Annotated in this window: 47 protein-coding genes and 1 pseudogene; 18 read left to right on the plus strand and 30 right to left on the minus strand. The window is 66.9% G+C overall.

From position 1 onward, the window contains the following. The 3 genes and pseudogenes from muxC to muxA form a co-directional block, all read right to left on the minus strand. Nucleotides 1–1,230: pseudogene (gene muxC, locus HMPREF3014_RS12810) on the minus strand (multidrug efflux RND transporter permease subunit MuxC); the annotation flags it as partial. Beyond that, nucleotides 1,227–4,358 (minus strand): multidrug efflux RND transporter permease subunit MuxB, encoded by a 3,132-nt coding sequence (gene muxB, locus HMPREF3014_RS12815; RefSeq protein ID WP_003089920.1) that lies wholly within the window; start codon nt 4,356–4,358, stop codon nt 1,227–1,229. The gene muxB and the pseudogene muxC, both read right to left, overlap by 4 nt. After that, entirely contained in the window at nt 4,355–5,635 is a 1,281-nt protein-coding gene (gene muxA, locus HMPREF3014_RS12820; RefSeq protein WP_003111498.1) for a multidrug efflux RND transporter periplasmic adaptor subunit MuxA, read from the minus strand. Before muxA ends, muxB begins: the two co-directional genes overlap by 4 nt. A gap of 256 nt (nt 5,636–5,891) precedes the next feature. Here muxA and HMPREF3014_RS12825 point away from each other — a divergent pair, with 256 nt between their 5' ends. From HMPREF3014_RS12825 to HMPREF3014_RS12835, 3 genes are all read left to right on the plus strand, one after another. Then, entirely contained in the window at nt 5,892–7,325 is a 1,434-nt protein-coding gene (locus tag HMPREF3014_RS12825) for a TldD/PmbA family protein (RefSeq protein ID WP_003160399.1), read from the plus strand. Beyond that, nucleotides 7,325–8,650, plus strand: a complete 1,326-nt coding sequence (locus HMPREF3014_RS12830) for a TldD/PmbA family protein (protein ID WP_034068105.1) — start codon at nt 7,325–7,327, stop codon at nt 8,648–8,650. The genes HMPREF3014_RS12825 and HMPREF3014_RS12830 overlap by 1 nt, the downstream gene beginning before the upstream one ends. Nucleotides 8,651–8,846: 196 nt before the next feature. Next, nucleotides 8,847–9,971 carry a pyoverdine biosynthesis transaminase PtaA gene (locus HMPREF3014_RS12835; protein ID WP_023087452.1) on the plus strand — a complete coding sequence of 375 codons (1,125 nt, stop codon included), beginning with the start codon at nt 8,847–8,849 and terminating at the stop codon, nt 9,969–9,971. Nucleotides 9,972–10,120: 149 nt separating this feature from the next. On the opposite strand, the gene tpx is transcribed toward HMPREF3014_RS12835, so the two are convergent. The 3 genes from tpx to HMPREF3014_RS12850 form a co-directional block, all read right to left on the minus strand. Beyond that, entirely contained in the window at nt 10,121–10,618 is a 498-nt protein-coding gene (gene tpx, locus HMPREF3014_RS12840; RefSeq protein WP_003089950.1) for a thiol peroxidase, read from the minus strand. A 134-nt stretch (nt 10,619–10,752) separates the two neighbouring features. Then, entirely contained in the window at nt 10,753–12,102 is a 1,350-nt protein-coding gene (locus tag HMPREF3014_RS12845) for an alanine/glycine:cation symporter family protein (RefSeq protein WP_003113324.1), read from the minus strand. 155 nt (nt 12,103–12,257) lie between these two features. Then, nucleotides 12,258–13,169 (minus strand): LysR family transcriptional regulator, encoded by a 912-nt coding sequence (locus tag HMPREF3014_RS12850; RefSeq protein ID WP_014602859.1) that lies wholly within the window; start codon nt 13,167–13,169, stop codon nt 12,258–12,260. A 118-nt stretch (nt 13,170–13,287) separates the two neighbouring features. Here HMPREF3014_RS12850 and HMPREF3014_RS12855 point away from each other — a divergent pair, with 118 nt between their 5' ends. Then, nucleotides 13,288–14,283 (plus strand): aldo/keto reductase, encoded by a 996-nt coding sequence (locus tag HMPREF3014_RS12855; RefSeq protein ID WP_003113326.1) that lies wholly within the window; start codon nt 13,288–13,290, stop codon nt 14,281–14,283. A 230-nt stretch (nt 14,284–14,513) separates the two neighbouring features. Here the strand turns inward: HMPREF3014_RS12855 and HMPREF3014_RS12860 are convergent, their stop codons facing one another. The 9 genes from HMPREF3014_RS12860 to HMPREF3014_RS12900 form a co-directional block, all read right to left on the minus strand. Next, complete coding sequence (locus HMPREF3014_RS12860) at nt 14,514–15,449, minus strand: phosphatidate cytidylyltransferase (protein ID WP_003089962.1); 936 nt, start codon at nt 15,447–15,449, stop codon at nt 14,514–14,516. A gap of 1 nt (nt 15,450) precedes the next feature. Further along, nucleotides 15,451–16,080 (minus strand): lysophospholipid acyltransferase family protein, encoded by a 630-nt coding sequence (locus HMPREF3014_RS12865; protein ID WP_003113327.1) that lies wholly within the window; start codon nt 16,078–16,080, stop codon nt 15,451–15,453. Nucleotides 16,081–16,091: 11 nt separating this feature from the next. Continuing rightward, nucleotides 16,092–16,544, minus strand: a complete 453-nt coding sequence (locus HMPREF3014_RS12870) for a hypothetical protein (protein ID WP_003120064.1) — start codon at nt 16,542–16,544, stop codon at nt 16,092–16,094. After that, complete coding sequence (locus HMPREF3014_RS12875) at nt 16,537–17,886, minus strand: phosphatase PAP2/dual specificity phosphatase family protein (RefSeq protein WP_003116853.1); 1,350 nt, start codon at nt 17,884–17,886, stop codon at nt 16,537–16,539. The genes HMPREF3014_RS12870 and HMPREF3014_RS12875 overlap by 8 nt, the downstream gene beginning before the upstream one ends. After that, complete coding sequence (locus tag HMPREF3014_RS12880; RefSeq protein ID WP_004349997.1) at nt 17,886–19,646, minus strand: bifunctional alpha/beta hydrolase/class I SAM-dependent methyltransferase; 1,761 nt, start codon at nt 19,644–19,646, stop codon at nt 17,886–17,888. The genes HMPREF3014_RS12875 and HMPREF3014_RS12880 overlap by 1 nt, the downstream gene beginning before the upstream one ends. 89 nt (nt 19,647–19,735) lie before the next feature. Next, nucleotides 19,736–20,371 carry a CDP-alcohol phosphatidyltransferase family protein gene (locus tag HMPREF3014_RS12885; protein WP_003122639.1) on the minus strand — a complete coding sequence of 212 codons (636 nt, stop codon included), beginning with the start codon at nt 20,369–20,371 and terminating at the stop codon, nt 19,736–19,738. Between the two features lie 134 nt (nt 20,372–20,505). Then, nucleotides 20,506–24,171 (minus strand): translocation/assembly module TamB domain-containing protein, encoded by a 3,666-nt coding sequence (locus tag HMPREF3014_RS12890; RefSeq protein ID WP_023087451.1) that lies wholly within the window; start codon nt 24,169–24,171, stop codon nt 20,506–20,508. Continuing rightward, nucleotides 24,168–25,907, minus strand: coding sequence for an autotransporter assembly complex protein TamA (locus HMPREF3014_RS12895; protein WP_004343881.1), 1,740 nt, complete (start codon nt 25,905–25,907; stop codon nt 24,168–24,170). Before HMPREF3014_RS12895 ends, HMPREF3014_RS12890 begins: the two co-directional genes overlap by 4 nt. A 133-nt stretch (nt 25,908–26,040) precedes the next feature. Next, complete coding sequence (locus HMPREF3014_RS12900) at nt 26,041–26,754, minus strand: GNAT family N-acetyltransferase (protein ID WP_012614087.1); 714 nt, start codon at nt 26,752–26,754, stop codon at nt 26,041–26,043. Between the two features lie 144 nt (nt 26,755–26,898). Here HMPREF3014_RS12900 and xthA point away from each other — a divergent pair, with 144 nt between their 5' ends. Then, a complete protein-coding gene (gene xthA / locus HMPREF3014_RS12905; RefSeq protein ID WP_009876548.1) occupies nt 26,899–27,711 on the plus strand; it encodes an exodeoxyribonuclease III in 813 nt (270 codons plus the stop codon). Nucleotides 27,712–27,820: 109 nt separating this feature from the next. On the opposite strand, the gene HMPREF3014_RS12910 is transcribed toward xthA, so the two are convergent. Next, complete coding sequence (locus HMPREF3014_RS12910) at nt 27,821–28,252, minus strand: VOC family protein (protein WP_009876549.1); 432 nt, start codon at nt 28,250–28,252, stop codon at nt 27,821–27,823. A 94-nt stretch (nt 28,253–28,346) separates the two neighbouring features. On the opposite strand from HMPREF3014_RS12910, the gene HMPREF3014_RS12915 reads away from it, so the two are divergent. From HMPREF3014_RS12915 to HMPREF3014_RS12930, 4 genes are all read left to right on the plus strand, one after another. Then, a complete protein-coding gene (locus HMPREF3014_RS12915; RefSeq protein ID WP_077143957.1) occupies nt 28,347–29,261 on the plus strand; it encodes a LysR family transcriptional regulator in 915 nt (304 codons plus the stop codon). Between the two features lie 59 nt (nt 29,262–29,320). After that, nucleotides 29,321–30,715 carry a substrate-binding domain-containing protein gene (locus tag HMPREF3014_RS12920; protein ID WP_003160406.1) on the plus strand — a complete coding sequence of 465 codons (1,395 nt, stop codon included), beginning with the start codon at nt 29,321–29,323 and terminating at the stop codon, nt 30,713–30,715. 149 nt (nt 30,716–30,864) lie between these two features. Next, nucleotides 30,865–31,908 carry a TerC family protein gene (locus tag HMPREF3014_RS12925; RefSeq protein ID WP_004350010.1) on the plus strand — a complete coding sequence of 348 codons (1,044 nt, stop codon included), beginning with the start codon at nt 30,865–30,867 and terminating at the stop codon, nt 31,906–31,908. Next, the gene (locus HMPREF3014_RS12930; protein WP_003160407.1) at nt 31,865–32,056 is read left to right on the plus strand and encodes a hypothetical protein; all 192 of its coding nucleotides are present in this window, start codon (nt 31,865–31,867) and stop codon (nt 32,054–32,056) included. Before HMPREF3014_RS12925 ends, HMPREF3014_RS12930 begins: the two co-directional genes overlap by 44 nt. A gap of 42 nt (nt 32,057–32,098) precedes the next feature. On the opposite strand, the gene HMPREF3014_RS12935 is transcribed toward HMPREF3014_RS12930, so the two are convergent. Further along, the gene (locus HMPREF3014_RS12935; RefSeq protein WP_003089998.1) at nt 32,099–33,328 is read right to left on the minus strand and encodes an acyl-CoA dehydrogenase; all 1,230 of its coding nucleotides are present in this window, start codon (nt 33,326–33,328) and stop codon (nt 32,099–32,101) included. A 173-nt stretch (nt 33,329–33,501) separates the two neighbouring features. Here HMPREF3014_RS12935 and HMPREF3014_RS12940 point away from each other — a divergent pair, with 173 nt between their 5' ends. Next, nucleotides 33,502–34,434 (plus strand): LysR family transcriptional regulator, encoded by a 933-nt coding sequence (locus tag HMPREF3014_RS12940; RefSeq protein WP_003090000.1) that lies wholly within the window; start codon nt 33,502–33,504, stop codon nt 34,432–34,434. Nucleotides 34,435–34,550: 116 nt separating this feature from the next. On the opposite strand, the gene HMPREF3014_RS12945 is transcribed toward HMPREF3014_RS12940, so the two are convergent. The 6 genes from HMPREF3014_RS12945 to HMPREF3014_RS12970 all read right to left on the minus strand — a co-directional run bounded on the left by HMPREF3014_RS12945 (nt 34,551) and on the right by HMPREF3014_RS12970 (nt 42,395). Next, nucleotides 34,551–35,678, minus strand: a complete 1,128-nt coding sequence (locus HMPREF3014_RS12945) for an acyl-CoA dehydrogenase family protein (RefSeq protein WP_003090001.1) — start codon at nt 35,676–35,678, stop codon at nt 34,551–34,553. 28 nt (nt 35,679–35,706) lie between these two features. Then, on the minus strand, nt 35,707–36,897 hold the full coding sequence (locus HMPREF3014_RS12950) for an acetyl-CoA C-acyltransferase (RefSeq protein ID WP_003108823.1): 1,191 nt from the start codon (nt 36,895–36,897) through the stop codon (nt 35,707–35,709). Between the two features lie 17 nt (nt 36,898–36,914). Continuing rightward, on the minus strand, nt 36,915–37,682 hold the full coding sequence (locus tag HMPREF3014_RS12955) for a 3-hydroxyacyl-CoA dehydrogenase (RefSeq protein ID WP_003102518.1): 768 nt from the start codon (nt 37,680–37,682) through the stop codon (nt 36,915–36,917). Between the two features lie 19 nt (nt 37,683–37,701). Continuing rightward, nucleotides 37,702–39,369, minus strand: coding sequence for an acyl-CoA synthetase (locus HMPREF3014_RS12960; protein ID WP_003102517.1), 1,668 nt, complete (start codon nt 39,367–39,369; stop codon nt 37,702–37,704). 177 nt (nt 39,370–39,546) lie between these two features. Continuing rightward, on the minus strand, nt 39,547–40,632 hold the full coding sequence (locus HMPREF3014_RS12965) for an AraC family transcriptional regulator (protein ID WP_003116848.1): 1,086 nt from the start codon (nt 40,630–40,632) through the stop codon (nt 39,547–39,549). Between the two features lie 68 nt (nt 40,633–40,700). Beyond that, on the minus strand, nt 40,701–42,395 hold the full coding sequence (locus HMPREF3014_RS12970; protein ID WP_009314134.1) for an AMP-binding protein: 1,695 nt from the start codon (nt 42,393–42,395) through the stop codon (nt 40,701–40,703). A 220-nt stretch (nt 42,396–42,615) separates the two neighbouring features. Here HMPREF3014_RS12970 and HMPREF3014_RS12975 point away from each other — a divergent pair, with 220 nt between their 5' ends. Then, entirely contained in the window at nt 42,616–43,308 is a 693-nt protein-coding gene (locus tag HMPREF3014_RS12975) for an MgtC/SapB family protein (RefSeq protein ID WP_003102512.1), read from the plus strand. A 136-nt stretch (nt 43,309–43,444) separates the two neighbouring features. Beyond that, the gene (locus HMPREF3014_RS34645; RefSeq protein WP_003090016.1) at nt 43,445–43,591 is read left to right on the plus strand and encodes a PSPA7_2676 family Cys-rich small protein; all 147 of its coding nucleotides are present in this window, start codon (nt 43,445–43,447) and stop codon (nt 43,589–43,591) included. Nucleotides 43,592–43,630: 39 nt separating this feature from the next. Here the strand turns inward: HMPREF3014_RS34645 and HMPREF3014_RS12980 are convergent, their stop codons facing one another. Then, complete coding sequence (locus HMPREF3014_RS12980) at nt 43,631–44,173, minus strand: DUF4946 domain-containing protein (RefSeq protein WP_003090018.1); 543 nt, start codon at nt 44,171–44,173, stop codon at nt 43,631–43,633. Between the two features lie 318 nt (nt 44,174–44,491). Here HMPREF3014_RS12980 and srfA point away from each other — a divergent pair, with 318 nt between their 5' ends. After that, a complete protein-coding gene (gene srfA, locus HMPREF3014_RS12985) occupies nt 44,492–44,722 on the plus strand; it encodes a stress response facilitator SrfA (protein WP_003090022.1) in 231 nt (76 codons plus the stop codon). Nucleotides 44,723–44,796: 74 nt separating this feature from the next. Here the strand turns inward: srfA and HMPREF3014_RS12990 are convergent, their stop codons facing one another. Further along, a complete protein-coding gene (locus tag HMPREF3014_RS12990; RefSeq protein WP_003102510.1) occupies nt 44,797–45,084 on the minus strand; it encodes a type 4 pili assembly inhibitor PlzR in 288 nt (95 codons plus the stop codon). Nucleotides 45,085–45,252: 168 nt separating this feature from the next. Here HMPREF3014_RS12990 and ctpH point away from each other — a divergent pair, with 168 nt between their 5' ends. Then, complete coding sequence (gene ctpH, locus HMPREF3014_RS12995) at nt 45,253–46,959, plus strand: methyl-accepting chemotaxis protein CtpH (protein ID WP_073647895.1); 1,707 nt, start codon at nt 45,253–45,255, stop codon at nt 46,957–46,959. Between the two features lie 126 nt (nt 46,960–47,085). Here the strand turns inward: ctpH and HMPREF3014_RS13000 are convergent, their stop codons facing one another. Further along, a complete protein-coding gene (locus HMPREF3014_RS13000; RefSeq protein ID WP_003090028.1) occupies nt 47,086–47,598 on the minus strand; it encodes an anti-virulence regulator CigR family protein in 513 nt (170 codons plus the stop codon). Nucleotides 47,599–47,954: 356 nt separating this feature from the next. Between HMPREF3014_RS13000 and HMPREF3014_RS13005 the strand changes: the two genes are divergently transcribed. Then, a complete protein-coding gene (locus HMPREF3014_RS13005; protein ID WP_023087449.1) occupies nt 47,955–49,442 on the plus strand; it encodes a SulP family inorganic anion transporter in 1,488 nt (495 codons plus the stop codon). 250 nt (nt 49,443–49,692) lie between these two features. Here the strand turns inward: HMPREF3014_RS13005 and HMPREF3014_RS13010 are convergent, their stop codons facing one another. Further along, nucleotides 49,693–49,902: a hypothetical protein gene (locus tag HMPREF3014_RS13010; protein ID WP_023087448.1), complete on the minus strand. Its 210-nt coding sequence runs from the start codon at nt 49,900–49,902 to the stop codon at nt 49,693–49,695. Between the two features lie 256 nt (nt 49,903–50,158). On the opposite strand from HMPREF3014_RS13010, the gene HMPREF3014_RS13015 reads away from it, so the two are divergent. Continuing rightward, nucleotides 50,159–51,922: a cyclic di-GMP phosphodiesterase gene (locus HMPREF3014_RS13015; protein ID WP_003102498.1), complete on the plus strand. Its 1,764-nt coding sequence runs from the start codon at nt 50,159–50,161 to the stop codon at nt 51,920–51,922. Nucleotides 51,923–51,980: 58 nt separating this feature from the next. On the opposite strand, the gene HMPREF3014_RS13020 is transcribed toward HMPREF3014_RS13015, so the two are convergent. From HMPREF3014_RS13020 to lecA, 3 genes are all read right to left on the minus strand, one after another. Then, on the minus strand, nt 51,981–52,388 hold the full coding sequence (locus HMPREF3014_RS13020; RefSeq protein WP_003102495.1) for a hypothetical protein: 408 nt from the start codon (nt 52,386–52,388) through the stop codon (nt 51,981–51,983). A 121-nt stretch (nt 52,389–52,509) separates the two neighbouring features. Then, entirely contained in the window at nt 52,510–52,851 is a 342-nt protein-coding gene (locus HMPREF3014_RS13025) for a hypothetical protein (protein WP_003120049.1), read from the minus strand. Nucleotides 52,852–53,123: 272 nt separating this feature from the next. Beyond that, the gene (lecA, locus tag HMPREF3014_RS13030) at nt 53,124–53,492 is read right to left on the minus strand and encodes a PA-I galactophilic lectin (protein WP_023087447.1); all 369 of its coding nucleotides are present in this window, start codon (nt 53,490–53,492) and stop codon (nt 53,124–53,126) included. A 647-nt stretch (nt 53,493–54,139) separates the two neighbouring features. On the opposite strand from lecA, the gene HMPREF3014_RS13035 reads away from it, so the two are divergent. Together HMPREF3014_RS13035 and HMPREF3014_RS13040 are read left to right on the plus strand one after the other, a co-directional pair. Then, nucleotides 54,140–55,345: a tyrosine-type recombinase/integrase gene (locus HMPREF3014_RS13035; protein ID WP_034017100.1), complete on the plus strand. Its 1,206-nt coding sequence runs from the start codon at nt 54,140–54,142 to the stop codon at nt 55,343–55,345. Further along, entirely contained in the window at nt 55,342–56,505 is a 1,164-nt protein-coding gene (locus HMPREF3014_RS13040) for a PDDEXK nuclease domain-containing protein (RefSeq protein WP_034017102.1), read from the plus strand. Before HMPREF3014_RS13035 ends, HMPREF3014_RS13040 begins: the two co-directional genes overlap by 4 nt. The last annotated feature ends 189 nt before the right edge of the window (nt 56,506–56,694 follow it).

Genomic DNA, 56,694 nt, shown 5'->3' on the forward strand with positions numbered 1-56,694 from the left:
CTCCACCACCACGATGGCGTCGTCCACCACGAAGCCGGTGGCGATGATCAGCGCCATCAGCGACAGGTTGTTCAGGCTGAAGTCGCACAGGTACATGACCGCGAAGGTGCCGATCAGCGAGACCGGCACCGCCAGGCTGGGGATCAGCGTGGCGCGGCCGTTGCGCAGGAACAGGAAGACCACCAGGATCACCAGCGCCACCGAGATCAGCAGGGTCAGCTCGGCCTCTTCCAGCGACGCACGGATCGACGGGCTGCGATCGTCCATCACGTTCAGCTTGACCTGCGGCCCGAGCAGTTCCTGCAACACCGGCAGTTGCGCGTGGATGGCGTCGGTGGCCTCGATGATGTTGGCGCCGGGCTGGCGGGTGACGATCAGCAGCACCGCCGGCAGGTCGTCGGAAAAGCCGGCGTTGCGCACGTCCTCCACCGAGTCGCTGACCTTGGCCACGTCGCCGAGGCGCACCGCGGCGCCGTTGTCGGCGTTGTAGTGGATCACCAGCGGCTCGTACTCGCGGGCCTTGCGCAACTGGTCGTTGGCGTCCACCTGCCAATGCTTGTCGTCCTTCTCGACGGCGCCCTTGGGGCCGTTGCTGTTGGCCGCGGCGATGGCCGTGCGCACGCTGTCCAGGGACAGCCCGTACTGGCTCATGGCATCCGGGTTGAGGTCGACCCGCACCGCCGGCAGCGAGCTGCCGCCGATGCTCACCTGCCCTACCCCCTGCACCTGCGACAGCTTGGGCGCCAGCACGGTCGAGGCGAGGTCGTACATCTCGCCGCGACTCTGGGTCTCCGAGGTCAGGGTGAGGACCATGATCGGCATGTCCGAGGGGTTGGCCTTGCGGTAGCTGGGATTGTTCGGCATACCGCTGGGCAGCAGGCTCATCGCGCCGTTGATCGCCGCCTGCACCTCGCGGGCGGCGCCGTCGATGTCCTTCTCCAGGTCGAACACGAGCACCACGGTGGTCGAGCCCAGCGAACTGCTGGAGGTCATCTCGCTGATCCCGGCGATCCGTCCCAGCGAGCGCTCCAGCGGCGTGGCCACCGACGAGGCCATGGTTTCCGGGCTGGCGCCCGGCAGGCTGGCGCTGACCACGATGGCCGGAAAATCGACGTTGGGCAGCGGCGCCACCGGCAGCAGGCCGAACGACAGGGTGCCGGCCAGCAGCAACGCCAGGGTCAGCAGCGTGGTGGCGACCGGGCGGCGGATGAAGGGCGTGGACAGACTCATCGCCCGGCGTCCCCGTCGAACCCGGCCTCGGTGTTCAGGTCCAGCCCGCGCTGCTTGCGCCAGGCCGCCCAGCGACGGGCCAGGCGGTCGAAGTAGAGATAGATCACCGGGGTGGTGAACAGGGTCAGGACCTGGCTCAGCAGCAGGCCACCGACCATGGTGATGCCCAGCGGCTGGCGCAGCTCGGCGCCGGCGCCGCCGGCGAGCATCAGCGGCAGCGCGCCGAGCAGCGCGGCCATGGTGGTCATCAGGATCGGCCGGAAGCGCAGCAGGCAGGCCTGGTAGATCGCCTCATGGGGCGGCTTGCCTTCGTTGCGCTCGGCGTCGAGGGCGAAGTCGATCATCATGATCGCGTTCTTCTTGACGATGCCGATCAGCAGGATGATGCCGATGATCGCCACGATGCCGATCTCCTGCCCCGCCAGCATCAGCGCCAGCAGCGCGCCGACCCCGGCCGAGGGCAGGGTCGAGAGGATGGTCACCGGATGGATGAAGCTCTCGTAGAGGATGCCCAGGACGATGTACATGGTCACCACCGAGGCGAGGATCAGCAGCAGCGTGTTCGACAGCGAGGCCTCGAAGGCCAGCGCCGCGCCGCGGAAGCTGCCCTGCATGCTCAGCGGCAGCTCCAGGCTGGCCTCGACGCCACGGATCGCCTCGACCGCCTCGCCCAGGGAGTAACCCTTGGCCAGGTTGAACGACAGGGTCGCCGAGGGGAACTGGGCGATATGGTTGATCGCCAGCAGGGTATGCCGCTCCTCCACCTTCGCCAGGCTCGACAGGCGCACCTGGGTGCCGTCGCTGGACGGCACGTAGAGCTGCTCCAGGGCCTGCGGGCCGAGCTGGAACTGCGGCGCCACCTCCAGCACCACGCGGTACTGGGTGGCCTGGGTGAAGATGGTCGAGATCAGCCGCTGGCCGAAGGCGTTGTAGAGCACGCTGTCGATGTCGGAGAGCTTCACGCCGAGGCGCGAGGCGGTGTCGCGGTCGATGTTCAGGTAGGCCTGCAAGCCCTTGTCCTGCCAGTCGCTGGCGACGTCGGCGAGCTGCGGCAACTCCTGCAGCCGCGCCACCAGCTTCGGCACCCACTCGGCGAGCACGTCCGGGTCGGCGTCCTGCAAGGTGAACTGGTACTGGGTGCGGGCGACCCGGTCCTCGATGGTCAGGTCCTGCACCGGCTGCATGTACAGCTTGATCCCGGGCAGGTGGTCGAGTTCGGGCTGCAGGCGCTGGATCACTTCGCTGGCGGTGACGTCGCGCTCGCTGTGCGGCTTGAGGTTGATCAGCAGGCGGCCGGTGTTGAGGGTCGGGTTGCTGCCGTCGACGCCGATGTAGGAGGACAGGCTGGCCACCGCCGGGTCCTTCAGCACCACCTCGGCAAGGGCGCGCTGGCGCTCGGACATGGCCTGGAAGGAGATCGACTGCGGCGCTTCGGCGACGCCCTGGATCACCCCGGTGTCCTGCACCGGGAAGAAGCCCTTGGGCATGGCCAGGTAGAGCAGCGCGGTCAGCGCCAGGGTGGCGATGGCCACCAGCAGGGTCAGCGGCTGGTGCCGCAGGACCACCCGCAGGGCCTTGGCGTATTGTGCGATCAGGCCATCGATGACCCGCCCCGCGGCGCGCGCGAAGCGGCCCTGCTGGTCCTCGTCGATGTGGCGCAGCAGCTTGGCGCTGAGCATCGGCGTAAGGGTCAGGGAGACGAAGCCGGAAATCAGGATCGCCACCGCCAGGGTGATGGCGAACTCGCGGAACAGCCGCCCGGCGACGTCGCCCATGAACAGCAGCGGGATCAGCACGGCGATCAGCGAGAAGGTCAGCGAGATGATGGTGAAGCCGATCTGCTTCGAGCCCTTGAGCGCCGCTTCCAGCGGCGAGTCGCCCTGCTCCAGGTAGCGGGCGATGTTCTCCACCATGACGATCGCGTCGTCGACCACGAAGCCGGTGGCGATGGTCAGCGCCATCAGGGTCAGGTTGTTGATCGAGAAGCCGGACAGGTACATCACGCCGAAGGTACCGATCAGCGACAGCGGCACGGCGAAGCTGGGAATCAGGGTGGCGTAGACGTTGCGCAGGAACAGGAAGGTGACCATCACCACCAGCGCCACCGCCAGCGCCAGCTCGAACTGCACGTCCTTGACCGAGGCGCGGATGGTGGTGGTGCGGTCGGTCAGCACCTGCACGTCGAGATTGCCCGGCAGGGTCGATTGCAGCTGCGGCAGCAGCGCCTTGATCCGGTCGACCACCTCGATCACGTTGGCCCCCGGCTGGCGTTGGATGTTCAGCACCACCGCCGGCAGGTTGTTGGCCCAGGCGGCCAGGCGCACGTTCTCGGCGTCGTCCTCGACGCTGGCGACGTCGCGGATGCGCAGCGGCGAGCCGTTCTTGTAGGCGATGATCAGGTCGCGGTAGGCGTCGGCCGAGCGCAACTGGTCGTTGGCGTCCAGGGTCGAGGCACGGGTCGGGCCGTCGAAGCTGCCCTTGGGGCCGTTGAGGTTGTTGCTGGTCACCGTGCTGCGCAGGTCCTCCAGGCTCAGCCCGGCCGCCGCCAGCGCCGTCGGGTTGGCGCGCACCCGCACCGCCGGGCGCTGGCCGCCGCTGATGCTGACCAGGCCGACCCCGGAGATCTGCGAGATCTTCTGTGCCAGGCGGGTATCCACCAGGTCCTGGATCTGCGGCAGCGGCATGCCGTCGGACATCACCGCCAGGGTCAGGATCGGTGCGTCCGCCGGATTCACCTTGCTGAACACCGGCTGGTTCGGCAGGTCGTTGGGCAGCAGGCTCTGCGCGGCGTTGATCGCCGCCTGGACTTCCTGCTCGGCGACATCGAGGTTGCTCTGCAGGCTGAATTGCAGGGTGATCACCGAGGCGCCGCCGGAACTGCTGGAAGACATCTCGTTGAGCCCCGGAATCTGCCCGAGCTGGTTCTCCAGCGGCGCGGTGATCGACGAGGTCATGATCTCCGGGCTGGCGCCGGGGTACAGGGTGACCACCTGGATGGTCGGGTAGTCCACTTCCGGCAACGCCGAGATCGGCAGGAAGCGGTAGGCGATCAGGCCCGAGAGCAGGATCGCCACCATCAACAGGGTGGTCGCGACCGGCCGCAGGATGAACGGGCGGGACGGGTTCATTCAGCGCTCCCGCTACCCACCGAGTCGCCCTGGAGGCCGCTGGGGCGGCCAGTCTGCGGTTTCTGCGGCTCGCCCTCGAGGACCTGCGGGGAGGCCTCGGCGACACGCACTTCCATACCGTCGCGCAGGCGGTCGGTGCCTTCCACCACCACCTGCTCGCCGGCCTTCAGGCCGCTTTCCACCACCACCCGCTCGTTCTCGCTGGTGCCGATGGCGACGCTGCGCTGGCTGACCTTGTTGTCGGCGCCGACCACGTACACATAGATACCGTTGGTGCCGCGCTGCACGGCGTTGGCCGGAATGGTCAGCACGCCCTTGAGGGTCTGCGCCAGCAGGCGCACGTTGACGAACTGGTTGGGGAACAGCTTGCCGTCGGCGTTCTCGAAGCGCGCCTTGAGCTTGACCGTGCCGGTGGTGGTGTCGATCTGGTTGTCCAGGGTGGTCAGGGTGCCTTCGGCGAGAACCTTGTCCTGGTTGCGGTCCAGCGCGGTGACCGCCAGCTTGCCGGGGCCGTTCATCTGCTCGACGACGGTGCCGATCTGCTGCTGCGGCAGGCTGAACACCACCGAGATCGGCTTGACCTGGGTGATCACCACCAGCGGCGTGGTATCGCCGCTGGTGACCAGGTTGCCGATGTCCACCTGGCGCAGACCGAGGCGCCCGGAAATCGGTGCGCGGACCTCGGTGAAGGTCAGGTTGAGGCGGGCGTCGTCGACCTGGCCCTGGTTGGTACGGATGGTGCCCTGCAACTGGCGGACCTGGGCTTCCTGGGTATCCAGGGTCTGCTTGGCGATCGAGTCCTCGGCGTACAGCCCCTTGTAGCGCTGCAGGTCGATCTCGGCGTTCTTCAGTTGCGCCTGGTTCTGCATCAGCGTGCCCTCGGCCTGGGCCAGCGCCGCCTTGTAGGTGCGCGGGTCGACCACCGCCAGCAGGTCGCCGGCCTTGACCTCCTGCCCCTCCTGGAACAGCACCTTGACCAGCTCGCCGTTGACCCGCGGCTTGACGTTCACCGTGTTGAAGGCGGTGACGGTGCCAAGCGCGTTGAAATGCAGCGCCAGGTCGCCCTGCTCCACCCTGGCCACGCCGACGGTGAGCGCGTTGGCCTTGGGCAGCGCGGCGCCCGGCTTGCCGCCGCGACCGGGTCGCCCGTCGGAGGACGGCGCCGAGGCGGGCGCCGCCAGCCACATCACCAGGCCGATCACGGCGGCGAAGGCCAGGGCGGTGATCAGCCACGGGCGCAGGGTACGGAACTTGGATTTACCGGTCGTTGGAGTCATGGTTCTTCTTCAGGCTTAGAACGGAGGCGCTTTTTCCAGGCTGCACGATAAGCATTGCGGGGGCCCAGGCAAAGCCTCTTTACCCGCTATTTACCCTTGCTTTACCGATAGTTAGGCATTCCGCCCGCATGCTTCGGCGAGCCACCCGCAGCCTGGCACCAGGCTATGACAACAAACGGCTTGCTCCGTTACGGACGAAGGCTTGAAATAGAGCGTTCTGCATTCGCCCACTCCGCAATCGGCCAGGGACGCACAGATGATCGACCCGTTGAAACACCGCTTCGCGGCGCTCCGCAGTCGCGCCGAATTCCACTCCTTGCGCTACGTCCAGCGTAGCGGCGAGTACCTCTCGGTGCGCCGCAACGTCAACGAACCGCCGCACTTCAGCCAGGACCGCGGCGCCATGCTCTGCGTACGGCTGAACGGCGTGGAAGCCTACGCCGCCACCAACGATCTCTCCGCGGCCGGCCTGCAGGCCGCCCTGGAGCAGGCCGAACGGCAAGCCGAGCGGATCGCCCGGCACGCCCTGTTCGACGTCCGCGGATTGCCGCCGGCAAGCGGCCGCTCGCAGTATCGCTCGCCGAACCAGGACGCCCCTTTCCCCTCCCTCGCCGAGTGCTACGAACTGCTCGCCGAGGAGTCCGCCAAGGTGCCGCGCGACGAGCGCCTGGTGAACTGGAGCGTATTCCTCGAAGTCAGCCGCCAGGAACAGCTCTACCTGAACAGCGCCGGCGCCGAGCAATACCACGAGCAGCGCTTCGTCTATCCCGGCGCCAGCGTCACCGCCTACGACGGCCATGACAGCCAGACCCGCAGTTTCGGCGGCCACCATGCCGGCCAGCAGGGCGGCGCCGAGGTGATCGAGCGCCTCGGCCTGGTCGGCGCCGCGCCGCGCATCGCCGACCAGGCCCTGCAACTGCTGGCGGCGCCGAACACCCCGAGCGGCCGCTGCGACCTGCTGCTGATGCCGGACCAGATGATCCTGCAGATCCACGAGTCGATCGGCCACCCGCTGGAGCTGGATCGCATCCTCGGCGACGAGCGCAACTACGCCGGTACCAGCTTCATCAAGACCGAGGACTTCGGTCGCTACCAGTACGGCTCCAGCCTGCTCAACGTCAGCTTCGACCCGGAAATCCCCGAGGAGCTGGCCAGCTACCGCCAGGACGACGACGGCAGCCCCGCGCGCAAGGAATACCTGATCCGCGAAGGCCGCCTGCTGCGTCCGCTCGGCGGCGCCCTGTCGCAACACCGCAGCGGCCTGGAGGGCGTCGCCAACAGCCGCGCCAGCAGTTGGAACCGCGCGCCCATCGACCGCATGGCCAATCTCAACCTGGAGCCCGGCGACAAGAGCTTCGCGCAGCTGGTGGCCGGTATCGAGCGCGGGGTGCTGATGTCCTACAACCGCTCCTGGTCGATCGACGACGCACGCAACAAGTTCCAGTTCGGCTGCGAATGGGGCCAGTTGATCGAGGACGGCGAACTCAAGGGCGTGGTGAAGAACCCCAACTACCGGGGCATCTCCGCGCAGTTCTGGCGCAACCTCAGCGCGGTGGGCGACGCCGGCACCTTCGAGGTGCTCGGCACGCCCTACTGCGGCAAGGGCGAGCCGAACCAGGTGATCCGTGTCGGCCACGCCTCGCCGGCCTGCGTATTCAGCGATGTGGACGTATTCGGGGGAGATACCTGATGCACCAGAGACAGCATTTCGAAGCCCTCGCCGAGGACCTGCGCCGGCATCTGGCCGAGGGCGAGGACTTCACCCTCTGGTACAGCGCCGAGGACTCCGAGTTCATCCGCTTCAGCCGGGCGCGGGTGCGCCAGGCCGGCCGGGTGCGCCAGGCCAGCGCGCTGCTCCGGCTGATCCGCGACGAACGCCAGGCGAGCCTCGACCTGACGCTCTCCGGCGCGCCGGAAGAAGACCGCCAGCGTCTGGCCGAAGGCCTTCGGCAACTGCGCCAGAGCCTGGCCTGGATTCCCGCCGATCCCTATCTGCTGCTCGACACCTCGGCCTGGCAGCGAGAGAACCAGGACCTCGGCGCAGCGCCCGACAGCGGCGCGCTGCTGGCCAGCCTCGAACGCCGGGCGCGCGACCTCGACCTGGTCGGCATCTATGCCGCCGGACCGCTGTTCCGTGGCTTCGCCAACTCCTGGGGCGCCTTCGGCTGGCATGCCGGCAGCAGCTTCAACTTCGACTGGAGCCTGTTCCATGGCAACGGCCAGGCGGTGAAGGCCGACTACGCCGGCCAGCGCTGGGACGACGAAGCCTTCGCCCGGCGCTTCGAACAGGCCCGGGAGCAGCTCGGCCACCTGGGCAAGCCGCTGCGCCAGTTGCGCCCCGACGACTATCGCGCCTACCTGGCGCCGGCGGCGCTCGAGGAAGTCATGCAGATGCTCTGCTGGGGCGGTTTCTCCGCGCGCGCCCTGGCTACCGGCGAAAGCCCCCTGCAACGCCTGCAGAACGGCGACGCCCTGCTCAGCCCGCTGCTGAACCTCGCCGAGCGCCCTGCCACCTCGCCCTCCCCGGCATTCAGCGCGGAAGGCTCGCCGCGCGCCGAGGTCGAACTGGTCGGCAACGGCCGCCTGAGCGGACGCCTGGTGAGTTCGCGCAGCGCCCGCGAATACGGCCTGGTAGCCAATGGCGCCGGCGCCAACGAGGCGCCCACGGCGCTGGACATGGCCGGCGGCAGCCTGGAGCAGGCGCGCATCCTCGAGGCCCTGGATACCGGCCTGTACATCGGCAACCTGTGGTACCTGAACTACTCGGACATGCCCGCCGCACGCCTGACCGGAATGACCCGCTTCGCCACCTTCTGGGTGGAGAACGGCCAGATCCGGGCGCCGGTCAGCACCATGCGCTTCGACGACAGCCTGTACAGCTTCCTCGGCGCCCACCTGGAAGACCTCAGCCACGAGCGCGAACTGCGCCTGTCCAGCAATACCTACGGCGAACGCCAGACCGACTCGATGCACCTGCCAGGCGCGCTGACCGGGCGCTTCACCCTCACGCTCTGAATCCACACGGCGCTCCCCGGCGGTTCGCCGCCCGGGAGCGCCGCGTGCGCAATCCGAAGAACGACCGCCGATATTCCGGCGCCATTATCACGCCACCATAAACGGACCGACTCCCTCCTCGTTATCCACTCTGGTGACACACGCCCGAGAGGAACCCACCGCACGCATATCCCATTCGGTACACGGAGGTGAAGCTATGCCCGCTTTGAGTCGTCGTTCGTTCGTGACCCTGACCGCCCTGGCCTCCAGCAGCATCCTGCTGAGCCCGCGAGCCTTCGCCGGGAGCGGCGCGACAAGCGCCGCCGGCAAGCCGCAAGAGACCTTCCTGGATTTCAACGAAAGCCCCTACGGCCCCTCCGCCAAGGCCAGGGCCGCCATGCAGCGGGCGGCCGCGCTCTGCGGTCGCTACGACTACGACGCGCAGGACGCCCTGGTCGGCCTGTTCGCCAAGCAGAACGGCATCCCCGCCGAATGCGTGCACGCCTACTGCGGCTCGCGCCAGCCGCTGCAATACGCCGTCGCGGAGTTCACCGGCAAGGAGCGCGGCCTGGTCATCGCCGATCCCTCCTACGACTCCGTGGTCGGCGCCGCCCAGGCCCAGGGGGCGAAGGTCGCTGCCGTGCCGCTGGACGCCGAGGCGGCCCACGACATCGAGCGCATGCTCGCCGCCGCGCAACGCGACGCCGGGCTGATCTATATCTGCAACCCGAACAACCCGACCGGCACCCTCACCCCGCACGAGCGGATCGTCAGGGCGATCGAACGCAAGCCCGAGCGCAGCGTGGTGCTGGTCGACGAGGCGTATATCCATTTTTCCGACGCACCCAGCGTCGTTGGCCTGGCCGTCCAGCGCCAGGATGTGCTGGTCCTGCGTACCTTCTCGAAACTCTACGGGATGGCCGGCGCCCGGCTCGGCCTGGCCATCGGGCATCCGCAGCTGCTGGCGCGGCTGGAGCGCTTCGGCGGCCACAACGTGGTGCCCTCGCCGACCGCCCACGCCGGGCTGGAAAGCCTGCGTGACGACGACCTGGTGCCACGGCGCAAGCAGCAGAACGCAGAGGTCCGCGAGCGCACCATCGCCTGGCTGCGCCAGCAGGGCTTCCGCTGCACCGCCTCGCAGTCCAACTGTTTCATGGTGGATATGCGCCGTCCCGCCGAGCTGGTCATCGCCGAACTGGAGAAACAGCGGGTGCACGTCGGCCGCCCGTGGGTCTCCTGGCCCAACTGGGTCCGCGTGACGGTAGGCAGCGAGGAAGAGATGCAGGCGTTCCGGAGCGCCTTCGCCAGCGTCAGCCGGCGCCACCAGGTCGCCATGCGCTAGCGCTGCGTCTCTGCGACGCAGGGCGGATGACCGCGCTGCGATTATCCGCCCTGCTCATGGCCCGAGGCGAGCAGCCAAGGGATTCGGGTTCGCCCGTTACCAGCCAGCCTGGCTGACGGTCATGGGACGAAGCGGGTTGGCCGTGGGGCTCAGAGAGCCGCCAGGGCCGCCGCGTAGTTCGGCTCGTCGGCGATTTCGCCGACCAGTTCGCTGTGCAGCACCTTGTTCTGCTCGTCGAGCACCACCACGGCGCGCGCGGCCAGGCCGGCCAGCGGGCCGCTGGCGATGGCCACGCCATAGTTCTCGAGGAACTCGCGACCGCGCAGGGTCGACAGGTTGACTACGTTCTCCAGGCCTTCGGCGCCGCAGAAGCGCTTCTGCGCGAACGGCAGGTCGGCGGAGATGCACAGCACCACGGTGTTGGCCAGCTTGCCGGCCTCGACGTTGAACTTGCGCACCGAGGTGGCGCAGGTCGGGGTGTCGACGCTGGGGAAGATGTTCAGCACCTTGCGCTTGCCGGCGAAGTTTTCCAGGGTCACGTCGGCGAGGTCGCCGCCGACCAGGCTGAAGGCCGGAGCCTGGGCGCCTTTCTGCGGGAGCTGGCCATCGACGTTGACCGGGTTGCCCTTGAGAGTCACTTGAGCCATTGCGTTGATCCTTCTAGTCAGTGAGAAGCCGCCGGCCCTGTGGCCGGCGGCGGAAGCATTCGGGGCCGGCGACGATGCTAGCACGCTTTACCCGAGCGAAAACCTCGGGTTTGAGCGTCGCCGTCCCCCGAGGCTCAACTCCTGGCCTTGGCGAAATACTCCCGGGTCAGGCGGAACACCACCGGACTCAGCAGCAGCAAGGCGATCAGGTTGGGAATCGCCATCAGCGCGTTGAGGGTATCCGCCACCAGCCAGGCGAAGTCCAGCTGGGTCATGGCGCCGAACGGAATCGCCAGGGTCCAGACGATCCGGAACGGCAGGATCGCCCGGGTGCCCGCCAGGTACTCCCAGCAGCGCTCGCCGTAGTAGCTCCAGCCGAGGATGGTGGTATAGGCGAACACCACCAGGGCCAGCGACAGGATGTAGTGGCCGACGCCCGGCATCGCCGCCTCGAACGCCGCCGAGGACAGCGCCGCGCCGCTGGCGCCGCTGGTCCAGACGCCCGAGGTGATGATCGCCAGGCCGGTCAGGCTGCAGATGATCAGGGTATCGATGAAGGTGCCGAGCATACCGATCAGGCCCGAACGCACCGCGCTATGGGTCGTGCCGGCGGCCTGGGCGATGCCGGCGGTGCCGAGGCCGGCCTCGTTGGAGAAGATCCCGCGTGCGACACCGAAACGGATTGCCGCCATCACCGCTGCGCCGGCGAAGCCGCCGGTGGCGGCGATCGGCGTGAAGGCGTGGGTGAAGATCAGTTGGAACGCGCCGGGAATCGCCTCGGCATGGACCACCAGGACGATCACCGAGGCGACGATGTAGCCGACGCACATGAAGGGCACCAGGGCTTCGGCGACCTTGCCGATACGGCGGATGCCACCAAGGATCACCAGCCCGGTGACGAGCATGGTGGCGACCCCGGTGACCCAGTCGGGCACGCCGAAGGAAACCTCCAGGGCATCGGCCATGCTGTTGACCTGGACCATGTTGCCGATACCGAAGCCGGCGAGCCCGCCGAACAGCGCGAAGGCCGCGCCGAGCCAGGCCCAGCGCTTGCCCAGACCGTTCTTGATGGCATACATCGGACCGCCGACGTGTTCGTTGCGCTCATCCTTCTCGCGGTAGTGCACCGCCAGCACCACTTCGGAGAACTTGGTGGCCATTCCCACCAGCGCGGTGCACCACATCCAGAACAGCGCGCCCGGGCCGCCGAGGAAGATCGCCGTGGCCACCCCGGCGATGTTGCCGGTACCGACGGTGGCCGCCAGGCAGGTCATCAGCGCCTGGAACGGGCTGATCTCGCCGCTGCTCTCGTCATCCTTGCTACGCCCCTGCCAGAGCAGGCGAAAGCCGACTCCCAGGCGCACCAGGGGCATGAACTTCAACCCCAGCATCAGGTACAGGCCGGTGCCGAGAATCAGCACCAGCATCAACGGCCCCCAGACCACGCCGTTCAGGTCGACCACCCACTTCTGCAAGCTTTCCATCAGCGATCCTTATTCTTGTTCGAATGAATGCGGCCTGGCGGCAGCGGGCATCCGGAACTCGGACGAACATCCCTGCTCGACAGGCCAAGGCTGCCGATCCTAACGAGGTTCTCTCGGCGAAATCGAGAAAAATCTTCGCCCGGAAAGCCTGCGTCTCATTGCGTCTCGCCGGCCGCCTGGCGACCGAACAGTTCCACCAGCCAATCGACGAACACCCTCACCCGCGGCGACAACTGGCGCTGCGAGGGATACACGGCATGCAGCGGCAGCGATGGCGGCAACCATTCTCCGAGCACTTGTCGGAGGCTACCGGCGGCCAGGCCGGCGGCGACGTGATAGTGCGGCGCCTGGATCAGCCCGAGCCCGGCCCGGCAGGCGGCGACGTAGGCATCGGCGTTGTTGACGCTGACCCGGCTGCGCATCGGCAACGTGCGCAGACGCCCGTCGACGCTGAACTCGAAGTCGAAGGTACGCCCGCTGGAAGGCGACTGGTAGTTCACCGCGAGGTGCCCGCCGAGCTCGGCGAGCTGCCGCGGATGGCCATGACGCTCCAGGTAGGCGGCGCTGGCGCAGGTGACCTGCGGCAGGTCGGCCAGGTGCCGGCCGACCAGGCTGGAATCGTGCAGTTCGCCGACCCGCAGCACGCAGTCCGCGCCCTCGCGCAGCAGGTCGACCAGGCGATCGTTGCTGCTCAACTGCAGCTCCAGTTCCGGGTAGCGCTCGCAGAACTCCGGCAGGAACGGAATCACCCGCATCCGCCCCAGTGCGCCCGGCAGGTCGACCCGCAAGCGCCCGCGCGGGTTGTTCAGGACGCGTGGAAAGCAGCTTTCCGCCTCCTCCAGGTCCGCCAGCAGGCGCACACAACGCTCGTAGTAGGCCTGCCCGTCGAGGGTCAGGCTGACCTGGCGGGTGGTGCGCTGCAGCAACTGCACGCCAAGGTGCGCCTCCAGTTGCTGGATCGCCTGGGTCACGCTGGCGCGCGGCAGCTCCAGGCTGTCCGCGGCCTTGCCGAAGGCGCCCAGCTCGACGATGCGGGTGAAGGCCTGCATGGCCTGGAAACGATCCATCGGACACCCTCGATTATTTGGAAAATACGAATGGTAAAACCGTAATTATGGGCTTTATCCAGACCAATGCAGAGCGAAGAATGACGACGTTTTCCTTCCCTCCCGCGAGGCTCGACACATGAAAACCCGTCAACTCGGCCACAACGGCCCTTCCGTCTCCGCCATCGGCCTCGGCTGCATGGGCATGACCGACTTCTACACCACCGGCGGCGACCGCCAGGAGGCCATCGCCACCCTGCATCGCGCCGTGGAACTCGGGCTGAACTTCTTCGATACCGCCGACATGTACGGCCCGCACAGTAACGAGGAACTGCTCGGCGAGGCCCTGCGCGGCAAACGCGAGCAGGTGTTCCTGGCCAGCAAGTTCGGCATCGTCCGCGACCCTGCCAATCCCCGGGCGCGCGGCGTCGACGGCAGCCCGGCGTACATCCGCCGCGCCATCGAAGGCAGCCTGAAGCGCCTCGGTACCGACCGCCTGGACCTGTACTATCAGCACCGCATGGACCCGCAGGTACCCATCGAGGACAGCGTCGGCGCCCTCGCCGACCTGGTGAAGGCCGGCAAGATCCGCCACATCGGTCTCAGCGAAGCCTCGGCGGAAACCCTCGAGCGTGCCCACCGGGTGCACCCGATCAGCGCGTTGCAGAGCGAGTACTCGCTGTGGACCCGCGATCCGGAGGACACCGGGGTGCTCGCCGCCTGCCGTCGCCTGGGCATCGCCTTCGTCCCCTACAGCCCGCTGGGCCGAGGTTTCCTTACCGGCACCCTGAAGCGTCCGGAAGACTTCGCCGCCGACGACTACCGTCGTTTCAGCCCGCGCTTCCAGGGCGAGAACTTCGCGAAGAACCTGAAGCTGGTGGACAAGGTCGGCGAACTGGCCGCAGCCAAGGGCGTGAAACCCTCGCAACTGGCGCTGGCCTGGGTGCTGGCGCAGGGCGATGACCTGATCCCGATTCCCGGCACCAAGCAGCGGCGCTACCTGGAGGAGAACGTCGCCGCGACGGAATTGCGCCTGAGCGCGGCGGAACTGGCCGAGCTGGATGCGATCTTCCCCGCCGAGGCGGTCGCCGGCAGTCGCTATAGCGAGGAAGGCATGCGCCTGGTCAATCTCTGAGACAGTGAAGCTGCGGTCACGTCCCCGTATGCCGGAGCCTGGTTGTAGGGCGAATCACCGCTTGCGGTTATCCGCCGCTTATCCGGGGTTTCGGCGGATACCGCCTGTGACGGTATCCGCCCTACGGGTCTCTATCGCTCGCAATTTCCTGGCTGCCTACACGGCGGGAAAACGACGACGGGGCGGCCGCCATCGGCAACCGCCCCGCTCCCCTCGGCGCCAGGCGAACCTCAGGGCGTCCACCAGTAACGCACCACGTGGAAGAAGATCGGCGCGGCGAAGCACACCGAGTCCAGGCGGTCGAGCATGCCACCGTGGCCTTCGATCATGTGCCCCCAGTCCTTGACCCCACGGTCGCGCTTGATCGCCGACATCACCAGGCCGCCGAAGAAGCCCAGCAGGTTGATCAGCAGCGCGATCAGCGCCGCCTGCCAGAGGTTGAACGGGGTGATCCACCACAGCGAGGCGCCGATGGCGGTGGCCAGGGCGATGCCGCCGACGAAGCCTTCGACGGTCTTCGACGGCGACAGGTTGGGAGCGATCTTGCGCTTGCCGAACAGCTTGCCGCAGATGTACTGCATCACGTCGGAGAGCTGCACGACGATCACCAGGTAGGCGATCAGCAGCAGGTTGCGCCCCTCGAAGCCGGGGATGTCGAGGGTCAGCAGCGCCGGCACGAAGGAGATACAGAACACCGCCAGCATCAGGCCCCACTGCACTTTCGAGGCGCGCTCGAGGAAGTGCTTGGTGTCGCCGCCCAGCGAGGCGAGGATCGGCAACAGCAGGAACACGTACACCGGGATGAAGATCGAGAACATGCTGTACCAGTCGATGTAGATCAGCAGGTACTGCATCGGCAGCACGAAGTAGAACGCCGCCACCAGCGCCGGGTAGTCGCTGCGCCGGGTCGGGGTGAGGGTGATGAACTCGCGCAGGGCGTAGAACGACACGCCATAGAACAGCAGGATCACCGCCGCCTGGCCAAGCCAGAAGGCGAAACCGATCACCAGGACCATCGCCCACCAGGCGTTGATCCGCGCGTTCAGGTTGTCGATCACCGCGTTCGGGCCGGGACCGGCGCGCCACTTGAGGACGAAGCCGACCAGCGAGGCGAGCAGCAGCAGCGCGCCGATCCCGCCGAAGAGCATCCAGGTCTGTTCGTTCATCTCAGGCCTCCTCTTCCGGCGCCAGGTCCAGCAGGGCCATGCGCGCTCGTTCGAGGAACGCCTCCTTGCCTTCTTCCGCCGTGGCGACCAGCGGCTTGCCGAAGCTCAGGGTGCAGAGCAGCGGCAACGGCAGCATGCGGCCCTTGGGCATGACCCGGTTGAGGTTGGCCAGCCAGACCGGCACCAGCTCGACGTCCGGGTGGGCCAGGGACAGGTGGTAGATACCGCTCTTGAATGGCAACAGCTTGACCTCGTCGTCCAGGTTGCGGGTGCCCTCGGGGAAGATGATCAGCGAATCGCCGCCGTCCAGGGCGCGGTCGAGGGGTTCGAGCGGATTGGCATTGGCCTCGCTGCGCTGGCGGTCGACCAGCACGCCGTTGAACACCTTGTTGATCACGTAGCTGCGCAGGCCGGCCTTGTTCCAGTAGTCGGCGCCCGCCACCGGCCGGGTACGCCGCCGCACCTCCGGCGGCAGCGAGGCCCAGAGCAGGACGAAGTCGCCATGGCTGCTGTGGTTGGCGTAATAGATGCGTTGCTTGGGGATCGGCGTGGTGCCCAGCCAGAGGCTGCGCAAGCCGGTGATGGCGCGGGCGCCGGCGATGATGCCATAGGCGACGACTGATTCGAGCATGGGAAGACTCTTCAGGTTTGAGCGTTGAATAGAGGGATCGACAACAGGCACGACAAGGCCAGCAGGAACTGGGCGCCACAGGCCAGCGCCTGCCAGCGTAGCAGGCGCAGGGCGCCGTGGCTGCGCTGGTTCCAGGTGCGCCCTGCGGCGTCCGCTCGGGCCAGGCCGAGATCGGCCAGGGCCCGGTCCAGGTCTTGGGTCTGCGCTTCCAGCCTGTCGCCGACGTGGCTGAAACGTTCGAACAGTTCGGCGTCCAGGGCCACTCGCAGCGCCCAGTACTTCTGCCACAGGCCGAGCAGGGCGATCGCCAGCATCGCCGCAGCGAAATAGCGCCAGCCGATGCCCTGCACGGCCTGGTACAGGCCCAGCCCGATGGCCAGCAGGGTCAGTGCGGCGGACAGCCGGTCAAGCTCGCGGCCACGGCGCAGCAGGGCCGCCACCAGGGCCAGGGTTTGCTCAGGCATGGCGCACCTCGCCCAGTTCCGCCGATGGCTCCGGCACGCTCCCGCTCAGCGCCGCGAGGGTCCGCCGCTGGGCCTCGCCCAGCAGCACTTGCGGTCGCGCCCGACGTAACACCGCCACGGCCGACTCGACGTCCGCCGCGCGGCCGCTGAGCAGCAGCCAGGCGGCGACCAGCGTGGCGCTGCGCGAATAGCCCAGGGCACAGGCCACCAGCAGCGGCCCTTGCGCCAGCAGTTCGTCGATCAGCACCGCGGCGCGCCGGCAGTCCTCGACGTCCGGCGCGACCAGGTCGAGCAACGGCAGGCTGCGATAGGCCAGCCCCTGCGGCTCGCAGGAAAGTTCGGCGGTAGCGTCGAGCAATGCGCGGAAGCGGCCGTCGGCCAGTTCCGCGGACGACGGCAGGCGCCCCAGCCAGAGGCCCGGCAGCACCTCGTCCGGCTGCGGCCGGCGACGGGTCCAGAGCCAGGCGTTGATCCGCGCGGCAAGCAGATATGGCGCCAGCAGCCAGCGCGCGGCGGCGCTCAGGCGGCCAGTGCTGCCCTTCTGGAAGCCGGCGGCGCCGAACAGCAGGTAGTTCAGCGCCACCAGCGCCAGCGCCAGCGCCGGCCAGCACAGCCATAACGCCGCACCGCCGACGGCAAAGGCGACGGCGGCGCAGGCCAGCGCGCCGAGGCCGTAGCGAGCGGCCAGCCGCCGCCGTTGCCGGTCGCGGCTCAGACTGGCGCGGGCGAACGGCGCGGGCTGCGCCTGCGGCCACAGCCAGACGCACAGCCAACCGGCCAGCGCGCCGGTGGGCACGTCGATGAAATGGTGCTGCCAGGTGGTCAGCACCGACAGCCCGATCAGCGCGAACCAGCCATGCAGCAGCCAGCGCCAGGCGCCGCTGGCGTAGCGCGCGTAGCAGACCCAGAGCACTACCAGCAGGGCGATGTGCAGCGACGGTGCCTGGTTGTACGGTTTGTCGAACCCCATCAGCACGTCGAACAGCCAGCCGAACACGCCGCCCAGTTCCGGCCGTTCGAAGGTGAAGCGCAGGGGGAACAGCAGGAAGCAGGTCACCGACAGCACCTGGGCGCTGAGCAGGCGCAGGCAGTGGGTGTCCAGCTCGCGCTTGTCCCGCGGCAACAACAGCGACAGGCCGTAGAGCAGGTCGATCGACCAGTACGGCAGGATGGTCCAGGGCCACAGCGGCATCCCGCGTTCCCAGTCGAAGACCAGGCTGCCGACGTCGCCGCGCTGGCTGGTCAACCAGTTGGCCAGGCCATAGCTGGCGAAGAAGAACGGGCCGAGGAACAGCAGCCAGAGCACCGCCCGCTTCAGTACCCCCGGCTCGCGCGGCGCCATCAGCGGGCGACCTTCTGCGCCAGCGATACGCTGAAGATGCCCCACTGGTCGACCCGCTGGGTGATCTTGCGGAAGCCGGCGGCGGCCACCAGCTGGTCCATTTCCGCCTGGGTCCGGCGCCGCATCACCCAGGCCTGGCCCTGGCGGTGGCTGGTCAGCGCGCGGGCGATCAGTTCCAGCTGCGGGTGCCAGGGCTGTCCGGTGTAGACCAGGTAGCCGCCCTCCTCCAGCGCCTCGCCGAGGCCGGCGAGGGAGTCGCCGACCATGCGGTTGTCGGCGAACAGCTCGTAGAGCCCGGAAACCACCCCGAGGCTCGGCTTCGGTTGCAGCGCCGCCAGGTCGGCGCGATCGAAGGCATCGCCCTTGACGAAGCGGGCGATGCCGGCGAGGCCCTTGCTTTCGATCAGGGCGCTGCCGTCACGCACGTTGATCTCGCTGTAGTCGCGCAGGAGGATGCTTTCCGGCAGCGGCTCGACGCCTTGCAGGGCTTCGAGGATGTAGCGGCCGTGGCCGGCGGCGATGTCGACGATGCGCACCTCGCGCTGCTCCTCGCGCAACCGCTGCATGGCCAGGCGCAGCAGCTCCTCGGCGTGCAGCTTGCGCTGGCGGATGCCGCGCCAGCCGATGGAGTCCAGGTAGTTGCGGTCGATCAGGCGACCCAGCGGGCCGCTGCCGCTGGGCTGGTTGCGGTAGACATAGTCGAGGGTGCTGCCGGAATCGAAGCCGGTGTCGAAGCCCAGCTTGACCCCGTCCGACCACAGGCTGCCCAGGCGCAGCCCGGCACGGGTGGCGCGCCAGTAGAGATCGCGCGGCGAGTTCTTCGGCAACGGCGCGGCCAGCGCCTCGGCCTCGGCGCAGGTATGGCCCAGGCGGTCGGCATCGAGCAGGCTCGGTCGTTCGGGGGCCGTGGCGAATGCCTCGAGGAGGAAGCGCCGGGCACGGCCGACGGCCAGGTGACGATCGCGCTCGCCAAGGGTGTCGTGGAAGAAGCCGGGCAGGATGTGCTTTTCCTTGCGCAGGCTGCCGAGACGCTCGAAGAAGCGCTCCTGCGGCGCACGATGGACGACGAAGTCGGCCCCGGAAATCAGCAGTTGGGTGGGAATCTGGATCGCCTGTGCGTCCGCTACCACCCGCTCGGCAGCTTCGTAGAGGCCGAGCAGGACGTTCACCGAGATCGCCTTGGCGATCAGCGGGTCGCTGTCGTAGGAGGCGATCCGCTGCGGGTCGTGACTGAGGAAGCGTGCCTTGACATAGCTGTTGACGAAGAAATTGCCGCGCCACAGGCGCATCAGTTTCAGCCCGCTGCGGGCGAACGGCACGTAGAGCTTGACCTGGAACGCCGGCGAAGCCAGCACCAGTGCGCGCACCTTCGGCGCGTAGTCGTGGGCCCAGGTGGAAACCAGCACCGCGCCGACGCTCTGCGCCACCACCGCCATCCGCTCTTCGGCGATACCGTGGACGGCCTGGATATGGTCGACGAAGGTCTGTACGTCGCGCACGCTGGTGGCAAAGCTCGGGCTGTCGCCGCGGGCGCCTGGCGAGAGGCCGTGGCCACGGGCGTCCCAGGCGAAGAAGTCGTGTTCCGGCAGGTCGAGTTCGTCGACCAGGTGGGCGATCCGCCCGGAGTGCTCATGGCCGCGGTGGAACAGCAGCACCGCCTGGCGCGTGCCGTCCGGCGCCGGGCGGCTGGCCGGCCAGTGGCGGTAGAAGAGCTCTACCCCGTCGTGGGTGGTGAAACGCAATTCCTGTACGTCGCGCATGTGATGTCCCTATGTCGTTGCCCCGGCCGGGATCCCGGCGGGGTTGCTTCCTGCGGGCGCCCACCTCCATGGCGTTCGCCCGTTCCCTCTCAGGCCTGGCCGTCGCTGCCCCGTCGACTCGCGGCCAGCTCGGCCAGGCCCTGGCGCACGCGGTTGCCGATGGTCAGCAACAGCAGGGCCGCGATCAACAACATCAGCCAGTCGATCCAGGCCAGCGGCAACAGGCCGCTGGCCACCCCGGCGCCGATCACGCCGAAACACAGCGCCCGGTCGCTTTTGCCCATCGGGCCGTCGTAGCGGCGCGAAGCGCCGACCATGGTGCCCAGCGCGCCGGCATATTCGCTGATCACCGCCAGCAGCACCACCAGCACCACCCACAGCGGGTTGACTCCCGGCAACAGGGCGAACGGCAGGTACAGGCCGCTGTCGGCGATCACGTCGGTGAGTTCGTTGAGGTAGGCGCCCAGGTCGGATTTCTGGCCGAACTCGCGGGCGAGCATGCCGTCCACCGCGTTCAGCGCCATGCGCAGGAACATCCACAGCGGAACGAGGGCGAACAGCCAGAGATGGCTGGCGAAACCGGCGACCAGCGCGCCGACCAGCAGCGACAGCAGGCAGGCCGCCAGGGTCACCTGGTTGGCAGTGATGCCGCGCCGGTAGAGGCGCTGCACGCCGGGACGAAGAAGATTCTGAAAGCGCGGTTTGAGTTGATAGACGGAAATCATGTCAGCCAGTCCTTGTGCCGAGTTGCTTCGGGCACCGACCTGGCGGTCGGCGCCCGCTCCATTCTACGACGTCGATGCGCCGCTAAAAGTGACACACTTTTATGCGTTACGCATGGTCCGTATCAGCGCATCCGTCAGAAATCGCGCTTGAAGAACAGGTCCAGCGAACTGGCCAGGCCGCTCGCCGCTTCGAGATAGAGGCGTTTGGTCAACTGGTAGCGCAAGGCGATGGTATTTGCCGGTTCGAACACTCCAACACCATAGCGCAGGCTGAGCTTGTCGGTGATATTCCCGCTGGCGACCACGCTGGTGCTGTTGCCGGTGCCCTCGGTGTCCAGCTGGAAGTCCTGGATGCCGAGCTGCTTGGCGATTTCCCCGGTGAGCGGTGCGCTACCGGCCAGGCCCAGGGCCAGGGCCGCCTCGCCGAGCATGTTGCTGTCTTCGCCGGTGCTCATCGGCCGCCCCAGCACCAGGTAGGACAGCGCCTGCTCCTGGCTCATCGCCGGTTCGGAGAATACCGCGCTGGTCGGCTGCTCGGCGCTGCCGGTCAGGCGCAGGCCGGCGACCACGTCGTCGACCCGGCGGATCGCCTCGATATCCAGGTACGGCTGGTCGATCGGTCCGGCGAAGAACAGCCGCGCCCTACGGATCGTCAGGCGCTGGCCGTAGGCACGATAGCGGCCCTTGTTCAGGTTCAGCTCGCCGCGGGTATCCAGGTTGTCGCCGATGTGCAGGTGGCCGGCCAGTTCGGCGCTGAGGCCGAAGCCGGAGAACGCCAGCTTGTCCTGGCCGACCTCGACATCGATGTCCATCTTCATCTTCAGCGGCCGCTGCTCGGGCTGCTCGGAGCCGACGATCACCGCGTCGTCGGAGACCTTGACCGTGGATGGCGGCAACTGGCGGATGGTGATGTCGCCACGCGGCACCAGGACCTTGCCGGAGATCGCCAGCTCCTGGCCGGCCATGCCGATCTTCAGGTCCGGTTCCACCTCCAGTTGCGCATAGGGATCGACCACCACCGGCAGGCGGTTGCCACGGATGTTCAGGGCGACGTTCAGCGCGTCGCCCCAGCTCAGGTTGCCGGACAGGCTGCCCTGGCCGTACCTGCCGCTGCGCCAGCCGCCGCCGAGTTCCAGGCTTTCGCCAGCGATGCGAGCGTCGAGGGAAAGGTTCTCGAAGCTGGTCGGCAGCTCGCCGCCGCCAATGTTGCCGTCGCTCAGCGTCACCCGTCCGTCGACCCGCGGCGCCAGCAGGCCGCCGGACAGCCGGCCGCTGCCGTTCAGCCTGCCTTGCAGTTTCTCCACCATCGGCACGAACGGGCGCGCCAGCGACAGGTCGAGGCCGGCCAGGCTGAACTCGCCGCTCAGCGGCTTGCTCGCCGGGCGCGGGTCGATCTGCGCCTGCACCCGCAACTCGCCGAGCTTCGGTCCGCGGAAGTCGAGGGAGGTATCGACGCGGTTGGGCGCCAACCGGCTCTCCAGGCGCAGGCTGTCGTAGCCGACGTCGACCCACTGGCCCTGGTCGCGCAGGCGCAGCGTACCGCTGCCGGCGTCCAGGCTGACCACGCCGCTCGGGCCGCGGGCCGGAACGTCCAGTTGCAGGTCGCCGTTCAGCTTGCCCTGCCAGGCGAAGTCCTCGGGGAACCATTGCTTCAGGCTGTCCAGCGGGAAGTCGCGCAGGGTGTAGCGCAGCCGCGGCTCGGGCAGCAGGCGCTGCTCGCCGCCGCAGAGGCTGGCGGCGCCGGATACCCAGCAATGTGCGCCGAAATTGACCCTGCCGTCGGCCAACCGCTCCAGGCGCGCCGGCTGCTGTAGCTTCCAGTCCTGGCCGCCACTGCTCAACTCGCCGCGCGCCAGGCGACCGCGCCAGTTGCCGCGCTCCAGTTGCCCGTCGAAGGCCAGGCCGAGCTTGAGCAAGGCACCTTGCAGGTCCAGTTCCAGTTGCTGGCGGCGTTGGTCGCCGCGGGCATTGGCCTTGAACAGGCCGAGATCGGTTTCGCCGCTGCGCAGGCCGGAAGCGACCAGCGCCAGGGTGCCATTCTGCCGGGCATCGAGGTTCGCCTGCAGGTCGAGGCCGGCGATGCACTGCTCGGCGTAGGCGATCTGCTGTCCCTTGAGGTTCAGCCTGCCTTGCGGCGCCGCGAGGCTGCCAGCCAGGTCGAGGCGTCCGTCGAGGCGACCGAAGAGTTGCGGCCAAAGCTGGCCGAGACGGTTCAGGGCGATGTCCAGGCGGCCTTGCAGGCGCTGGTCGAGCGCCCCGCTGCCCTGAACCTTGTTATCCCCCAGGCGCAGGTCGAGGTTGCCCAGCGTCCAGCGCTGCCCCTCGCCTTCGGCGCGCGCCTGGAATAGCGCCGGCTGGCCGCGCAGGCGGCCCTTGACGTCGAGATCCACGCCCAACGCCAGCCGCTCGTCGCGAACACTTCCCTGGCTACGCAAGGGACCGGCCAGTGAACCCGGCAGCTCGGCGACCCAGTAAGCCGGGTTCAGTTCGCTGAGCTGCAGGGCGGTATCCCAAGCCACGCCATTGTCGAAACGCAACGTCACCCGCCCCTCGGCCTGGCCTTGCCCGGCGCGGAGCTGCAGCGACGGCAGGTTGAGCTGGACGAGGTCGCCGGACACCGGGCTGGCCAGCGTGAAGTCGCCCGCCGGACCGCTCGCCGCCGCGCTGAAATTGCCCAGGTAGCGCTGGTCCTGGTAATGCACTTCCGCCTTGAAGGTCTTCAGCGTCACCGGCGGCGGCTCCGCCAGCGGATACAGGCGCAGCCAGGGGAAATCCTTCCAGTCCAGGGTCGCGTCGGCGGCCAGGCTTTCGCGCCAGTCCAGGCGTCCGACCAGCTCCAGGCGCTGCTCGCCGCCAGCGTCCAGGCGCAGTTGGCGGATATCCGCGCCCTGGGCGTCGACCCGCCCGTCCAGGCTCAACGCCACCGCCCCACCCTCGCCCGGCAGGCTGGCGCCGCCGCGGATAAGGTAACCGTTCTTGAGATCGCCGCCGGCATCGAGCTGGATGGCGTTCAGGGTCAAGGTGTCCGGTAGTCCGGCCGCCCCCTTGAAACCGTCGGCGCGGATCAGCAATCGTGCCGGCAGGTTTTCCGCCAGCGCCTGCAACTGTCCTTCCAGGCTGCCGTCCAGGTAACCGCTGCTGCGGCCTTTCAGGGTCAGCGCCTTCTGCAGTTCACCGCCGACCTGGACGGCCAGCTTCCACGGCTTGCCTTCGGGAGCGGGCAGGCCGAGCGTGGCTTCGGCCTGCAAGGGCCAGTCGCCGCTCGGCTGCAAGCGCCCCTGGAGCGCCAGGTCCAGGCCGAAGCCCCGCGCCGTCAGCGAGTCGATGTGCAGGCCATCGGCCAGCCAATGGGCCGCCAGCTTGAGTTCGGCGACCTGCTGGTTGCCGTCGAGCAGGAAGCTGCCGACCGCCACTTCGCCGAGTTCGATGCTCAGCGGCAGTTTCAGCGTCGGCAGGCTGATCGGCCCGCTGCCGGCGCTGTCGCCGCTCGGCGGCAGGTCCAGCGCGACCCGTTCGGCGGCCACCCGCTGCAGGCACAGGCGCAGCCCCGCCAGGCAGGCCGGCGACCAGCGCAGTTCAGGCCGCTCGACGACCAGTTGCGTACCGTCCTGCGCCCAGGACAGCCGCTGTGCCTGCCAGGCGCCACCGAGGCGACCCTCGAAGCCGCTGACCTGCAGGCCCGGCACGCGGCCGAGCAGCCAGGCGCTGCCGGTCTGGGTGCCGAGCAGCGCAGCGAGTCCCAGGAGCAGCGCGAGGAGCAGCCCGACTATGGCCAGCAAGGTGATCTTCAGCGCCTTCACAGTTCTGGCCCCATGGAGAAGTGCAGGCGGAAACCGCCGTCGTCGTCGAGCGCATGGGCCAGGTCGAGGCGCAACGGGCCGACCGGCGAGACCCAGCGCACGCCGAAGCCGACCCCGGTCTTGATCGACGGGAAGTCCAGCGAGTTGAAGGCGTTGCCCTGGTCGACGAAGGTCGCCAGGCGCCAGCGCTCGGCCAGCGGATATTGATACTCGACGCTGCCGGCGATCATGTAGCGGCCGCCGATCTTGTCGCCATCGGAATTCTCCGGCGACAGCGTCCGGTAGTCGTAGCCACGCACGCTCTGGTCGCCGCCAGCGAAGAAGCGCAGCGAGGGCGGGATCGACTTGTAGTCGTTGGTGGCGATTCCGCCTACCTGCAGGCGGCCGAGCAGGCGATGGCCGCCGGCAAAGCTGGTCAGGCCCTTGGCCATGGCGTCGACATGGAGGACGTCGGCGTCGGCCAGCAGGCCTTCCTTTGCCCCCTTGACGTTGAACTGCAGGCGGTAGCCATGGCTGGGGTCGACCTTGTTGTCGGTCTCCAGCAGCGAGTAGCCGATCCCCGGCATCAGGAAGCTGCTCAGCCCGGAGTCGTCGCCCAGCTTGTACTCCTCGCGCATCCAGTTCAGCGAAACCACCCGCTGCCAACCATCGGGCCGCTTGCTGTGCCATTCGCCGCCAAGGGTCAGCAGCTTGCTCTCGGTGTCCACCAGGTCTTCGAACTGGTAGCCGCTGGTGAAGCGCAGCTTGTCGGTGAGCGGCGGATCGAGGGGAATCTCGTACCAGGCGCCGACGTTCTGCCGTGGTGCGGAGATTTCCGACTCGAATCCCAGGCTATGTCCTTCGGCATTCACCCAATGGCGGGTCCAGTTGAACCTCGCGCGCGCCCCGACGTCGGTCGAGAAACCGAGGCCGACGCCCATGGTCCGGGGCTTGCGCGCCTCCAGCCGGACCGCTACCGGGATCGCCTGGCGCGCGCCGTCGGCCTGCGCCTGGGTCGGCGCGGCGTCGACCCGCACGCCCTCGAAGTAGCCGCTGGATTGCAGGTTCTGGTTGAGTTCGGCGATCAGTTCGGAGTCATAGGGTTGGCCGGCCTTGAACGGCACCATGCGGCGCAACAGTTCTTCCTCGATGATCGAGTCGCCGTCGAAGCTCACCTTGCCGAAGGTGTAGCGCTGGCCGCTGTCGTAGACCAAGTCGATGTCGGCGATGCCGGCGCGCGGATCGATGCTCAGGCGCTGGGTGCTGAAGCGGCCCTGGAAGAAGCCGTAGCGCGAGGCCTGGTTCTGGATCAGCCGCTTGGCGTCCTCGTAGACGCCCTGGTTCAGCTTCGCGCCCGGTTTCAGCTGCTTGCCCGACGGCAAGCGGAAGCTCTCCAGGCTGGCGGCCTCGCCGAGCACCTGGATATTCACCTGGCGCAGGCGCACGGGCTCGCCGGGCACTACCTTGAGCGTGAGCTTCGGCGGCTTGCCGTCCTTCACCTCGCTGTCGATCTGCGCCTGGAAGTAGCCGAGCGCCTGGGCCGCCTTTTCCGCCTGTGCCTCGGCATTGCGGCGGAAACGTTGCAACGCCGCCTCGTCCCGCTCGCCGAGGCTACCCACATAGGCCTCGATATTGGCCTTCAGGGCGGCATTGGCGGGGGTGACGCGCACGCTAAGCTGGCTCTCCGCGAAGGCGGCCGTACTCAGGCACAGCAGCCCGGCCAGCGGGAACCGGAACAATCCTTGAGTCAGTCTCATGGCGCGGATGCTACGCAGGCGGGTGGCGCGCGTCCAGATTTGCGCGGACGCCGCCGACCACCTCCTGACATTCGGGTTTTATGACGCCAAGCGCCTGACAGGCATGGCTTTTCTCGCGCGTCCGGGGGAACGCTCAGGTCGCCGCCGGCGTCTCGCCAGGATGCAGGAGGACGTGCTCGCGCACCGCTCCCAGCGTCACCTCGCCGATCTCGCGGTAGCCGTGCCGCTGGTAGAAGTCCAGGTAGCGCGCATTGCCGGTATCCAGGACCAGCCCCTGCGAAGCGGAGTCCTCGGCGCACCAGCGCTGCACGGCGGCCAGCAACTGCTCGCCGATCTGCCTGCCCTGGTACTCGGGATGCACGCCGAGCATCGGCAACTGGTGGTGGGGGCCGACCGGCAGGCAGGCCTGCACCGCCCGCTGGTAATCCAGGTAGCGCCGGGTCGCGGCCAGGCCGACGCTGAACAGCATGCGCAGGCGCCAGCTCCAGCTCTCGGTGATATCCAGGCGCCGCTGCGGCGGCGTGATCAGGGCCGCCGCGACCAGCCGATCGTCGATGAACAGGCCGATGGCCGGCAACTCTTCGCCCAGATGGCGCTCGACCATCTCCCGGACGCAGGCACGCACGCGCTGGTCGTAGCCGGCGCGCTGCGCATCCATCAGGTAGGCGAAGGTCGGTTCGTGGCGGTAGGCGTGGTAGAAAAGCGAGCGGACTTCGCGGCTATAGCCGTCGTCGAGCAGACGGACATCGGAGACCTGATCAGGCATGGAACGCATTCCTTGTCGGCCGCAGGCGCAGCGACACGCACGCTTCGCCACGGCGATTGGTCGAGCGGATGGCCTGGCCATCCCCGTCCGCGGCAGACCACAGGGCCGGCAAGGCGCCAAGCCACACAGCCATCGGGTACCCGGCGGACACTAGCACAGCGCCTCCAGGGTCGCCAGGCATCCCCCGGCTGGGCTAGCATTCCTGTTTTTGCCAGGACGCCCACCATGAAAATCGTCTCTTTCAATATCAACGGTCTGCGCGCCCGGCCGCACCAGTTGGCGGCGCTGATCGAGCGGCACCAGCCCGACGTGATCGGGCTGCAGGAAACCAAGGTCGCCGACGACCAGTTTCCCCAGGCCGAGATCGAGGCGCTCGGCTACCACGTCCACTACCACGGGCAGAAAGGCCACTACGGCGTCGCCCTGCTCTCCCGCCAGGCGCCCCTGGAACTGCATCGCGGCTTCCCGAGCGACGGCGAGGAATCCCAGCGGCGCTTCATCTGGGGCACCTTCAGCGACGCCCAGGGCAACCCGATCACCGTGATGAACGGTTACTTCCCGCAAGGCGAGAACCGCGAGCATCCGACCAAGTTCCCGGCCAAGCAGCGCTTCTACGCCGATCTCCAGTCGCTGCTGGAGAACAGCTTCAAGCCCGAGCAGGCCCTGGTGGTGATGGGCGACATCAATATCTCGCCGGAGGACTGCGACATCGGCATTGGCGAGGAAAACCGCAAGCGCTGGCTGAAGACCGGCAAGTGCAGCTTCCTGCCGGAAGAGCGCGAATGGCTGGCTACCTTGAAGAACTGGGGCCTGGTCGACAGCTTCCGGGCCCTGAATCCGGAGGTGAACGACCGCTTCAGCTGGTTCGACTACCGCAGCCGTGGCTTCGAGGACAACCCCAAGCGCGGCCTGCGCATCGATGTGATCCTGGCCAGCCGGGTGCTGCAGTCGCGCTTCAAGGACGCCGGCATCGACTACGACCTGCGCAGCATGGAGAAACCCTCCGATCACGCCCCGATCTGGCTGGAACTGGCCTGAGGCTCAGCCCAAGGAAAAGGCTCATCCCCGGATGAGCCTTCAGGCGATCGCTACCTGGTCCGGGCGATCTCGCCGACGCCTCCCCCCTATCCGGCGCGCGACCTTTCCCTCAGGCAGGACTGTCCACCCGCGGCCCCTTCAGCTCCACTCGATTGCCATCCGGGTCGAAGAAGTACAGCGACCAGCCGTCGCCCTCGGCGCCGAAGCGGATTTCCGCGGGAACCTGCGGGACCAGGCCGAACCCCTCGAGATGGGCGACCAGCGCGGCCTCGTCGAACGGCTCGATGCGCACGCAGAAATGGTCGACGTTTCGCCCTTCCCCACCCGGAGCCGCACCGCCCTCCCGGCCGAGCGCCCCGGACACCGCGACCAGATCGAGCATCGACGTGCCCAGGCGCAGATGGGCCAGCTCCAGGTCGTCGCGCCACTTCACCACCACGCAACCGAGGACATCGCGATAGAACGCGATGCTGCGTTCCAGGTCGCGGACCCGCAGGACGATGTGATCGAGACGTTCGACGACGAAGGGTTGCATGGTCATTCACCTTTTGGACCGTGGACTATGGCAAGACTTTAGCCAGCACACCTCGGGTTGATAATGGTTTAATCCCTGATTCATTGATTACTGACAGTGAATTATCCCCGTGGATCACCTCACCGCTCTCAAGGTCTTCCGCGCCGTGGCCGCGAATGGCGGCTTCGCCGCCGCGGCCCGGCAGATGAATCTCTCGCCGGCCGCCGTGAGCAAGAACGTCGCCGAGCTGGAAGCGCACCTCAAGGTGCGCCTGATCAATCGCACCACCCGCAGCATGAGCCTGACCGAGGCCGGCGAAGTCTACCGGCAGCGCCTGGAGCGCATCCTCGACGACCTCGAGGCCGCCGACGCCGCGCTCACTTCGATGCAGCAGGGCCCCAGCGGCCTGCTGCGGGTCAGCGCCCCGCTGACCCTCGCCCTCACCTGCCTGACCCCGGCCATTCCGGCTTTTCTCCAGCGTTATCCGGAGCTGCGCCTGGAACTGCTCCTGCAGGACGGCCGCCAGGACCTGATCGCCGAAGGCATCGACCTGGCCCTGCGTGGTAGCGACCGGGTTGCGGACTCCGGCCTGGTCGCCCGCCCGCTGCTGGTCCTGGAGCACGTGCTCTGCGCGGCGCCGGCCTACCTCAGTCAGCATGGCCAGCCGCTGCGGCCGGAGGCCCTGCGCGAACACGAGTGCATCCGCTTCAGCCTCTCTGGCCATGCCGACCGCTGGACCTTCCGCAAGGACCGCGAGTGCATAGCGGTGCCTATCGCCGGCCGTTACCGGGTGTCCTCCAGCCTGGCGGTGCGCGATGCCCTGCTCGCCGGCTTCGGCTTGAGCCTGATCCCACGGCTGTACGTACAGGCGGAACTGGCCGAAGGCCGCCTGGTTGAATTGCTGGCTGACTGGAAGGCCGACGAGACGGCGATCCACGCGGTCTATCCATCGCGCCAACTGGCCGGCAAGACCCGGGTGTTTCTCGACTTCCTGACCGAGACAATGGCGCAGGGCCATGATTCCCCAACGCTGTAACCTTAGCGTCACCCGTCTGACTTAATCTCGCCGGCAAATCCCTTCCCCCATAGAAGACGATGCCCGCGATGCCACACCGCCAGCGCGCCAGTGACAAAGACCTCTGGAGCCGTACCCTGAGCCTGGTTTTCCTCGGATTCCTCTGTTATGCCTTCCCCTGGTCGGTATTCGCCGCCCCCTTGCCGATCCCCACGGACGACACGCCGGCGCTGCGCATCCAGGGTTCCAACACCATCGGCGCGAAGCTCCTGCCGGCCCTGGTCGAGGGCCTGATGGAAGAGGAAGGCCTGGAGGATATCCGCCGTACCCCCGGAGAACGGGAAAACGAACTCCATCTGCTCGGCAAGAGCCGCGACGGCCGCCTGGTGAGGGTGGAGCTATCCGCCCACGGTTCGAGCACCGGCTTCACCGCCCTCCTCGAACGCCACGCCGAACTCGCCGCGGCCTCGCGTCCCGTCAAGGACAGCGAAGTTCGCGCCCTGGCCGGCTTCGGCGACCTGCGCAGCCCATATGCCGAGCAGGTGATCGCCATCGACGGACTGGCGATCATCCTGCATCCGGACAACCCGCTGGCCTCGCTGGACACCGCGCAACTGGCGGCGGTGTTCGCCGGCGAGGTGCGTACCTGGGAAGAACTGGGCGGCAAGGGCGGCGCCATCCGCCTGTACGCTCGCGACGAGCAGTCCGGCACCTACGACACCTTCAAGGAACTGGTGCTGGCCAGTCACGGCAAAAGCCTGGCCAGCGACGCCCGCCGCTTCGAATCCAACGATCGGCTGGCGGCCGCGGTGAGCGCCGATCCGCACGCCATCGGCTTCGTCGGCATCGCGTCGGTGGGCCGGGCCCGCGCCTTGGCCATCGCCGACGGCGAATCGCTGCCGATGGCGCCCCAGGAAAGCCTGATCGCCACCGAGGACTATCCGCTGTCGCGCCGCCTGTTCCTCTACCTGAAGCCCGGCGAGAAGAACCCCTGGGCCCAGGCCCTGGTACGTTTCGCCCAGGGCCCGCGCGGCCAGGCGATCGTCACCCGCAGCGGCTTCGTCGCGCAGAAGATCCAGGCGGTGCAGATCGCACCGCGCCCGCAGATGCCCGCCGAATACCGCAAGCTCGCGGAACAGGCGCGGCGCCTGACGGTGAACTTCCGCTTCCAGGAAGGCAGCGCGCTGCTCGACAACAAGGCACTGCTCGACGTACAGCGTTTGCTGGACTACCTGCGGCAAAATCGGAAGTTGCAGGAGCGCACCGTGCTGGTGGGCTTCGGCGATCCCAAGTCCGACGCCGAGCGCTCGGTCCTGCTTTCGCGCCTGCGCGCCATGGCCGTGCGCCGCGAACTGGCCCGCGGCGGCGTGAGTTTCCGCGAGATCGCCGGCTTCGGCGACGAGTTGCCGGTCGCCAGCAACGACCAGGAACTGGGCCGACAGAAGAACCGGCGGGTGGAAGTCTGGGTCTACTGAACGCTGTAGCACTTTGTAACCTCGCCGTTTTGCCGGCGCCCGGAGCCTGGTTTATTTTTTCCGAGTGACTGCGGGCCCCTCTGACGGTAAGCAATTGCCGCCATGTCGGAGTCACATGACCATCCGACAATTCGAAGCGAGGGGGCCCAATGGCAGCTCTGCATGCATTTCTCACCGAACCGTTCCTCGGTACGGCTACCTGGTTCTGGCTGGCCTTCCTGGCCATCGTCATCGTTCTCCTGGTCCTCGACCTCGGCGTGCTGCAACGCGACCACCACGAAATCGGCGTGCGCGAAAGCCTGCTGCTGTCCGCCGGCTACTTCGCCTGCGGCCTGGCCTTCGGCGGCTGGGTCTGGTACGCCTTCGGCCCCACCAGCGCGGTGGAGTACTACACCGGCTTCCTGGTCGAACAGTCGCTATCGATGGACAACGTGTTCGTCATGGCGATGATCTTCAGTTTCTTCGGCATCCCCCGCCGCTACCAGCACCAGGTGCTGTTCTGGGGCATCCTCGGCGCCATCGTCCTGCGGGCGATCATGATCGGCCTGGGCGCCGCGCTGGTGAAGGAATTCGACTGGATCATGTACGTGTTCGGCGCCTTCCTGCTGTTCAGCGGCGTGAAGATGCTGTTCAACAAGCACGAGGAAGAACCCGACCTCGAGCACAACCCGGTGCTGCGCTTCCTGCGCAAGCACATGCGGGTGACCAAGGAACTGCACGAGCATCACTTCTTCGTCCGCCTGCCGGACGCCAGCGGCAAGCTGGTGCGCTACGCCACCCCGCTGTTCTTCGCCCTGGTGCTGATCGAGCTGGCCGACCTGGTGTTCGCGGTGGACAGCGTGCCGGCGATCTTCGCCATCACCCAGGACCCGTTCATCGTCTACACCTCGAACATCTTCGCCATCCTCGGCCTGCGCGCCCTGTACTTCTCGCTGGCGGCGATGATCCACCGCTTCGTCTACCTGAAATACGCCCTGGCCCTGGTGCTGGTGTTCATCGGTACGAAGATCATGCTCCACGGTGTGATCGGCAAGATTCCCGCCGGCCTCTCGCTTGGCGTAACCTTCGGCCTGCTGGCGGGCGGCATCCTGCTCTCCCTGCTGAAGACCCGCACGCCGAAAGCCACCGTCGAGGACAAGGCCGAACCGAATGCCGAACACGCTCTGGATCGAACGTCTGGACACCCACGCTGAACCTTTCTGGCGGGTCCGCCTCGGCACGCGCGGGATCTGCTTCCGCAACGAGCGGGCGGCCCGCGAGTTCGCCGCCCTGCTGCACAGCCGTCGCGCGTGGCAGCTGGAACGCAACGCCGAGGAAAAAGGGGCGGAGTCCCCGGAATGAAAAAGGCCCGCATCCGCGGGCCTTTCCCGTATACCACAGCCGTCAGCGGCTGCTGCGCAGCATCTCCCTGGGCACGTACTTGCCCAGCTCGAACTTGCCGATCGCCGCGCGGTGCACCTCGTCCGGACCGTCGGCCAGGCGCAGGGTGCGCTGCATGGCGTACCAGTAGGCCAGCGGGAAGTCGTTGGAAACCCCGGCGCCACCATGCATCTGGATCGCCCGGTCGATCACCTTCAACGCCACGTTGGGCGCCACCACCTTGATCTGGGCGATTTCGCTCTGGGCGATCTTGTTGCCCACGGTATCCATCATGTAGGCGGCCTGCAGGGTCAGCAGGCGCGCCATGTTGATCTCCATCCGCGAGTCGGCGATGTGGTCGATGTTGCCGCCCAGGCGCGCCAGCGGCTTGCCGAACGCGGTACGGCTGACCGCGCGCTTGCACATCAGTTCGAGGGCGCGTTCGGCCATGCCGATGGAGCGCATGCAGTGGTGGATGCGGCCCGGGCCGAGGCGCCCCTGGGCGATCTCGAAACCGCGGCCCTCGCCGAGGATGACGTTCTCGTAGGGCACCCGCACGTTCTCGAACAGCACTTCGGCATGGCCATGCGGCGCGTCGTCGTAGCCGAACACCGGCAGCGGGCGGAGGATCTTCACCCCGGGGGTGTCGACCGGTACCAGGATCATCGAGTGCTGCTGGTGGCGCGGCGCGTCCGGGTTGGTCAGGCCCATGAAGATCAGGATCTTGCAGCGCGGATCGCAGGCGCCGGAAGTCCACCACTTGCGCCCGTTGATCACCCAGTCGTCGCCCTGGCGCTCGGCGCGCGCCTCCATATTGGTGGCGTCGGACGAGGCAACGCCCGGTTCGGTCATGGCGAAGGCCGAGCGGATCTCGCCGCTCAGCAGCGGTTCCAGCCAGGTGCGCTTCTGCTCCTCGCTGCCGTAGCGCACCAGCACCTCCATGTTGCCGGTATCCGGCGCGGCGCAGTTGAAGGGTTCCGGCCCGATCAGCGAACGGCCCATGATTTCCGCCAGCGGCGCATATTCGTGGTTGGCCAGCCCGGCACCGTACTCGGACTCGGGCAGGAACAGGTTCCACAGCCCTTCGGCCTTGGCCTTGGCCTTCAGCTCTTCCATGATCGCCGTCGGCTGCCAGCGGTCGCCCTCGGCGACCTGGCGCTCGAACACGGCTTCGGCGGGATAGACATGCGCTTCCATGAACGCGCTGACGCGTTCACGCAGCTCCTGGACCTTGGGGGAATAGGCGAAATCCATGGGGGATACCTTCTGACGGGTTGGCAGGCGAGGCATCGGACAAAGGCGCTGGTAACGATGCCGGAACAGGGCTTAAGATTTGCCCAGTCTATTTTTTCCGTCCATGAACATTCATGATCCATATGGGGGTCATCCAAGCCCCCAATAACAAGAAAAGTCGCGGAGCCAGTGCCATGAACCTGAACAAAGTCGACCTGAACCTGTTCATCGTGTTCGATGCGATCTATACCGAAGCCAACCTGACCCGCGCCGGGCAGATCGTCGGCATCACCCAGCCAGCCGTATCCAACGCCCTTTCCCGGCTGCGCGAGACCTTCAACGACCCGCTGTTCGTGCGCACCGCCCAAGGCATGGTGCCGACCCCTATGGCGCAGAACATCATCGGCCCGGTGCGCAACGCGCTGCAGTTGCTGCGGGTTTCGGTGCAGGAGAGCCGCAGCTTCGATCCGCAGCAGGCGAACAAGACCTACCGCATCAGCATGACCGACCTCACCGAAGCGGTCATCCTCCCCCCGCTGTTCCAGCGCTTGCGCCGCCTGGCGCCGAACGTGCATATCGAGAGCTTCCTCGCCAAGCGCCGCGAGACCACCAAGGAACTCGCCGCCGGCCGCCTCGACTTCGCCGTCGACGCGCCGCTGAACACCGATCCCCAGGTGCGCCACGTCAAGCTGATGGAGGACCGCTACGTCTGCGCCATGCGCCGCGGCCACCCACTGGCGGGCAAGCCGAAGCTGGCCCTGGACGATTACCTGGGCCTGACCCACATCCATATTTCCAGCCGCCGCAGCGGCCTCGGCTACATCGACCTGGCGCTGGGCAAGATGGGCATCCAGCGCAAGATCGCGCTGCGCTCGCAGCACTACCTGATGGCCTCCACGGTGGTCCAGCAGACCGACATGGCGATGACCGTGCCGGAACGCTTCGCCCGTCACCACGACCTGCACTACGCGGTGCTGCCGGTGAGCGACGTGCCGAAGCTGGAAACCCACCTGTACTGGCACGAGAGCACCGATCAGGACCCGGCCAACCGCTGGATGCGCGAGCAGATCATCGAGCTGTGCCAGCAGGTCACCGCGCGCGAGAACAAGGCGGCGCAGCCGGCGTGAGCGCCTGCCAAGGGGCGTAGGGCGAACGAGGCTCGGGCATTTGCTTCCGAGGTGCCTCAGTGCGCCCTCTCCCTGAAGGGAGAAGGCGCCGTTGCGGAAACGACGGATAGTCGCCGCTACAGGCTGCGCGCGATCACCAGGCGCTGCACGTCGCTGGTGCCCTCGTAGATCTGGCAGACCCGCACGTCCCGATAGATGCGTTCCACCGGGAAGTCCTTGAGGTAGCCATAGCCACCGAGGGTCTGGATCGCCGCGGAGCAGACTTCCTCGGCCATCTCCGAGGCGAACAGCTTGGCCATCGAGGCTTCGGTCAGGCACGGCAGGCCGGCTTCGCGCAGGCTGGCGGCGTGGTGGACCATCTGCCGCGCCACGGCGATGCGGGTGGCCATGTCGGCCAGGCGGAAGGCCACCGCCTGGTGCTCGATGATCGGCTTGCCGAAGGTTTCCCGCTCATGGGCGTAGTCGCGCGCCGCCTCGAACGCCGCGCGCGCCATGCCGACCGCCTGGGCGGCGATGCCGATGCGGCCGCCTTCGAGGTTGGCCAGGGCGATGCGGTAGCCCTCGCCCTCCTCGCCCAGGCGCAGCGTGGCCGGGATACGCAGGTCGTTGAAGGCCAGCTGGCAGGTGTCCGAGGCGTGCTGGCCGAGCTTGTCCTCGATCCGCACCACCTCGTAGCCGGGCGTGTCGGTGGGCACGATGAACGCGCTGATGCCGCGCTTTCCGGCATCCGGATCGGTGACCGCGAAGACGATCACCATCCCCGCGTGGCTGCCCGAAGTGATGAACTGCTTGGCACCGTTCAGCACGTAGTGGTCACCGTCGCGGCGGGCGCGGGTCTTCAGGAAGCTCGCGTCGGAACCGGCCTGCGGCTCGGTCAGGGCGAAGGCGCCGAGCATCGAACCCTGGGCCAGCGGACGGAGGAAGCGCTCCTTCTGCTCGGCGCTGCCGAACTTGTGGATCGGCATGCAGCCCACCGAGTTGTGCACGCTCATGATGGTCGAGCAGGCGCCGTCGCCAGCGGCGATCTCCTCGAGGGCCATGGCGTAGGCCAGGTGCCCGGTCTGCGCGCCGCCCCACTCCTCGGGCACCAGCATGCCGAGGAAGCCGAGGTCGGCCATCTCGCGGATCGCCTCGGCCGGGAAACGGTGCTCGCGGTCCCAGTCGGCGGCGAACGGTTTCAGCCGTTCCTGGGCGAACTGCCGCGCCATGTCACGGATCTGGATCTCTTCTTCGCAGGGAATCATCGCGGGTTCCTCTTCTTCACTGCCTGCATCAGCGCAAGCGCTCGACGGCGATCGCGGTCGCCTCGCCGCCGCCGATGCAGACCGCCGCCACGCCGCGTTCCAGGTCGTACTGCTGCAGGGCGTTGAGCAGGGTCACGACGATCCGCGCGCCGGACGCGCCGATCGGATGGCCCAGCGCACAGGCGCCGCCGTGGACGTTGAGGCGCTCGTGGGACAGGTCGAGGTCGCGCATTGCCGCCATGCCGACCACGGCGAAGGCTTCGTTGACCTCGAACAGGTCGACCTCGCCCAGCGACCAGCCGGTACGCTGCATCAGGCGCTTCACCGCACCGACCGGCGCGGTGGGGAACAGGTTCGGCGCGTCGGCGAACGAAGCATGCCCACGAATCGCCGCCAACGGCGCGAGCCCGCGTCGCTCGGCCTCGGAAAGGCGCATCAGGACCAGCGCGGCGGCGCCGTCGGAAATCGAACTGGAGTTGGCCGCGGTCACCGTGCCGCCTTCGCGGAACGCCGGCTTCAGGGTCGGGATCTTGTCCAGCCGGGCCTTCGGCGGCTGCTCGTCGCTATCCACCAGGCGCTCGGTCTTGCCGGCGGTGACCGTCAGCGGCACGATCTCGGCCTGGAAGCGCCCGTCGCGCATGGCTTGCTGCGCGCGGGTCAGCGAGGCCACGGCGAACTCGTCCTGTGCTTCGCGGGTGAAGCCGTAGGCCTCGGCACAGTCCTCGGCGAAGGTGCCCATCAGGCGGCCCTTGTCGTAGGCGTCTTCGAGGCCGTCGAGGAACATGTGGTCGAGCACCTTGCCGTGGCCCATGCGGTAGCCGCTACGGGCGCGCTCCAGCAGGTAGGGCGCGTTGGACATGCTTTCCATGCCCCCGGCCAGCGCGACCCCGGCGCTGCCGGCGAGCAACGTGTCATGGGCGAGCATCAGCGCCTTCATGCCCGAGCCGCACATCTTGTTCAGCGTCGAGCACGGCGTGCCGCGCGCCAGTCCGGCGCCAAGCACCGCCTGGCGCGCCGGCGCCTGGCCCTGGCCGGCGGCGAGCACGCAGCCGAGCACGGCCTCGTCCACTTCGTCGGCTTGCAGGCGCGCCCGCTCCACCGCGGCGCGCACCGCCGCGGCACCGAGGGTAGCGGCGTTGACGTCCTTGAAGTCGCCGAGGAAGCCGCCCATCGGGGTGCGGACGGCGCTGACGATGACGATCGGATCTTCGCGGGTCATGGGATCTTCCTCCTGTATTAGCGGGCGGCCATGCGGATGGCGCCGTCGAGGCGAATCACTTCGCCGTTGAGCATGCTGTTCTCGATGATCTGCCGGACCAGCGCGGCGTATTCGTCCGGACGCCCCAGGCGCGGCGGGAACGGCACGCTGGCGCCGAGGGAGTCGCGCACCTCCTGGGGCATGCCGGCCATCATCGGTGTCTCGAAGATGCCCGGGGCGATGGTCATCACGCGGATGCCGAAGCGCGCCAGCTCGCGGGCGATGGGCAGGGTCATGCCGACCACCCCGCTCTTCGAGGCGGAATAGGCGGCCTGGCCGATCTGCCCGTCGAACGCCGCCACCGAGGCGGTATTGACGATCACCCCGCGCTCGCCGCCCTCGTCCGGCTGGCCCTGGGACATGGCCTCGGCGGCCAGGCGCAGCATGTTGAAACTGCCCACCAGGTTGATGTCGATGACCCGGCGGAAACTCTCCAGGGCATGGATGCCATTGCGTCCGAGGACCTTCTCGGCCGGCGCCACGCCCGCGCAATTGGCCAGGCCATGGAGGCCGCCGAAGGCCTCCAGTGCAGCGGCCACGGCCTGGCGGCCGTCGGCCTCGCTGGCGATGTCGGCCCTGACGAAGCGCGCCTGGGCGCCAAGCTCGGCGGCCTTGGCCGCGCCGGCCTCGGCGTTGATGTCGGCCAGCACCACCTTGCCACCCTGCTCCACCAGCATCTTCGCGGTGGCGGCGCCGAGGCCGGAGCTGCCGCCGGTAACCAGGAACACTCGATTTTCGATACGCACGTCGTTTTCTCCTGCTGAATCAGTTCGCGGCGGCCGCCCGTGGGGCCGCCTCGCGTTGCCGGGCGATCTCCTGGTTGCGCAGGAGAAAGCGCTGGATCTTGCCGCTGGGAGTCTTCGGCAGTTCCTCGAGGAACTCGATCTCCCGCGGGTAGGCGTGCGCCGACAGGCGCTGGCGCACGTATCGCTGCAATGCGTCCGCCAGTTCCGGCGTCGGCCGGTGGCCGGCGCAGAGCACGACGAAGGCCTTGACCAGTTCGGTGCGCTCCGGGTCGGGCTTGCCGATCACCGCCGCCTCCATCACTGCCGGGTGTTCGATCAGCGCGCTCTCCACATCGAACGGGCCGACCCGGTAGCCAGAGGTGGTAATGACGTCGTCGGCGCGGCCGACGAAGCTGATGCTGCCGTCTTCGTTGAGTTCGACGGTATCGCCGCTCAGGTAGTAGTCGCCGACGAAGGCTGCGGTTTCCAGGCCCTGGTAGCCGGGAAACCACATCAGCGGCGAACGCCGCCGGTCGAGGGCGAGGATGCCTGGCTGGCCGGGCGGCAGTTCGTTGAGATCGTCGTCCAGCACTACTACCCGGTGCCCGGGACAGGCGAACCCGGCGGCGCCGACCCGCACCGGATGCGCCAGGGCATGGTGGTTGCACAGCACCATGCCCAGCTCGGTCTGCCCGTAATGATCGTGGATGGTGGTGCCGAGCCTGTCGGCGAACCAGCGGATCACCTCCGGGGTCAACGGCTCGCCGGCGCTGCTGACCGCGCGCAGGCGCCCCTTCAGCGCAGTTTCCGCGGCCGCGCCGGCGGCCATCAGCAGGCGATAGGCGGTGGGCGATCCGGCGAGGTTGGTGATGCCGTAGTCACGGATGATCCGGCAGGTGCTTTCCACGCTGAACGGCCCTTCGTAGAAGGTGGTCGGATGGCCCATGGCGAGGGGACCGGCGACAGCGTAGTAGAGGCCGTAGGCCCAGCCCGGATCGGCGAGGTTCCAGAAGGCGTCCTCGGGGCGCAGGTCCACCGCCTCGCGCAGGTAGCCGACGAAGGCGAGGATCGCCTTGAGCGGCACCGGCACCGGTTTGGCCAGGCCGGTGGTGCCGGAGGTGAACATCATCAGGAACGGATCCTCGCCGCTGCGCGGAACCGGTTCGAATTCGGCCGGATAGCGCTCCAGCTCGGCCCAGAAGCTGAAATCGCCGCGACGGATGCCCTGCCCCTTCGGTCCGCCGACGGTGACGGCCAGAGGCGGATCGGCGAGTTCGTCGAGCTTGTCGCGGTTGGCCGCATCGGTGACCAGCACCTTGCTGCCGGCGGTCGCCACGCGGTGTTCGATGGCCTTCGGGCCGAAGGCGGTGAACAGCGGCTGGTACACCGCGCCCAGGCGCCAGGCGCCGAGGATGGTGACCAGCAGCTCGGGCGTGCGCGGCAACAGGCCGGCGACGCAGTCGCCCGGGCGTACGCCCTGGGCCTGGAGGAAATTGGCGAAACGTCCGGAGAGCGCTTTCAGCTCGCTGAAGGTATAGCTGGCGCGACTGCCATCCTTGCCCTCCCAGAACAACGCGATCCGACCCGGCAGGGCATGCCGGTCGCAGCATTCGACGCAGGCGTTGAGCGCCTGGAGCGTACCGGAAAGCGTGGCGGCGGCGGTCCGCTGCAAGTCGAACCCGGCGGCAGTGGTGGCGTAGTCGCGCATTGCAGGACTCCTCGGCTTGTTTTTGTATGGAGTAGCCGGAATCTTCACGCCGTGGCCGACGCGGGGCAATGTCGAAAGGCTTCAATCTGCCTGAGCGGTTTGGACAATCCGTGCTGGCCGCCTGCCCCGCCGAACCGTTCGCGACATACGGCGGATGACGCTGCGCGGGCATTCACCCTATCGATGGCCGAGCGTTTCGGACAAGACGCCTGACGACTCGGCCGACGCGGTTTCCGCCGCGACCTGCGTCCGGTACTGCCCGGGGGTCGAGCCGGTCCACTTCTTGAACGCCTTGTGGAACGCGCTGCCATCGGCGAAGCCCAGCTCCAGCGCCAGTTCGGCGAAATTCGCCGCGCCGGCGTCCAGCCGCGCGATGGCCAGGTCGCGGCGGACCTGGTCCTTCAGCGCCTGGTAGCTCTGCCCTTCCAGGGACAGCTTGCGGCGCAGGGTCGAGGGCGCCATGAAGAAATGCCCGGCGAGCGCGTCCGCGTCCGGCCAGCGTCCCGGCCGCAGGCTGCGCAGGTAGGCCTTGATCCGCGCCGCCAGGCTCTGCGGATCGCGATAGCGGACCAGGATGTTGGCCGGCGCGCCGAGCAGGAAGCGCCGCAGCTCCCGCTTGTCGCGGCGGACCGGCAAGGCCAGGCAGTCGGCATTGAACAGCAGGCGGCTGAGGGGACGGGAGAAACGCAGGTTGTCGCTGAACATCACCCGGTAGTCCTCGATGTAGTCCGGCTGCGGACAGCGCAGGTCGATGGCCAGGATCGGGATGCGCCGGCCGACCAGCCAGCAGGCCAGGCCATGGGTGATCATCCATAGGGTGAAGTAGGACAGCGCTCGCCCGTACCGGCCCGGCGCCTCGTCGAGGACGATTTCCGCCAGGCCGCCGCGGCGCTGCAGGCGCGGCTGGAAGTCGTCGAACTGCAGGCAGAGGAATCGCAGGATGCCGGTCAGCGCCGGCTCCAGGGTCTGCTCGTGGATCGCGCAGCGGCTCATGAAAGCGAAGCTGCCACTCTTCAGGCGCCGCGAGTCCATGCCGAAGAACTCGTCGTCCATGCGCCGAGCGAGATCCAGCCAGAGCCGCGAATAGGCGTGCGAGGTGACCCGCGCGTAGGGTTTGCCGAGCAGCTGCGGATCGATACCGGCGGCCTGGAGGACCTCCCCCTCCTCGCCGCCCTGCCGGCGCCACTCCACCAGCGCCTCGCCGACCAGGCGCACCGAGATGGTGCCCTTGGTGCTCGCCTGAGTCTCGCCGTCGTTCTTCACCCGCCCCTCTCGCCTCGCTGCGCGCCGCCCGCCACCTTAGCGCAGGAGCGGGGCGCGGCTCCATCCTCTCAATCGCGCCCCTGGCGCAGCGCGAGTAGGCGAATCTCTTCGATGCTGACCTCGCGCATGCGGAACTTCTGGATCTTGCCGGTAACGGTCATCGGGAACTCGTCGACGAACTTGAAGTGGCGCGGGATCTTGAAGTGAGCGATACGCGCCTTGCAGAACGCCCGCAACTGTTCGTCATCGGCGTGGTGGCCCGGATGCAGCTTGATCCAGGCGACGATTTCCTCGCCATAGCGCTCGTCGGGGATGCCGATCACCTGCACGTCGGCCACCGCCGGGTGAGTGAAGAAGAACTCCTCCAGTTCGCGCGGATAGATGTTCTCGCCGCCGCGGATGATCATGTCCTTGCTGCGCCCGACGATCCGCACGTAGCCGTCGTCGTCCATCACCGCCAGGTCGCCGGTGTGCATCCAGCGCGCCGGGTCGATGGCCTCGGCGGTGGCCTGGGGGTCGTTCCAGTAGCCGAGCATCACGCTGTAGCCGCGGGTGCACAGCTCGCCGATCTCGCCGCGCGGCACCACCCTGCCCGTCTGGTCGACGATCTTGCTCTCCAGCCTCGGCTGGGTGCGTCCGACAGTGGTCACGCGCAGCTCCAGGCCATCGTCCGGACCGGTCTGCAGCGACACCGGACTGGTCTCGGTCATGCCGTAGGCGATCTGCACCTCGGCCATGTGCATGTCGCCAATGACCCGCCGCATCACCTCGATCGGGCAGGTGGCGCCGGCCATGATTCCGGTGCGCAGGCTGGAAAGGTCGAATTCGCGGCGGCGCGGATGATCCAGCTCGGCGATGAACATGGTCGGTACCCCGTACAGCGCGGTGGCGCGCTCCTCGGCCACGGCCAGCAGGGTCGCCTCGGCGTCGAAGCTGGGCGCCGGGTAGATCATGGTCGAGCCGTGGGTGACGCAGCCGAGGTTGCCCATCACCATGCCGAAGCAGTGATACAGCGGCACCGGGATCACCAGGCGGTCTTCCGCGCCGAGTCCGAGGCTTTCGCCGACCATGTAGCCGTTGTTGAGGATGTTGTAGTGGCTGAGGGTGGCGCCCTTGGGGAAGCCGGTGGTACCGGAGGTGTACTGGATGTTGATCGGCTCGTCGAACTGCAGCGAGGCCTGGCGCTGGCGCAGTTCCTCGGCGCCTACCGCGGCGGCCAGCCCCGGCAGGCCCTGCCAGTGCAGGAAGCCCGCCGGCGCCCGCTCGGCCAGGCTGATCACGCCGCGCAGTTCCGGCAGGCGCTCGCTAGCCAGTTCGCCCGGACGCGCCCGCGCCAGCTCCGGCAGCAGGTCGCCGAGCATCGCGTGGTAGTCGCTGGTCTTGAAGGCGTCGGCGCAGATCAGCCAGCTGCAACCGGACTGCTTGAGAGCGTATTCCAGCTCGCTGCTGCGGTATGCCGGGTTGATGTTCACCAGGACCGCGCCGACCTTGGCGCTGGCAAACTGGGTAATGCACCATTCGGCGCAGTTCGGCGCCCAGATCCCCAGGCGCTCGCCGGGGCGCAGGCCCAGGGCGATGAAGGCGCGGGCGTAGGTATCGACCCGCTCCGCCAGTTGCCGCCAGCTGTAGCGCAGGCGTTGATGCCGCACCACCAGCGCCTCGCGCTCGGCATGATGCGCGACGGTGGCATCGAAGGCGTCGCCGACGGTGGTCGCCAGCAAGGCGACATCCTGGCGACCCGAGGTATAGCTCGGCTGATTCATGGCTTTCCCTTGTTGTGGTTGTTCTGGGAATGTCGCTGAACCGTCGTCCTGCGCCGCCAGGGCGCTACGACGGACACCGGCGAGCGGTGTCGGTGAAGTCGAAGAGCATGTTTACGTTAACGTAAAGGTAAACGCAAGAGGCTTGTCCGCCCAGGGCCGTCGGCTCCGGCGCGGCCCAACGGAACGGCGTAGAATGGGCGGTTTTTCACAGGAGCACAGCATGACCCCGGAAATCGCCATCGGCCTGGTGACGGCCCTCGGCCTCGGTGCGCTGGTCGGTCTCGAGCGACAATGGCGACAGCGCTCTTCCGGCATGGCCACCCACGCGATGGTCGCACTCGGTGCGGCCAGCTTCTCGATCCTGCCGCTGTTGCTCGACAACGAGGTCAGCGTGACCCGCATGGCGGCCCAGGTAGTCAGCGGCATCGGTTTTCTCGGCGCCGGCGTGATCATGCGCGACGGCCTCAGCGTACGCGGCCTGAGCACTGCGGCGAGCATCTGGAGCACCGGCGCGATCGGCGTACTGGCCGGCAGCGGTTTCATCCTGGCGGCCTGCATGACGACCGCGCTGATCGTCATCGCCAACCTGTTCCTGCCCGCTCTCGGCCGGGTGGTGGACCGCCACACCTCGGGCGAGGCCGAGCAGGAGCGCTTCTACCAGATCAGCGTGTCCTGCGAGGCGCGCAACGAAGCGCTGGTGCGCATGCAGTTGCTGCAACGCATGGGCGACAACCGCCTGAACCTGCAGAGCCTGGAAAGCCACGCGCTGAAAGGCAGCGGCAACGTGGAAGTGAACGCCGTGGTGTTCACCCTGCACAAGGAGGATTCGCTGGTGGAACAGATGGTCGGCGAGCTGTGCCTGGCACCGCAGGTCACCGCCGCCAGTTGGGTGATGAATCCCGCCGCGGAATGATCCGGCGAATTTAGGTTGCCCATTCTAGACGCTTCGCCGCAGGCTTTTCCCACCTCCAGACAAGAACAAGCCGGAGTGAACCACACCACCACTGCCTGTTTCGTGGACGGGGCGAGCCGCCCCGCGGGGAGGAGTCATGCGCTTGCGTTGTTTCTTGCGAGGTTGCCGCTGGGACGAAGGTAGCCTGGTCACGGTAGGCCCCGACCTGATGCTGCGCCAACGTTGCCGGCGTTGCGGCGCCCATCGCTATCTCAGCGTCGAGGCGCCGCCCGAGGAAGCCTGAGCGACGCCGGTCGCGTCCAGGCGTCGAGCGGCTGGCCCTTCAGCGCAGGACCAGGCTGGCCCGGGTGCGCAGGTAGCTCTGCCGGTAGACCACGCTGTTGGCCGGACTGGCGGTATATACCAGGGAGTACATCGCGCGCTGTCCCAGGGCCATCGCCACGATCTGGGTCAGCAGCACCTCGTTGCCCTGGCTGATCCGGCAGTGGGTCTCCAGCGATGCCAGGCCGCCGAGGTTCGAGCGGATCGGTGTGGTGCAGCGCGAGCCCAGCCCGGCCTTGCGGTAGCCCGATTGGACGACATCGAAGACACTCTGGAACTGGCCGTCGATCTCCACCGACTCCTCTTCCATCATCTTCAGGCTGAGCAACTCGATGCTGGCTTCCTTCTCGCCTCCCGGCCCGAGCTTGGTCGCCAGTTGCCGGGAGCCCAGTTGCTCCACGTCGCTGGCCTCGGGTGGGATGCTCTCGGTGATCACCTGCCAGCCGGCCGGCCAGTCGACCTCGGGCTGATAGCCACTGCTGGCGCAACCCGCCACAAGCCCCGCCACTACCACCAGCGCCAAGCCGGACGCCTTGCTTCTCATAGCATTTCCTTACTCGCAAAACCCATCGGAGGGAAAGGTCGGACCTGTCGCCATGGCGCCGTCCGCGCAGTCTCCGAGCCCATGGCGACAACGTTCCCAGCTTACCGGAGAGACGGCGAGCGCCAAGGCGCAAGCCTGAACAAGCTAGCCGACTTGGCGAGGAACGCACAAATTTCATCGGCTGGCGTACAGGTATGGGACATCGGTACCAATAGCGAAGTCGCGCAATCCGTCAGTTTTTTTTGAATTTTTGCCATTGGAAAAAGTCTGTTCAGCGCAGCGTTTTTCCAAGTCCCATCCGGCCCGCAAGGAGAACCCATGGCTGAACCCCAGGACAAGTACACCCGGCGCACAGGCAGGACCTGGGCGGACGACCAGGCGACCTACAACCGTCTGCGCGAAGAAGCCGACGCCGCTCGCCAGAAGCTGCGCGAAAGCGGCTACAGCGGCGCCGAGTATGACCAGTTGCGTCAAGCCGCCTTCGATCTCAACCGCAAGGCCAACCAGTACTGGGAGCAGATGCTCAGCGACCTGCGCCAGGAAGACTGATCAGCGCCACGCCGGGAGACTGCCGCTCTCGGCCCGCACACCCCCTCCACTCTTTGCGTGCTCCTGGCGTCGGCTCATTCGGGCGCATCCGGGTATTGCACCTCGTCCAGCAGGCGAAACCCCACGTTGTCGGCGTCCAGCGCGCTGAGCAGCTCGATCTGTCGATCGATGTCCTGGTTGATATTGGCCAACTGGCCGATGAAGGCATTGGCCGCCTGGCGGGTGCCAGGGTCGGAGCTGCGCGACAGCTCGAAGCCGAGCTGGGTCAGGGCAGCGGCCAGGTGAGCGAGATTGCGCACACTCAACGAGTGCAACTGGCGGGAAACGGCCTGTTCATCCTGAACGGTGGGAGGGACATCCATGAATCAGATCCTTCGACTGGCACAATGTGACATTCGTCACAGAGATTAACCGAAGCCCCGCAGAACATCCATGCCAGCTATTTCCCTTCGTCGGCTCTGGCCCGGCCCCTGCGTCGTCCTCAAGTTGTCAGATCCGCTGTCGATACTCTGCGAGCCGGAACACGCGCCATGCCCGCCTCGCCGGGCCACAGGGACGTCCTCGGCTGCCTCGTCGCAGCCTGCGTGCCGGTCCAACCTGGCAATCCATCGAGGCGTTCCATGCTGCAACAATCCCTACGTGCGCAAATCCTTGTCCTGCTCGGCGGCAGCCTGGCTGCGCTGCTACTCATAGCCCTGGCCTGCTTCGGCTCGCTGACCGGCGACGTACGCGCCTACCGCGAGCTGCTCGGCGGCCCCGTGCGGGCGGCGCAACTGATCGACGAGGCCAACCTGCAATTCCGCGGCCAGGTCCAGGAATGGAAGAACGTCCTGCTGCGCGGACGCCAGGCAGAGGCCCAGACGAAATACTGGAGCCAGTTCGAAGCCCAGGAGCGAGCGGTGCAGGACATCCTCGGGCGCCTGGGCAGCGTGGCCGAAGGCGAGTTGAAGGATCGTGTCGAACGCCTGCGCGAAGAGCACCGGCGACTCGGTACGGCTTACCGACAAGGCAGGCAACGGTTCCTCGAGGCGGGCGCCGACCCCATCGCCGGCGACCAGGCGGTGGCCGGCATCGACCGCGCCACCACCGCGCAGATGCAGGCCCTGCGCGACGAACTGCACCAGGCCAGTGATCTCCATTCCTCCTCCATCAGCGCGGAGGCCCGGCGCACCATGCTGCTCGGCAGCCTGGTGCTGATCGGCGCCAGCCTGGCCGTCGCCCTGCTCAGCCTGTGGCTGGTCAACCGCAACCTGGTCCGTCCGGTGCAACGCCTGATCGAGCACATCGCCCAGCTCAGCCATGGCGACTTCGGCGAGCGCATCGAGATCCGGCGCAAGGACGAACTCGGCAAGCTGGCCCTGGCCGCCAACACCCTGCGCGACTTCCTGGTGGACATCTTCGACCGGCTGCGGCGCAGTACCCGCGACCTGGACAGCGCCAGCGGCTCGCTGAACGCGATCGCCAGCCTGATGGCGGCCGGTACCCGCGAGCAGTTCAGCCGCACCGACCAGGTCGCCACGGCGATGCAGGAAATGTCCGCCACCGCCCAGGAAGTGGCGCGCTACGCCGGCGACGCGGCCAGGGCCGCCGACGAGGCGGACGATTCCGCCCAGCGCGGCGAAGACGTGATGGAAGAAACGATTCGCAGCATCGGCGAGATGCGCAAGGAGATCGACCATACGGTGGAGGTCATCCGCCAATTGGAAAGCGATAGCGGCAGGATCGGCAAGGTCCTCGACGTGATCCGTGGCATCGCCGAGCAGACCAACCTGCTCGCCCTCAACGCGGCCATCGAAGCCGCCCGCGCCGGCGATGCCGGCCGTGGCTTCGCGGTGGTCGCCGACGAGGTCCGCACCCTGGCGCAGCGCACCGCCGAGTCCATCGCCGAGATCCACCAGATCATCGATACCGTGCAGAACGGCGCGGTGAATGCCGCGCGCGCCATCGAAAGCGGGCAGTCGCGCAGCGAGGCCGGTGCCGAGCAGGTTGCCAACGCCGGCGCCATGCTGCGCCAGATCACCGCCTCGGTCGAATCGATCCGCGACATGAACCGCCAGATCGCTACCGCCGCCGAGGAACAGACCGCCGTGGCCGAGGACATTTCCCGCAACCTCACGGAAATCGCCTCGATCGCCTCCAGCAACCAGGAACAGGTGGAGCAGACCGAAGCCGCCAGCCGCGATCTCCACGGCCTCTCCGCGCAACTGGGCGATGCCCTGCAACGCCTGCGGGCCTGACCTGGGGTAAGGAAACGACTTCCATGAGGTAAGGCGGACAACCGCAACGCGATTATCCGCCGCTCCAACGGGGGGTCATGGCGGATAGCGTTGTGGCGCTATCCGCCATGCACAGCCAGGGTTCGATCAGTCGAGGACGTTGTCCAGCACCTCGTAGATCAGCCCGGTCGCCACCGCCACCAGCAGCAGGTCGGTGCCGGCCTGCATCCACTCGTAGCCGTCGTAGTGCGGCAGCCGGCCTAGCAGGCGGCCGTCGAGTTTCTTGGCGATGCCGGGCGGCAGCGGCTTGCCGCGCGCCAGGTTCTTCTGGATGCCGGGCGGCAGGGCCGGCCCCGGGTTCCAGTAGCCGCGGTTGTCGCCGAGGATCACCCGTACCCCGCCGACGTCGATACGCGGTCCCGAGTCCCAGTTGCCGCCGCCGTTGCCCTTCTGGCCGGCGCCGCCGCCCTTGTTGCCGGGGCCGCCATGGTTGTCGTGGCCACCCTGGTTGCCTTTGTTGCCCTTGTTACCCTTTCCGCCGTCCATCTGGTTACCGTGCGGGTTGCCCTTGCCATTGCCCGGGTCGGCCAGGACGGCAGGCGTACCGCCGATCAGGGACAGGCTCACGACCAGCGCGAGCACAGAACGAGTGTTGAACATGATGATGTTCTCTCCATGCGAGGACGATCCCTCGATAGCTTAGAACCGTTTCGCTTGTTTGGTTCCATGCCGTCGATCGCGACGCACCCCAGGGAAAGCCCGAGCTGCCGGCTTGGTCGAACCTGTCGAATCGGCTATGCTGCCGCTCCCTGCAAGCGACTACCCGCTACTCCCCGATGACCTGGCTGCCCACTCCGCCATAGCCATGCCTGCCCCTTCCGGCCACGGTCCGAACGACCGTGGCCAGCGTTCGTTCGCCTGAACGCCTGTCGTCATCCCTTGTTTTTTCCAATGCCATCCCGCGGCCCGCGCTGTCGACCGACTGCACGGGCCGTGCCTCGCCCCTGGGTATCCCGATGCTACAGACGCTGAAACAGAACTGGTTCTCCAACCTCCGCGGCGACCTGCTCGCCGGCCTGGTCGTCGCCCTGGCGCTGATCCCCGAGGCCATCGCCTTCTCCATCATCGCCGGGGTCGACCCGAAGATCGGCCTGTACGCCTCCTTCAGCATGGCGGTGGTGATCGCCTTCGCCGGCGGCCGTCCGGGAATGATCTCCGCCGCGACTGGCGCCATGGCGCTGCTGATGGTCAACCTGGTGAAGGACCACGGCCTGCAATACCTGCTGGCAGCGACCCTGCTCTGCGGCGTGCTGCAGATACTCGCCGGCTACCTGCGCCTGGGTTCGCTGATGCGCTTCGTCTCGCACTCGGTGGTGACCGGTTTCGTCAATGCCCTGGCGATCCTCATCTTCATGGCCCAGCTACCCGAACTCACCGATGTCGGCTGGCCGGTCTACGCGATGACCGCCGCGGGCCTGGCGATCGTCTACGGCTTCCCGCACCTGCCACGGATCGGCCGGCTGCTGCCCTCTCCGCTGGTATGCATCCTGGTCCTCACCGGCATATCCATCTACCTGGGCCTGGACATCCGCACCGTCGGCGACATGGGTCAGTTGCCCGACAGCCTGCCGCTGTTCCTCTGGCCGGACGTGCCGCTGAACCTCGACACCCTGCTGATCGTCCTGCCCTACTCCGCCGCCCTGGCGGTGGTCGGCCTTCTGGAGTCGCTGATGACCGCCACCATCGTCGACGAGATGACCGACACCGGCAGCGACAAGAACCGCGAATGCAAGGGCCAGGGCCTGGCGAACATAGCCACCGGCCTGCTCGGCGGCATGGCTGGCTGCGCGATGATCGGCCAGTCGGTGATCAATGTTAAATCCGGCGGGCGCAGCCGGCTCTCGACCCTGGTGGCCGGCGTCGCGCTGCTGCTGATGGTGGTGTTCCTCAGCGACTGGGTCGGGCGGATTCCCATGGCGGCCCTGGTGGCGGTGATGATCATGGTATCCATCGGCACCTTCCGCTGGGAGTCGATCCGCAACCTGAAGCGCTACCCGCTATCGACCAACCTGGTCATGCTGGTGACGGTCGGCGTGGTCCTCGCCACCCACAACCTGGCCTTCGGCGTGGTCGCCGGCGTTCTCCTGGCCTCGCTGTTCTTCGCCAACAAGATCGGGCACTACCTCGATATCGACAGCGAACGCTCCGCCGACGGCACCCGCCGCCACTACCAGGTGAGCGGGCAGGTGTTCTTCGCGTCGTCCGGCAGGTTCGTCGCTGCCTTCGACCTGAAAGAGACACTGGAGCATGTGCTCATCGACCTGCGCCACGCCCACCTGTGGGACGTCACCGCCGTCGCGGCACTGGACAAGGTGGTCCTGGGCTTTCGCCAGCGCGGCGTGCAGGTCGACGTGCTGGGCCTGAACGCCGCCAGCGCGACCCTGGTCGATCGCTTCGGCGCCTACGACAAGCCGGGCGCCGTGGACATTCTCCCCGGCCATTGAGCGAAGCGCCACTCGGCGGGCAGGCATGGGCTGGCCCTTCCGCTGTGGCGAAGAGCCCGCCGCTCCTTCAGTAAATCGCGGAAGAACTGTTCGAAGATGACGACATGCAGGCTGGCGCGTTGTAGCGATCCGGCGATTCGGAAGCTTCCTCCGGGTCAGTGGCTGGCCTGCGAAGACTCTCCACGTATCAGTGCTGACAGGGGGCAGCACGGGGATACAGCGCTGCATCGGTGCCTGCGCGCCCGGAGGCCTAGCGCCCGGGGCGGAAGAAGGCGCGAAAGGTGTCGAACGCCAGCACCAGAAACAGCATCGGCATGAGCAACGGGACGAAGGCGGACATGGCGTCCTGGTAAGGCCGCCCCAGCCACCACAGGAAGAGGCTGGCGCCGCCGATCAGCAGGATGACGAGAAGGATGACGAACTTGCAGAGGCGCGAGGCGAAGGAGAGCGTGTCGGACATGTCTTTTCTCGGTGGAAGCATGTGCGACCGTTTTAGCGAGCGGTGATGCTGGCCGATATAGGAAGAGTCCGTTTACCAGGTAATCGATTTCGCAGAGCTGGCGTCGGCGTCGAAGGCCGTACCGGCATGACCGCGATCAACCTCCACGCCCTTTCATCGCTGCAATCTGGGAAAAGAGCCCGCGCTCCACGAAATAAAGGCACAATGACATCATTGATTGCCGATGCCCGACATCGCAGTAGCCCAGGAGTCCAGCATGGCAACCCCACCCTATCCCGAGGACGAGCATTCGAGACAGGCCTACGTCGACCAACTCGGTCTGCTGGAAGAAGGTGCGGACGAGGTATTCGAGGAAATCCTCGCCGCCGCTACGTCCTACTTCCAGACGCCCATCGCGCTCATTTCCATCCTCGACCATCAGCGCCAGTGGTTTCGCGCGAGCATCGGCCTCGATATCCGGCAGACGCCGCGACGGGATTCGTTCTGCGCCTATGCGATCCTGGGCAAGGGAGTATTCGAGGTGGCCGACGCCACCCTCGACCCGCGCTTCCGGGACAACCCCTATGTGCAAGGCGAACCGCGCATCCGCTTCTACGCCGGGGCTCCGCTGGCCACCGCGGAAGGTCTCAACCTCGGCAGCCTCTGCGTCATCGACCGGGAACCACGCGGGCCGCTGGCCGAGCGGGACGTCGCCATGCTCGAGCACTTCGCCCGGCTGGTGATGGCCCGTATCCATACGCTCCGCTCGACCAACTACATCGACGAGCCAACCGGCCTGTACAACCGTCTCCGCCTGCAGGAGGACGTTTCCCTGCGCCTGCAGCGCGACGGCGCCCTCACCGTGATCGCCGCCGACCTCCTGCCCCTCGCCCTGCTGAATACCATCATCCGTACGCTGGGCTATCCCTTTTCCAACGACCTCATGCTCGAGGCGCGCGACCGCATCCGCGCGGAACTGCCGGATTTCACTCTCTACAAGATCAGCCCGACGCGCTTCGGACTGCTGCTGCCACGGCAGCAACAGGAAGAAACCGAGTCGGTCTGCCTCCGCCTGCTGCGGGCCTTCGAAAGCCCCGTCGTATGTCGCGGGATCCCGATCAAGGCCAACGTGGGCCTCGGCGTACTACCGCTTGCCGACGATCCCCTCGACGGCGATCAGGACTGGCTGCGCCTGGTGGTCAGCGCGGCCGACGACGCCCGCGACCGCGGTGTCGGCTGGGCCCGCTACAACCCGCCGCTGGACCAGGCCCAGCAGCGTGCCTTCACATTGCTGACCTCGCTGTCCCAGGCGATCGGAACCGAAGAAGGCTTCCATCTGGTGTATCAGCCGAAAATCGACCTGCCGACAGGCAGGTGCACAGGCGTGGAAGCGCTGCTGCGCTGGCGGCACCCGCAACTCGGCTTCGTCAGCCCCGCCGAATTCGTGCCCCTGGCGGAGAAAACCGCACTGATGCGCCCCCTCAGCGACTGGGTGCTGCGCCATGCCATGGCCCAGCTGGCGCAATGGAACGCACGGAACATCCCGCTCAGGCTGGCGATCAACGTATCGGCATCGGACATGGAAGACAGCAGCTTCCTGGAAGAGGCCGTCAGACTCGCCAAAACCTACGACATCGACCTTTCCGCCCTCGAGCTGGAATTCACCGAAAGCGTACTCATCCGCGACGCCTCGGCGGTCGGCTCGGTGCTGCTGCGTGCCCGGGAGCTTGGCATGGGCATCGCGGTGGACGACTTCGGCACCGGCTACAGCAACTGGACCTACCTGCGCGATCTGCCAATCACCGCCATCAAGCTCGACCAATCGTTCACCCGCGACCTCGCCGGCTCGCCGAAGGCGCAGAGCGTCACCCAGGCGGTGATCGGCCTGGCCAGCCAGTTGGGTTATCGGGTGGTCGCGGAAGGCATCGAGACCCACGACACCTTCCACCTGCTGCAGGCCTGGGGCTGCCACGAGGGCCAGGGCTATCTGATCGCCCAGCCGATGCTGCCGGAGCAACTGGAGGACTGGCTGCGGCGTTAGCCAACGCAGGCACGTGGAATGGGCCGTACCAGCATGCTCGCCAGCCTCGGCGCGTCGCTCAGGGACTGGCGAGCAAGGCCCAGACCAGATAGATCGAGTAAAGGGTCAGGAGTATCAGTGCCAACAGCACCGCCCTGCTGGCATGGCGCGCAGCCACCCAGCGGGAATTGCGCCCGCAGCGCCAGACCACGACGAGGCTGAGGCACAGGTAGGCCAGCCTAACTAGCTCGACACCGACCATTCCCCACAAGGTCAGGGCCACCGCATGTTCGCCGGGAGCTTCCTGCATCAGCGGATCGACAATGGCCACCATCGCCTGCCTGGCGGCGACGCTGAGCAATAAGAAACCCGCAGCGAAGAACAGCCAGAATGCCTTCCACAGCGGCTGCCCGCCGGAAAGGAAACCTCTCGCAGTCAGCTTCTCCTCGGCCAGGTCCGCCTCTGGGGTCTTGTATGGGTGCTCCATGCCCTGGGTCCTCCCTGCAAACAACGGGCACCCTAGCACATCCCACGCCGCTCGCCTTCTTCAGCGGGCGGCAGACCGTCCGTTGCACCTCGCGATGTTTCCAGCGCTCGGCCGAGCGTCTCTAGCGCGGGCAGGAGACCTGCGTGCCTTCCACCTTGCGGATGTGATCGCGATAGGAGCCGGAAACCAGGATCGATTGCGTGCCGCCCTTCTCGCTGAGAATGCCATCGCAACTGTAATCGCAGCCAGCCTCGATGCTGAGGCACACGTCCTGTCCCTCGAAACGGTACAGGTTGGCAGGCCACCCCGTGCAATCGTACAGGCCTGCGCCAGGGCATTCGACGGCCTCGAGTCTTCCGGCAACGACGATGGTCGAACCTGCCATGTCCTTGAGTTCCTCCGCGGCGCCAGCGGCAATGGAGAAGAGAGCGGGAAATACAACCAGGGAAAGTCGGCAGGGCATCGGCTTCGGTACTGTCTACTATGTGGACGGAATTCTGAATCGGGTCAGGAATCGATATTCCCGTTCAGACCGAAGCGTGTTGAAGCAGTTCCCCGCCCCCACTCGCTCGGTTTCCCACGACCGCGGCAGCTCCAGGAGTTCGATACTCTTGTCATTGGTAGTCGCAACTGCGAAGCGCTGCCTGTCCGTTCATAACGGCCACACGGGCAACTTCACTTTATTTGCATTTAAAAAAAGAGCCCATTCGGGCCCTTTTTTTCCGAGACAAGTTATCAGGACTGATCCTTTCCAATATTGACACTGAACGAGCCGGAGTTATTGCCATAGGTTCCGGGCACGTCGTTGTAGATAAGAGTGATTGCACCCTGGACATTATTGGGTGCAACCCAACGGAACAACCCGGTATTGACCGGAATGGTTCCGCTGTTGCCAATCTTCATGACCAGCGCACCACAAAACGCATCGTGGCAGATCAGCCCTTGGTCCGGATGCTCCCGATCGCCCTGCGGCCCCCATTTCTGGGTAGGTCCGTAACTGGCCCAACCGGCGGCGACGATGGTAATGACATCGCCCGGATTGTAGATAAGCGACGTTACCTGCCCTGCTTCGTTATTAGCCAGAACCTCACCTTTCCAAGCCATGATTGATCTCCGATATATGAATTCCTGTTCATAAACGAAAGAGGCGAAAAACCCTGATTCGCGATCCTTCCCTGTCAGCAAAGCACAGCAACGAGGAAGTACCGCCTACCAATTCATGCAGGAGAAAAGAGGATAATTCCGCCAGTGAATTGAATATATTCGGAAAGGAAATTAAAAAGCAGGAGCAGAAGATAACGACAAAAAATCAAACTTCCAAAGACAACTACTTCAAGCTGCACAAACACTCCCGCACACCAGCCAGGGCGAACCCTATACGGAGCCGTACTAGAATGAAACGCCTCCAAGGCCGAGGAGGGAAAGAAGGCAACGTCGACTCGTTGATTGCCGCGCGATGGCGGGCCGGAAGAAAATCGGGGAAGGAACGCAGAAGTCGGCTGAACGCCAGGAAACACAATGGTGCCCGGAGCCGGGGTCGAACCGGCACGGGGTTACCCCCGAGGGATTTTAAGCCAGAGCATGGCTTCCGCACCGGGGCAACGATAGGGTTGGATGGGGCTTGCTGTAGCAGGTTTTCCAGCTAACCAATGCCTTCCATCATATCCCGGTGCGCGATGCAAACCGCCCCGGTTCCCTTTCGCTTGGCTCCTAGCCGGCCCCTGGAATCGGGGCCTTTAAGGAGCACCCTCATGGCGAAAATCAAACTCACCAAGTCCGTCGTTGACACGGCACAGGCGCAAACCTGCGACGTGGAACTCCGGGATACGCTCGTTCCGGGTTTCTTGTGCAAGGTTACACCAACCGGGCGCAAGGTATTCATGCTTCAGTACCGCACGAACTCCGGCGTGCGGCGCAAACCGTCGCTCGGCCAGTTCGGGGAGCTGACGGTCGAACAGGCCCGATCGCTGGCGCAAGACTGGCTGGCCGAAGTCCGGCGCGGCGGCGACCCCGGACTGGACAAGGCGGATGCCCGCAAGGCCCCGACGGTCAAGGAACTGTGCGGCCGGTTCATGGATGACCACTCCAAGCCGCACAACAAGCCGAGCACCCAGGCCGGCTACCAGTACCAGATCGACACCTTCGTCATTCCGGCCTTTGGAACCAAGAAGGTCCACGAAGTCACGCGCAACGACATTACCGCGCTGATGAAGCGCATGGAGAAGTCGCCCACCCAGGCCAACCGGGTGCTGTCGCTCGTGCGCAAAATGTTCAATCTGGCCGAGCTATGGGGCTACCGGCTAGACGGCTCCAACCCGTGCCGCCATGTGCCCAAGTACCCGGAGAAAGGCTCGACCCGGCTCATTACCGATGACCAGATGGTCAAGCTGTTCGCCTATCTGGACAAGGCCGAGGCCGAGAACTTGGAGCATCCCATCCTCTTGCTGGCCGTCCGGCTGCAATTTGAGTTCGCGGCGCGCATGTCGGAAATCCTGCTGTTGCAGTGGGATTGGCTCGACCTGCCCAATGGCCGGGTGGTCTGGCCGGACAGCAAGACTGGCGATATGTCCAAGCCCTTGAGCGAGGAAGCCAAGCGGCGGCTGACGAGCGCCCCCCGCTATGGCGATTCGCCCTATGTCTGCCCGGCGATCATCGACCACCGCAAGCCCCTCAGCACCCACACCTACTATCAGGGGTGGCGGCGCATCCTTCGCAATGCCGGCGTGCCGAAGGTCGGCACCCACGGCATTCGCCACCGCTCCGCGACCGACATTGCCAATTCGGGTATTCCGGTCAAGGTCGGCATGGCGCTGACGGCGCACAAGACCGTGGCGATGTTCATGCGCTATGTCCATACCGAGGACGATCCGGTGCGCCAGGCCGCCGAACTGGTGGCGACCCGGCGGCAGACCATCACCGGGGCGCGGCAGCAGCAGCCGCAGGAGGCCACGGCATGAGCGCCCGGACGCCCAAGGCATCCAAAGACGCCGCCCTGCCTGCCGGCTACGCCGGCATCCACGGCGGCATCGTGGAACTGCTGGACGCTGCGCGCCAGGCGGCGGCGCGCAGCGTCAATGCGCTGATGACGGCCAGCTATTGGGAGATTGGCCGCCGTATCGTGGAGGCCGAACAACAGGGCAAGCGGCGTGCGGGATATGGCGAGCAGTTGATTGCCCGGCTGTCCGCTGACCTGACCGCGCGCTTCGGGCGCGGTTTCAGCCCGGACAATTTGGAGAACATGCGGCGGTTCTTCGCCGCATACCCTCGGCCCGTGATTTCCGAGGCACTGTCTCGGAAATCGGGTGACGAGCTACCTGCCGAGATTTCCGAGACAGTGTCTCGGAAATTCACCCTGACCGAGCTGGCGCAGGTGTTCCCGCTGCCGTGGTCGGCTTATGTGCGCCTGCTGTCGGTCAAGGACGACCATGCCCGCCGCTTCTACGAAGCCGAAGCGCTACGCGGCGGCTGGAGCGTGCGCCAGCTTGACCGGCAGATCGGCAGCCAGTTCTACGAGCGCACGGCCTTGTCCAAGGACAAAGCGGCAATGCTGGTCAAGGGCGCAGCGCCGAGGCCCGAGGATGCCGTCAGGCCGGACGATGCGATCAAAGACCCCTATGTGCTGGAGTTCCTGAACCTCAAGGACGAGTATTCCGAATCCGATCTGGAGGCCGCGCTGATCCAGCGGCTGGAGGATTTTCTGCTGGAGCTGGGCGAAGGGTTCACCTTCGTCGGGCGGCAGCGACGCTTGCGCATCGACCAGACCTGGTATCGGGTGGATCTTCTGTTTTTCCACCGACGACTGCGCTGCCTGGTCATCATCGACTTGAAGCTGGGCAGCCTGTCCCATGCCGACGTGGGCCAGATGCTCATGTATTGCAACTACGCCAAGGAGCATTGGGCCTATCCCGATGAAAACCCGCCCGTGGGTTTGATCCTCTGCGCCGACAAGGGCCATGCGCTGGCGCGGTATGCGCTGGAAGGCTTGCCGTCGAAGGTGATGGCGGCGAACTACCGTACCGTGCTGCCGGATGCCGAGCTGTTGCAGAAGGAATTGGAGACTACGCGGCGCTTGCTGGAATCGCGCACGTCGAAGCAGCCCAAGAAACTCCAGCAGTAACCGGGCGTCCCGGCGTTCCGCCGTCGGGTTCGCGGGCTGCGCCCCGCGCCTCGTTCCGAGTCACGGCCATTCGGCTTTGACCCCTGACGCCTCCGGCCCTATCGGGCCTGCGCGCTCCGCTTGCCCCGAAAGCCGAGGGTGTGCAGTGGGCGGGTGTGGGCGGTCTTGCTGTTCCCTTCACCGTATCAC

This window comes from Pseudomonas sp. HMSC065H01 (genome assembly GCF_001815235.1).
Lineage (GTDB): Bacteria > Pseudomonadota > Gammaproteobacteria > Pseudomonadales > Pseudomonadaceae > Pseudomonas > Pseudomonas aeruginosa.

Coding starts and splice junctions, on each gene's coding strand:
- muxB (WP_003089920.1), bottom strand. CDS start 4,358: ATGAACCCGTCCCGCCCGTTCATCCTGCGGCCGGTCGCGACCACCCTG.
- muxA (WP_003111498.1), bottom strand. CDS start 5,635: ATGACTCCAACGACCGGTAAATCCAAGTTCCGTACCCTGCGCCCGTGG.
- HMPREF3014_RS12825 (WP_003160399.1), top strand. CDS start 5,892: ATGATCGACCCGTTGAAACACCGCTTCGCGGCGCTCCGCAGTCGCGCC.
- HMPREF3014_RS12830 (WP_034068105.1), top strand. CDS start 7,325: ATGCACCAGAGACAGCATTTCGAAGCCCTCGCCGAGGACCTGCGCCGG.
- HMPREF3014_RS12835 (WP_023087452.1), top strand. CDS start 8,847: ATGCCCGCTTTGAGTCGTCGTTCGTTCGTGACCCTGACCGCCCTGGCC.
- tpx (WP_003089950.1), bottom strand. CDS start 10,618: ATGGCTCAAGTGACTCTCAAGGGCAACCCGGTCAACGTCGATGGCCAG.
- HMPREF3014_RS12845 (WP_003113324.1), bottom strand. CDS start 12,102: ATGGAAAGCTTGCAGAAGTGGGTGGTCGACCTGAACGGCGTGGTCTGG.
- HMPREF3014_RS12850 (WP_014602859.1), bottom strand. CDS start 13,169: ATGGATCGTTTCCAGGCCATGCAGGCCTTCACCCGCATCGTCGAGCTG.
- HMPREF3014_RS12855 (WP_003113326.1), top strand. CDS start 13,288: ATGAAAACCCGTCAACTCGGCCACAACGGCCCTTCCGTCTCCGCCATC.
- HMPREF3014_RS12860 (WP_003089962.1), bottom strand. CDS start 15,449: ATGAACGAACAGACCTGGATGCTCTTCGGCGGGATCGGCGCGCTGCTG.
- HMPREF3014_RS12865 (WP_003113327.1), bottom strand. CDS start 16,080: ATGCTCGAATCAGTCGTCGCCTATGGCATCATCGCCGGCGCCCGCGCC.
- HMPREF3014_RS12870 (WP_003120064.1), bottom strand. CDS start 16,544: ATGCCTGAGCAAACCCTGGCCCTGGTGGCGGCCCTGCTGCGCCGTGGC.
- HMPREF3014_RS12875 (WP_003116853.1), bottom strand. CDS start 17,886: ATGGCGCCGCGCGAGCCGGGGGTACTGAAGCGGGCGGTGCTCTGGCTG.
- HMPREF3014_RS12880 (WP_004349997.1), bottom strand. CDS start 19,646: ATGCGCGACGTACAGGAATTGCGTTTCACCACCCACGACGGGGTAGAG.
- HMPREF3014_RS12885 (WP_003122639.1), bottom strand. CDS start 20,371: ATGATTTCCGTCTATCAACTCAAACCGCGCTTTCAGAATCTTCTTCGT.
- HMPREF3014_RS12895 (WP_004343881.1), bottom strand. CDS start 25,907: ATGAGACTGACTCAAGGATTGTTCCGGTTCCCGCTGGCCGGGCTGCTG.
- HMPREF3014_RS12900 (WP_012614087.1), bottom strand. CDS start 26,754: ATGGCCAGGCCATCCGCTCGACCAATCGCCGTGGCGAAGCGTGCGTGT.
- xthA (WP_009876548.1), top strand. CDS start 26,899: ATGAAAATCGTCTCTTTCAATATCAACGGTCTGCGCGCCCGGCCGCAC.
- HMPREF3014_RS12910 (WP_009876549.1), bottom strand. CDS start 28,252: ATGACCATGCAACCCTTCGTCGTCGAACGTCTCGATCACATCGTCCTG.
- HMPREF3014_RS12920 (WP_003160406.1), top strand. CDS start 29,321: ATGCCCGCGATGCCACACCGCCAGCGCGCCAGTGACAAAGACCTCTGG.
- HMPREF3014_RS12925 (WP_004350010.1), top strand. CDS start 30,865: ATGGCAGCTCTGCATGCATTTCTCACCGAACCGTTCCTCGGTACGGCT.
- HMPREF3014_RS12930 (WP_003160407.1), top strand. CDS start 31,865: ATGCCGAACACGCTCTGGATCGAACGTCTGGACACCCACGCTGAACCT.
- HMPREF3014_RS12935 (WP_003089998.1), bottom strand. CDS start 33,328: ATGGATTTCGCCTATTCCCCCAAGGTCCAGGAGCTGCGTGAACGCGTC.
- HMPREF3014_RS12940 (WP_003090000.1), top strand. CDS start 33,502: ATGAACCTGAACAAAGTCGACCTGAACCTGTTCATCGTGTTCGATGCG.
- HMPREF3014_RS12945 (WP_003090001.1), bottom strand. CDS start 35,678: ATGATTCCCTGCGAAGAAGAGATCCAGATCCGTGACATGGCGCGGCAG.
- HMPREF3014_RS12950 (WP_003108823.1), bottom strand. CDS start 36,897: ATGACCCGCGAAGATCCGATCGTCATCGTCAGCGCCGTCCGCACCCCG.
- HMPREF3014_RS12960 (WP_003102517.1), bottom strand. CDS start 39,369: ATGCGCGACTACGCCACCACTGCCGCCGGGTTCGACTTGCAGCGGACC.
- HMPREF3014_RS12970 (WP_009314134.1), bottom strand. CDS start 42,395: ATGAATCAGCCGAGCTATACCTCGGGTCGCCAGGATGTCGCCTTGCTG.
- HMPREF3014_RS12975 (WP_003102512.1), top strand. CDS start 42,616: ATGACCCCGGAAATCGCCATCGGCCTGGTGACGGCCCTCGGCCTCGGT.
- HMPREF3014_RS34645 (WP_003090016.1), top strand. CDS start 43,445: ATGCGCTTGCGTTGTTTCTTGCGAGGTTGCCGCTGGGACGAAGGTAGC.
- HMPREF3014_RS12980 (WP_003090018.1), bottom strand. CDS start 44,173: ATGAGAAGCAAGGCGTCCGGCTTGGCGCTGGTGGTAGTGGCGGGGCTT.
- srfA (WP_003090022.1), top strand. CDS start 44,492: ATGGCTGAACCCCAGGACAAGTACACCCGGCGCACAGGCAGGACCTGG.
- HMPREF3014_RS12990 (WP_003102510.1), bottom strand. CDS start 45,084: ATGGATGTCCCTCCCACCGTTCAGGATGAACAGGCCGTTTCCCGCCAG.
- ctpH (WP_073647895.1), top strand. CDS start 45,253: ATGCCCGCCTCGCCGGGCCACAGGGACGTCCTCGGCTGCCTCGTCGCA.
- HMPREF3014_RS13000 (WP_003090028.1), bottom strand. CDS start 47,598: ATGTTCAACACTCGTTCTGTGCTCGCGCTGGTCGTGAGCCTGTCCCTG.
- HMPREF3014_RS13005 (WP_023087449.1), top strand. CDS start 47,955: ATGCTACAGACGCTGAAACAGAACTGGTTCTCCAACCTCCGCGGCGAC.
- HMPREF3014_RS13010 (WP_023087448.1), bottom strand. CDS start 49,902: ATGTCCGACACGCTCTCCTTCGCCTCGCGCCTCTGCAAGTTCGTCATC.
- HMPREF3014_RS13015 (WP_003102498.1), top strand. CDS start 50,159: ATGGCAACCCCACCCTATCCCGAGGACGAGCATTCGAGACAGGCCTAC.
- HMPREF3014_RS13020 (WP_003102495.1), bottom strand. CDS start 52,388: ATGGAGCACCCATACAAGACCCCAGAGGCGGACCTGGCCGAGGAGAAG.
- HMPREF3014_RS13025 (WP_003120049.1), bottom strand. CDS start 52,851: ATGCCCTGCCGACTTTCCCTGGTTGTATTTCCCGCTCTCTTCTCCATT.
- lecA (WP_023087447.1), bottom strand. CDS start 53,492: ATGGCTTGGAAAGGTGAGGTTCTGGCTAATAACGAAGCAGGGCAGGTA.
- HMPREF3014_RS13035 (WP_034017100.1), top strand. CDS start 54,140: ATGGCGAAAATCAAACTCACCAAGTCCGTCGTTGACACGGCACAGGCG.
- HMPREF3014_RS13040 (WP_034017102.1), top strand. CDS start 55,342: ATGAGCGCCCGGACGCCCAAGGCATCCAAAGACGCCGCCCTGCCTGCC.